The organism is Fibrobacter sp. UWR3, assembly GCF_900143055.1.
GTDB lineage: Bacteria > Fibrobacterota > Fibrobacteria > Fibrobacterales > Fibrobacteraceae > Fibrobacter.
Genome location: NZ_FRCW01000001.1, coordinates 402,051 through 459,721, shown reverse-complemented (window position 1 = coordinate 459,721; position 57,671 = coordinate 402,051). Strand labels below are relative to the sequence as shown.

51 protein-coding genes (2 of these 51 cut by a window edge) are annotated in these 57,671 nt (G+C 54.1%); 13 read left to right on the top strand and 38 right to left on the bottom strand.

Going from position 1 to position 57,671, the window contains the following annotated elements; genetic code table 11:
* Positions 1-585, top strand: partial view of a formylglycine-generating enzyme family protein gene (locus tag BUA44_RS02135; RefSeq protein ID WP_072807924.1) — the 3' end only. Its footprint begins 1,371 nt before the window's first position; the window shows 585 of its 1,956 coding nt (coding positions 1,372-1,956); its start codon lies off the left edge, out of view; its stop codon occupies positions 583-585.
* Positions 582-1,655 carry a histidine phosphatase family protein gene (locus BUA44_RS02130; protein ID WP_143151822.1) on the top strand — a complete coding sequence of 358 codons (1,074 nt, stop codon included), beginning with the start codon at positions 582-584 and terminating at the stop codon, positions 1,653-1,655. Before BUA44_RS02135 ends, BUA44_RS02130 begins: the two co-directional genes overlap by 4 nt.
* Here the strand turns inward: BUA44_RS02130 and BUA44_RS02125 are convergent.
* From BUA44_RS02125 to pyrH, 5 genes are all read right to left on the bottom strand, one after another.
* Positions 1,652-2,017 (bottom strand): hypothetical protein, encoded by a 366-nt coding sequence (locus BUA44_RS02125; protein ID WP_072807920.1) that lies wholly within the window; start codon positions 2,015-2,017, stop codon positions 1,652-1,654. The two genes, BUA44_RS02130 and BUA44_RS02125, sit on opposite strands and share 4 nt — an antisense overlap.
* Positions 2,018-2,033: 16 nt before the next feature.
* Positions 2,034-2,915 (bottom strand): phosphatidate cytidylyltransferase, encoded by an 882-nt coding sequence (locus BUA44_RS02120; RefSeq protein WP_072807918.1) that lies wholly within the window; start codon positions 2,913-2,915, stop codon positions 2,034-2,036.
* The gene (locus BUA44_RS02115) at positions 2,908-3,618 is read right to left on the bottom strand and encodes an isoprenyl transferase (RefSeq protein ID WP_072807916.1); all 711 of its coding nucleotides are present in this window, start codon (positions 3,616-3,618) and stop codon (positions 2,908-2,910) included. Before BUA44_RS02115 ends, BUA44_RS02120 begins: the two co-directional genes overlap by 8 nt.
* 12 nt (positions 3,619-3,630) lie before the next feature.
* Positions 3,631-4,164, bottom strand: a complete 534-nt coding sequence (gene frr, locus BUA44_RS02110; protein ID WP_072807914.1) for a ribosome recycling factor — start codon at positions 4,162-4,164, stop codon at positions 3,631-3,633.
* A gap of 85 nt (positions 4,165-4,249) precedes the next feature.
* The gene (pyrH, locus tag BUA44_RS02105) at positions 4,250-4,954 is read right to left on the bottom strand and encodes a UMP kinase (RefSeq protein ID WP_072807911.1); all 705 of its coding nucleotides are present in this window, start codon (positions 4,952-4,954) and stop codon (positions 4,250-4,252) included.
* A gap of 147 nt (positions 4,955-5,101) precedes the next feature.
* On the opposite strand from pyrH, the gene BUA44_RS02100 reads away from it, so the two are divergent.
* Positions 5,102-6,979 carry a M6 family metalloprotease domain-containing protein gene (locus tag BUA44_RS02100; protein ID WP_072808020.1) on the top strand — a complete coding sequence of 626 codons (1,878 nt, stop codon included), beginning with the start codon at positions 5,102-5,104 and terminating at the stop codon, positions 6,977-6,979.
* 6 nt (positions 6,980-6,985) lie between these two features.
* Here the strand turns inward: BUA44_RS02100 and BUA44_RS02095 are convergent, their stop codons facing one another.
* Together BUA44_RS02095 and BUA44_RS02090 are read right to left on the bottom strand one after the other, a co-directional pair.
* A complete protein-coding gene (locus BUA44_RS02095; protein ID WP_072807909.1) occupies positions 6,986-7,834 on the bottom strand; it encodes a nucleotidyl transferase AbiEii/AbiGii toxin family protein in 849 nt (282 codons plus the stop codon).
* Positions 7,831-8,418: a type IV toxin-antitoxin system AbiEi family antitoxin domain-containing protein gene (locus BUA44_RS02090; RefSeq protein ID WP_072808017.1), complete on the bottom strand. Its 588-nt coding sequence runs from the start codon at positions 8,416-8,418 to the stop codon at positions 7,831-7,833. Before BUA44_RS02090 ends, BUA44_RS02095 begins: the two co-directional genes overlap by 4 nt.
* Before the next feature lie 353 nt (positions 8,419-8,771).
* On the opposite strand from BUA44_RS02090, the gene BUA44_RS02085 reads away from it, so the two are divergent.
* Genes BUA44_RS02085 through BUA44_RS02075 form a run of 3 tightly spaced genes read left to right on the top strand, consistent with a single transcriptional unit; the run spans position 8,772 to position 12,400 of the window.
* Positions 8,772-9,653 (top strand): electron transfer flavoprotein subunit beta/FixA family protein, encoded by an 882-nt coding sequence (locus tag BUA44_RS02085; protein ID WP_072807907.1) that lies wholly within the window; start codon positions 8,772-8,774, stop codon positions 9,651-9,653.
* Between the two features lie 3 nt (positions 9,654-9,656).
* The gene (locus BUA44_RS02080) at positions 9,657-10,682 is read left to right on the top strand and encodes an electron transfer flavoprotein subunit alpha/FixB family protein (RefSeq protein ID WP_072807905.1); all 1,026 of its coding nucleotides are present in this window, start codon (positions 9,657-9,659) and stop codon (positions 10,680-10,682) included.
* 5 nt (positions 10,683-10,687) lie between these two features.
* Positions 10,688-12,400 (top strand): acyl-CoA dehydrogenase family protein, encoded by a 1,713-nt coding sequence (locus BUA44_RS02075; RefSeq protein WP_072807902.1) that lies wholly within the window; start codon positions 10,688-10,690, stop codon positions 12,398-12,400.
* A 257-nt stretch (positions 12,401-12,657) separates the two neighbouring features.
* On the opposite strand, the gene BUA44_RS02070 is transcribed toward BUA44_RS02075, so the two are convergent.
* Both BUA44_RS02070 and BUA44_RS02065 read right to left on the bottom strand, forming a co-directional pair.
* Positions 12,658-15,861, bottom strand: a complete 3,204-nt coding sequence (locus BUA44_RS02070; protein WP_255370423.1) for an EAL domain-containing protein — start codon at positions 15,859-15,861, stop codon at positions 12,658-12,660.
* Between the two features lie 183 nt (positions 15,862-16,044).
* Positions 16,045-17,739 carry a right-handed parallel beta-helix repeat-containing protein gene (locus tag BUA44_RS02065; RefSeq protein WP_072807898.1) on the bottom strand — a complete coding sequence of 565 codons (1,695 nt, stop codon included), beginning with the start codon at positions 17,737-17,739 and terminating at the stop codon, positions 16,045-16,047.
* A gap of 121 nt (positions 17,740-17,860) precedes the next feature.
* Here BUA44_RS02065 and bioA point away from each other — a divergent pair, with 121 nt between their 5' ends.
* From bioA to bioD, 4 genes are all read left to right on the top strand, one after another.
* Positions 17,861-19,195: an adenosylmethionine--8-amino-7-oxononanoate transaminase gene (gene bioA, locus BUA44_RS02060; RefSeq protein WP_072807896.1), complete on the top strand. Its 1,335-nt coding sequence runs from the start codon at positions 17,861-17,863 to the stop codon at positions 19,193-19,195.
* Positions 19,196-19,230: 35 nt separating this feature from the next.
* On the top strand, positions 19,231-20,016 hold the full coding sequence (locus tag BUA44_RS02055; protein ID WP_072807894.1) for a 6-carboxyhexanoate--CoA ligase: 786 nt from the start codon (positions 19,231-19,233) through the stop codon (positions 20,014-20,016).
* A gap of 104 nt (positions 20,017-20,120) precedes the next feature.
* Entirely contained in the window at positions 20,121-21,263 is a 1,143-nt protein-coding gene (locus tag BUA44_RS02050) for an aminotransferase class I/II-fold pyridoxal phosphate-dependent enzyme (RefSeq protein ID WP_255370422.1), read from the top strand.
* A gap of 4 nt (positions 21,264-21,267) precedes the next feature.
* Positions 21,268-22,029, top strand: a complete 762-nt coding sequence (bioD, locus tag BUA44_RS02045) for a dethiobiotin synthase (protein WP_072807891.1) — start codon at positions 21,268-21,270, stop codon at positions 22,027-22,029.
* Positions 22,030-22,195: 166 nt separating this feature from the next.
* Here the strand turns inward: bioD and tsf are convergent, their stop codons facing one another.
* From tsf to BUA44_RS01995, 10 genes are all read right to left on the bottom strand, one after another.
* Positions 22,196-23,077 (bottom strand): translation elongation factor Ts, encoded by an 882-nt coding sequence (tsf, locus tag BUA44_RS02040; protein ID WP_072807889.1) that lies wholly within the window; start codon positions 23,075-23,077, stop codon positions 22,196-22,198.
* A gap of 1 nt (position 23,078) precedes the next feature.
* Complete coding sequence (gene rpsB / locus BUA44_RS02035; protein WP_072807887.1) at positions 23,079-23,819, bottom strand: 30S ribosomal protein S2; 741 nt, start codon at positions 23,817-23,819, stop codon at positions 23,079-23,081.
* 189 nt (positions 23,820-24,008) lie between these two features.
* Positions 24,009-25,055 carry a CofH family radical SAM protein gene (locus BUA44_RS02030; protein ID WP_072807885.1) on the bottom strand — a complete coding sequence of 349 codons (1,047 nt, stop codon included), beginning with the start codon at positions 25,053-25,055 and terminating at the stop codon, positions 24,009-24,011.
* 27 nt (positions 25,056-25,082) lie between these two features.
* Entirely contained in the window at positions 25,083-25,571 is a 489-nt protein-coding gene (locus tag BUA44_RS02025; RefSeq protein WP_072807883.1) for a hypothetical protein, read from the bottom strand.
* A complete protein-coding gene (gene hpt / locus BUA44_RS02020) occupies positions 25,561-26,091 on the bottom strand; it encodes a hypoxanthine phosphoribosyltransferase (RefSeq protein ID WP_072807881.1) in 531 nt (176 codons plus the stop codon). Before hpt ends, BUA44_RS02025 begins: the two co-directional genes overlap by 11 nt.
* Positions 26,084-28,507 (bottom strand): DUF3536 domain-containing protein, encoded by a 2,424-nt coding sequence (locus BUA44_RS02015; RefSeq protein WP_072807880.1) that lies wholly within the window; start codon positions 28,505-28,507, stop codon positions 26,084-26,086. Before BUA44_RS02015 ends, hpt begins: the two co-directional genes overlap by 8 nt.
* Before the next feature lie 20 nt (positions 28,508-28,527).
* Positions 28,528-30,426 (bottom strand): glycosyl hydrolase, encoded by a 1,899-nt coding sequence (locus BUA44_RS02010; protein WP_072807879.1) that lies wholly within the window; start codon positions 30,424-30,426, stop codon positions 28,528-28,530.
* A 150-nt stretch (positions 30,427-30,576) separates the two neighbouring features.
* Positions 30,577-32,463, bottom strand: a complete 1,887-nt coding sequence (locus tag BUA44_RS02005; protein WP_083579430.1) for a T9SS type A sorting domain-containing protein — start codon at positions 32,461-32,463, stop codon at positions 30,577-30,579.
* A 208-nt stretch (positions 32,464-32,671) separates the two neighbouring features.
* Positions 32,672-34,600 carry a glycosyl hydrolase gene (locus BUA44_RS02000; protein WP_072807875.1) on the bottom strand — a complete coding sequence of 643 codons (1,929 nt, stop codon included), beginning with the start codon at positions 34,598-34,600 and terminating at the stop codon, positions 32,672-32,674.
* A 137-nt stretch (positions 34,601-34,737) separates the two neighbouring features.
* Positions 34,738-34,956, bottom strand: a complete 219-nt coding sequence (locus tag BUA44_RS01995; RefSeq protein WP_072807874.1) for a hypothetical protein — start codon at positions 34,954-34,956, stop codon at positions 34,738-34,740.
* Positions 34,957-35,086: 130 nt separating this feature from the next.
* Here BUA44_RS01995 and BUA44_RS01990 point away from each other — a divergent pair, with 130 nt between their 5' ends.
* Positions 35,087-35,842: a flavodoxin family protein gene (locus BUA44_RS01990; protein ID WP_072807872.1), complete on the top strand. Its 756-nt coding sequence runs from the start codon at positions 35,087-35,089 to the stop codon at positions 35,840-35,842.
* A gap of 5 nt (positions 35,843-35,847) precedes the next feature.
* Here the strand turns inward: BUA44_RS01990 and BUA44_RS01985 are convergent, their stop codons facing one another.
* The 6 genes from BUA44_RS01985 to sppA all read right to left on the bottom strand — a co-directional run bounded on the left by BUA44_RS01985 (position 35,848) and on the right by sppA (position 41,918).
* Entirely contained in the window at positions 35,848-36,474 is a 627-nt protein-coding gene (locus tag BUA44_RS01985) for a hypothetical protein (protein WP_072807871.1), read from the bottom strand.
* Positions 36,464-37,342 carry a hypothetical protein gene (locus BUA44_RS01980; protein WP_143151821.1) on the bottom strand — a complete coding sequence of 293 codons (879 nt, stop codon included), beginning with the start codon at positions 37,340-37,342 and terminating at the stop codon, positions 36,464-36,466. Before BUA44_RS01980 ends, BUA44_RS01985 begins: the two co-directional genes overlap by 11 nt.
* 127 nt (positions 37,343-37,469) lie before the next feature.
* Complete coding sequence (gene rpsI, locus BUA44_RS01975) at positions 37,470-37,874, bottom strand: 30S ribosomal protein S9 (RefSeq protein WP_072807869.1); 405 nt, start codon at positions 37,872-37,874, stop codon at positions 37,470-37,472.
* A 23-nt stretch (positions 37,875-37,897) separates the two neighbouring features.
* Complete coding sequence (gene rplM, locus BUA44_RS01970; RefSeq protein ID WP_072807868.1) at positions 37,898-38,326, bottom strand: 50S ribosomal protein L13; 429 nt, start codon at positions 38,324-38,326, stop codon at positions 37,898-37,900.
* 275 nt (positions 38,327-38,601) lie between these two features.
* A complete protein-coding gene (locus BUA44_RS01965; protein WP_072807867.1) occupies positions 38,602-39,660 on the bottom strand; it encodes a hemolysin family protein in 1,059 nt (352 codons plus the stop codon).
* Positions 39,657-41,918, bottom strand: coding sequence for a signal peptide peptidase SppA (gene sppA, locus BUA44_RS01960; RefSeq protein WP_255370421.1), 2,262 nt, complete (start codon positions 41,916-41,918; stop codon positions 39,657-39,659). The genes BUA44_RS01965 and sppA overlap by 4 nt, the downstream gene beginning before the upstream one ends.
* A 91-nt stretch (positions 41,919-42,009) precedes the next feature.
* Here sppA and BUA44_RS01955 point away from each other — a divergent pair, with 91 nt between their 5' ends.
* Positions 42,010-44,115, top strand: a complete 2,106-nt coding sequence (locus tag BUA44_RS01955) for a polysaccharide biosynthesis tyrosine autokinase (RefSeq protein ID WP_072807865.1) — start codon at positions 42,010-42,012, stop codon at positions 44,113-44,115.
* Here BUA44_RS01955 and BUA44_RS01950 read toward each other — a convergent pair.
* From BUA44_RS01950 to BUA44_RS01895, 12 genes are all read right to left on the bottom strand, one after another.
* A complete protein-coding gene (locus BUA44_RS01950; RefSeq protein ID WP_143151820.1) occupies positions 44,112-44,939 on the bottom strand; it encodes a hypothetical protein in 828 nt (275 codons plus the stop codon). The two genes, BUA44_RS01955 and BUA44_RS01950, sit on opposite strands and share 4 nt — an antisense overlap.
* Positions 44,940-44,966: 27 nt before the next feature.
* On the bottom strand, positions 44,967-45,386 hold the full coding sequence (locus BUA44_RS01945) for an FAD synthase family protein (protein ID WP_072807863.1): 420 nt from the start codon (positions 45,384-45,386) through the stop codon (positions 44,967-44,969).
* Positions 45,383-46,420 carry a glycosyltransferase gene (locus tag BUA44_RS01940; protein WP_072807862.1) on the bottom strand — a complete coding sequence of 346 codons (1,038 nt, stop codon included), beginning with the start codon at positions 46,418-46,420 and terminating at the stop codon, positions 45,383-45,385. Before BUA44_RS01940 ends, BUA44_RS01945 begins: the two co-directional genes overlap by 4 nt.
* Positions 46,417-47,901, bottom strand: a complete 1,485-nt coding sequence (locus BUA44_RS01935; RefSeq protein WP_072807861.1) for a lipopolysaccharide biosynthesis protein — start codon at positions 47,899-47,901, stop codon at positions 46,417-46,419. Before BUA44_RS01935 ends, BUA44_RS01940 begins: the two co-directional genes overlap by 4 nt.
* A 22-nt stretch (positions 47,902-47,923) precedes the next feature.
* A complete protein-coding gene (gene aepY / locus BUA44_RS01930; protein ID WP_072807860.1) occupies positions 47,924-49,039 on the bottom strand; it encodes a phosphonopyruvate decarboxylase in 1,116 nt (371 codons plus the stop codon).
* Between the two features lies 1 nt (position 49,040).
* Entirely contained in the window at positions 49,041-50,156 is a 1,116-nt protein-coding gene (locus BUA44_RS01925) for a phosphonoacetaldehyde reductase (protein WP_072807859.1), read from the bottom strand.
* Positions 50,157-50,161: 5 nt separating this feature from the next.
* Complete coding sequence (gene aepX, locus BUA44_RS01920) at positions 50,162-51,460, bottom strand: phosphoenolpyruvate mutase (RefSeq protein ID WP_072807858.1); 1,299 nt, start codon at positions 51,458-51,460, stop codon at positions 50,162-50,164.
* A 7-nt stretch (positions 51,461-51,467) separates the two neighbouring features.
* Complete coding sequence (locus tag BUA44_RS01915) at positions 51,468-52,367, bottom strand: LicD family protein (RefSeq protein ID WP_072807857.1); 900 nt, start codon at positions 52,365-52,367, stop codon at positions 51,468-51,470.
* Complete coding sequence (locus BUA44_RS01910; RefSeq protein WP_178348723.1) at positions 52,364-52,732, bottom strand: GNAT family N-acetyltransferase; 369 nt, start codon at positions 52,730-52,732, stop codon at positions 52,364-52,366. The genes BUA44_RS01915 and BUA44_RS01910 overlap by 4 nt, the downstream gene beginning before the upstream one ends.
* A gap of 90 nt (positions 52,733-52,822) precedes the next feature.
* Complete coding sequence (locus BUA44_RS01905) at positions 52,823-54,031, bottom strand: ATP-grasp domain-containing protein (RefSeq protein ID WP_072807855.1); 1,209 nt, start codon at positions 54,029-54,031, stop codon at positions 52,823-52,825.
* On the bottom strand, positions 54,031-55,149 hold the full coding sequence (locus BUA44_RS01900) for a DegT/DnrJ/EryC1/StrS family aminotransferase (RefSeq protein WP_072807854.1): 1,119 nt from the start codon (positions 55,147-55,149) through the stop codon (positions 54,031-54,033). Before BUA44_RS01900 ends, BUA44_RS01905 begins: the two co-directional genes overlap by 1 nt.
* Before the next feature lie 28 nt (positions 55,150-55,177).
* A complete protein-coding gene (locus BUA44_RS01895; RefSeq protein WP_255370420.1) occupies positions 55,178-56,248 on the bottom strand; it encodes an acyltransferase family protein in 1,071 nt (356 codons plus the stop codon).
* Between the two features lie 185 nt (positions 56,249-56,433).
* Here BUA44_RS01895 and BUA44_RS01890 point away from each other — a divergent pair, with 185 nt between their 5' ends.
* Positions 56,434-57,525 (top strand): CotH kinase family protein, encoded by a 1,092-nt coding sequence (locus BUA44_RS01890; protein ID WP_072807852.1) that lies wholly within the window; start codon positions 56,434-56,436, stop codon positions 57,523-57,525.
* On the opposite strand, the gene BUA44_RS01885 is transcribed toward BUA44_RS01890, so the two are convergent.
* A protein-coding gene (locus BUA44_RS01885) for a glycosyltransferase (RefSeq protein WP_072807851.1) crosses the window boundary here: on the bottom strand, positions 57,516-57,671 show its final stretch. It continues 909 nt past the right edge of the window; 156 of the gene's 1,065 nt are visible here — the last part of the coding sequence; its start codon lies off the right edge, out of view; the stop codon is at positions 57,516-57,518. The two genes, BUA44_RS01890 and BUA44_RS01885, sit on opposite strands and share 10 nt — an antisense overlap.

Below are 57,671 nucleotides of genomic sequence, written 5' to 3'. Positions count from 1 at the left end.
CGCCTGTATCGCCGCTCCATGAGCGAGGCGAAAAACAAGGTCACGCTCACTTCCGCAAGCAACCCGAAAACGCTTGCACAGCTAATTGCCGCGGTGGAACCCGAGCGCCTCGTGACCGACGAGCAGCTCGCCCACCCCGACACGAGCGTGCGCGACCCGCGCATCGCCGCCGCAAGCGGATACACCTGGTTCTTCGACGGCCGCTGCTGCGGGGGCAACCACAAGTACCGTTTCCATCTCGATAAAAACGGTGACGCCGAATTCGTGGTAATGGACTACGACGACACGCATCACGAGAACATCCTCGCGAAGGGGCGCTGGTTCACCGTAGGGAACATCGGGCTCCACATCGTCCTGAACGGCAAGTACTTCAACTACCTCTACACCGCGGGCGAACGCACCATGAGCTACAGCGAGTACATGCCGGCAGGGCCCATATTCTGCCATATCTCGTTCCAGAGCTACGAACGCGGGGACTTCCGCATTTTCAACAAGACTGTATTCGACGACAAGATCAAGCGCCCGCGCGGCTTCAACGGTGAAAACCCGGTGTACGAGGCGGGCGAATACCAGTGGGGTTCATGATGCGCGCCTTCACTCTCGCCATCTTCACTGCAGGCGCATTCGTTGCCTGCAACGATTCGGGCACGTCGTCAACCGACACGCAGTCAACCGAAATTGAATCGAGCGCAGACGGCCTTGACATTTCTGACTCCGATAAATTGTTTGGGGGGTCATCTGCGCAAGATTCACCGGAAGGGCCTGTAGCCACCACATCCTCATCGGCCCTTCCGGCTCGCTTTTCCAGCGGGCAATACGACCCGCCGCACGCCTCTCCGGCAGAGTCCTCCTCTTCGGTGGAACCCTTTCCGGAATCTTCGAGTTCCGCAGAATCCTCCGGTTCCGCGCCCGCAGTAACGGAAATCGCGCTCGACAAGGACGGCTTCGCGACGGTCGCCGATGTCTACAGGAGTCTAGCGCCTAGCGAGAAGGCGGTTTTCATCATACGCCATTCCGAACGCGAAGACGCCGTGACCATCGAGACGGAACTCACCGCAAACGGCGTGAAGATGGCACAGGATTTGGGAGCAACACTCAAGAGCGACGAGGAATTCAGCTACATCACCTCGGGATTCGTGCGCACGAACGAGACTGCGAACAACATATCAAAGGGGCGCGGAGAAGCGAACCTCCCGAAGCTCATCACGAACTACGACATTACCGGCAACTGGTTCCTGAAAATTTCTGCGGACTCGCTCGCTCAATACGCCTCAAAGCTCGGCATGCAGGGAAGTTCCGTCGAGCTCATGGCCCACTGGGCATACGGAGAACCCTACCCCGACGCACTCTACGAACTTGAGCCCCGCGCCCAGGAATTCATGGAGAAAGTAATCCTCAAGAACTTGCCCAAGTGGAAGCGCGTGAGCATCATGGTATCGCACGATATATTCGTAATGCCCCTGGCCGTGTTCGGTTCCGGAGGGAAGGTCGCCCTCAAGTACCACGAGGACTATCACTGGATAAACTACATCGCAGGTCTCGCAGTCATCATCGACTCGCAGAACAACCTGCGGTATGTTCCCGTGAAGGGGGCAGATTCAGGAGTTATCGACTATCTCGCCATCTACATGGCGGAACACGGAATAAAGCGCTAGTTGTCCATGTTCTGGTAGAACAGGCAATCTTCCATAACCTTTTCGAAGAACTCGTCGCGGTTCACGCCCGTATAGGTCGTGTCGTCGTCTTCCATGTGGTACGCTTTCGTATATGCCTTGTAATCGACCGTCGTCTCGTCAACCCAGGTATATTCGTCGATGTATTCCCAAGTTGAATACTTGTACTTCCAAACATTATCTTCTTTTGCGAAGTTGCAGCCCGCATCCAGTTTGCCGTCATCCTTCTTGCCACCGTTATCCGTAGCGGGATTGCTTTCCCCGGAAGTCGGATTGGAATCATCATCACCACAAGCAGCGAGAGTCATAGCAGCGGCGAAGGCAAAAACGAGAAACTTTTTCATTTTTCTTCCTTGACTTTTAGGCAATATTCTTGAAGAAATCCATCAGCAGCACGAGCATCGGGGCCGCGAGGTAGAACGAATCGCAGCGGTCGAGCACGCCGCCGTGCCCCACGAACAGGTTGCCCGAATCCTTGGTGCCGCTCCAGCGCTTGAGGGCGCTCATCAGGAGGTCACCCGCCTGGCCCGCGACAGTAATCAGGAGTCCAAGCACGACCGCGAGCGTCCAGTCGAGCCGCACGTCGAAAACCGCAAGGGCGGAACTGCACTTGGCCCAGTAGGCGACCCACGCGATAGTTGCGACAGAACCGGCAATGGAGCCTTCCCAAGTCTTCTTGGGACTGATGTTCGGAGCGAACGGATGGCGTCCGAAGGGACCCTTGCCCGCAGCAAACTTTCCGAAGAAATACGCGACCGTATCGCACAGCCACACGGAGGTCATCACGAGGATAAACGGATAGCAGTGTTCGAGACCCTGTCCGTTGCCCATCATCTGCACGTTGATACCACCCCAAAGTCCGAGGTAGAGCGGGGCCGCAAGGTGCATCACCATCCAGGGGAACATGTGATCGATTTCGACCTTCGCGTAAGCGATGGCGATATACAGGCCAAACACAATCATCGCCGTCATCCCGACAACGTAAGGCACGGCGGTCAGCCCGAAGAACCCGCCCGAGGCGAGCGCCCAGGCTAGCGTGAGGGCAAAGCTTGCCGCAAACGAGAGGTAGCGCATGTCGGGGCCCTTGTACATCTTGGAGACCATGCCTGCCCATTCCCAGGCGCCCACGCCCGCAAGGAAGCACATGAGGCCAATACGGCTGTAGTCGCAGAACCACAGCAACACGAACACTATAGGAATGGCGATAAACGCCGTCAACAAACGCTGAGCCAAGTTACTCATGCAACACCTTCCCAAACCTTCTTTCGCGGGTTTTGAAAAACTCAACGGCCTTCAGGAACTCTTCCTTGGTAAAGTCGGGCCACAGCGTGTCCGTCACGTAGAACTCGCTGTAGGCGGCCTGCCAGAGCAGGTAGTTCGAAAGCCTGAACTCGCCACCGGTACGGATAACCAGGTCCGGATCGGGCGCGCCCTTCAAATACAAATTCTTCGCGAACACGTTCTCGTCGATGTCCTCGATCTTGAGCGTACCCGCCTGCACCTGCGTGGCGATAGCCTTCGCGGCATCCACGATTTCCAGGCGTCCACCATAGGATATGGCGAGGTTCAGCTGCATGCCGGTATTGTTCGCCGTCTTGTCGATGGCGGACTGGAGCGATGCGCGCGGCTTTTCGGGCAGGCGTTCCATGTTCCCGATAACCTTGAGCTTCACGTTCTTCTCCATGAGGTCGGGGATTTCCTTCACCACCATCTCGATGAGGAGGTTCATCAGGTAATCCACTTCCTTGCTGGGCCTGCCCCAGTTCTCGGAACTGAAAACGTAGAGGGTCATGTGCTCGAGTTTCAGGTTCACGCCGACTTCCACCGCGTCGATGGTGGCCTGCGTGCCCTTGCGGTGCCCGAGAAAACGTTCTAGCCCGCGGCTACGGGCCCAACGCCCATTGCCGTCCATGATAATCGCAACATGTCTGAGCTGGTTCGCCACGGCCGCCCCGGACTACACCTTGAGGATGTCCGCTTCCTTCTCGGCGAGAAGCGCGTCAATCTGCGCGATAGCCTTGTCGGTCGCCTTCTGGATTTCGTCCTGCTGCTTCTTGACTTCGTCTTCGGGCAGGTCCTTGTTCTTCTTGATGGCGTCGTTCGCATCGCGGCGGATGTTGCGGATTGCCACGCGGCCTTCTTCGGCATGCTTGCGCACGATCTTCGCAAGTTCCTGGCGACGTTCCGTAGTGAGGATGGGGAGCGACACGCGGATGCAGTTGCCGTCCTTCATCGGGGTAAGGCCGATGTTCGCGGCGAGGATAGCCTTGTCAATCGGGTCCACCATGGTCTTTTCCCACGGGGTCACGAGAAGCATGCGCGGTTCGGGCACAGAGACCTTGGCCACCTGCGAAATCGGGGTCGGGGTTCCGTAGTAGTCAACGCGCACGTCGTTCAGGATTGCAGGGGTCGCCTTGCCGGCGCGGACCTTCGCAAATTCACGTTCGGTGGCCTCGATGGCCTTGTCCATTTTTTCGGTATAGTCTGCCATAGTTCGTTCCTAGTCACTAGTCATTAGTCACTAGTTAGTTAAGAGTTGATGGTTTGTTTCCGTAGTTAAATATAAGTAAAAATCCCTAGCAGTGGACCAGCGTGCCGAGGTCGCCTTCGATGGCCGCGCGGGTCAAATTGCCCTTTTCCATCTTGAACACGAAGATGGGCATGTTGTTTTCCATGCAGAGGGCGACGGCTGCGGTATCCATGACCTTGAGGCCGCGGGAAATGACTTCCTTGTAGCTGATGTCGTCGAAGCGGGTCGCGGTCGGGTCCTTGACCGGGTCTGCGGTGTAGATGCCGTCGACCTTGGTGGCCTTCATGATGACGTCGCATTCGCTTTCGATGGCGCGGAGAGCGGCGCAGCTGTCGGTAGTAAAGAACGGGTTGCCCGTGCCTGCAGAGAAGATGACGACGGAGCCCGCGGAAAGGAGCTTCAAAGCCTTGCGGCGGTCGAAGAATTCGCAGACCGGTTCCATGCGGATGGCGGACATCACCACCGAGTCGATTCCCTGCTTGTCGAGGGCGTCCTGCATGGCGAGGCCGTTCATCACGGTGCCGAGCATGCCCATGGCATCGCCCTGGGCGCGGTTCATGCCGCCTGCAGATGCAGAAATGCCGCGGACAAGGTTGCCACCGCCAATCACGAGCGCGACCTGCACGCCCTGCTTGACGATGGAGGCAATTTCGGATGCCATGTCGAAGAGAATAGTATTGTCGATACCGTGGCCCTTTTCGCCTGCGAGGGCTTCGCCACTGAGTTTCAAGAGAATGCGTTTGAATTTCATATCCGAAAATGTAATAAAATGCGGGGAGGAAAAACAAACAACAAATTATTACACGTCTTTAACACGGATTCTTTGCTACAGGCAACCGCTTCGTCCCAAAAAAGAATATATTAACACCGGGTGTATGATTCTCGCAGAGGGATGTTTATGAAAAACAGGATTCCGTTTTTTGGTCTTATCGCACTGATGCTACCCGCGATGGCGTTCGCCGACATCGTGTACCAGGGGAAGCGCGTCCAGGCATGGCCCGCCGAGGCCATGCCCACGTTCAACAACCGCACCCTCATGAAAACGACCGCGGTCACGACCAAGAGCCACTACGCCGCCCCCAAGGGCAAAATCTACAGTCTCACGCTCCTCGTCGATTTCTCGGACAAGCCCGCCCCCGTTACAGTGGACGAAGTCGAGGAATGGCTGAACAAGGAAGGCTTCAACAGGGACGGTTGCAACGGTTCCGTGCGCGACTACTACCTCGACGTTTCGAACGGACAACTGGACCTCACGAACGAAGTCTACGGCTGGTACCGCGCAAAGCACCCTAAATCATGGTACGAAGGTTTGCAAGGATACTCGGGTTCCGATTCGCTCATGAAAGAAGTCTTTGAGTATTTCGACCCCCAGGTAGATTTTTCACGCTACGACAACGACAAGGACGGCACCACCGAAGCCATAAACATCGTGTACGCAGGCCCCGGACAGACATGGGGGCAGGGCCTGTGGCCGCATTCCGGATGGTCCAACGAAAGGCGCGACGGCGTAAAGCTCACGCACCACCAGATGACGGACATGCCCGGCAAGTTCTCCATTTACGTATTCGTGCACGAAAGCGGGCACATGATTTTCGGCTGGCCGGACCTCTACTGGTACGGCGACTACTGTACCATGGGTAACCGCGCGAACGACCTGAACCCGGTGGCGATAAACGACTTCTACCGTGCGGACCAGGGCTGGATTCCGTTCGTGGACATCACGAGCGACGATGTAAACAACGTAACAAGCCTTGAAGTTTCCAGGCCTGGCGAATTCTGCTACCGCTACAAGAACCCCGCAAGGCCGAACCAGGAAGGTTTAGTTTGGTCTTACGTACGCAACACGGGCCGCAACAAGGTACTCGCTGGGAGCGGGCTCTTGATGCAGCATTACGACTTTTCGATTGAAGGCAATTCCGCTGCAGACAAAATCGGACTCCGAATCGTGCATGCCAGCGCTGCAGGAAAATCGAGCGACAATCCCGGCGACCAGTGGCCAAGCCCGGGCAGCACCGCCAACACGTTCTTCAAGAGCGGAACCTACGCGGAATTTTCAGATGACGCCTACCCCGCTATCCGCTGGTATAACGGTTCCAAGACGGGATTGAAAATCACCGACATCGGGACGCCCGGAGAGACGCTCACGTTCTGCATCGGCGAGAACTGCTCCGAGCCTTCGTCCAGTTCGTCGGAGCCTGCATCCAGCAGTTCTGTCGAAATCACCGTCCAGAAAATCGCGCTCGAAACGACGCTCCCGATAAGTGACAGCTATGCGCCCGTAACGCTCGACCTGAACGGCAATGAAGTTGCGAGCATCTTCGGAATCAAGCGAACCGAAATTGAAGACAAAGTAGAATTCTACGGAGTGGAACCCGACGGAACGCTCAACAGCCAAACGACCGGCGAAGGCACCGGCCACTGGTTCGACAATGGCGGCAAAATCGCGACCTGGGACCCGAACGGCACGAGCATCGTATTCTCCAACATAGACCTTTCGACCATGACCACGAAAATCGGCCACATGCCGAACAAGGTCAAGGGCGGGGACACCTTCACCGTAAGGCAGGCTCTCGTTTACGGGAGCAAGCAGGTCACCTTCGAAATCAAGGTGACAATCGAAGGCGGCACCACCATCATCCGCAATATAGAGAAGGCTCGCCACGGCAAGCCCGGGAACAGGATATTCAACGTGCTCGGCCAGCCCGTAGGGGTGCGCAACGCCAACGGCACCCTCCCCGACCTGCCCAAGGGCGTTTACGTGGAAGTGGCAAAATAGAAATCGCTATGCCAGGACGCTATTGAGCAGGTTCCGCACCGATCCCACGACCGTTTCAAACGGAATCCCCTTGGCATAATTAAATGTTTTGCAATACTTTTCCCATAAGCGGCGAACATTGTCGCTTTGTGAGATAACATTCAAACGCTGAGCATATTCCTGCGTCACAATATCCATCGTTTGGCGGTGTTTCGAGGTAGCAAGCAAGGCGCGCTTCAACGTTTCGACATCAAACCCAACAGACTTTGTCAGCATGTGAACATCATAGTAATCGCGCGGGCGTGTATTGAACGCGCCCCTCGTCACGATGGTTTCCAGCTTTTCAGCCAGCACCGTTTCAATGGGGTAAGAATACACAAGGAAAAGTTCATCAGAAAAAATTTTTCTATATCCAAATATTGCTGGCGCCGGAACAATTGAATCGCCTGTCGTAATATCAATAAAAAGAGGCGTCACTACAGATTCAAAAAAAGCATTCATTCTCAAACAATATCCACCATAGGCATCATCTTTTCTTATAGCATCCGAAGATACAATTTCAAACGTAACACAATCATTCAAATCAATCTTTATAATTTCCTGCATCGCTTCAATAATTTTATCATAGGACATCGGATAGTTGACGATTGTCGTATCGATATCCATCGTTGTACGTTTATCCAAACCAAGAATTAAGGATAAAAGCAAACCACCTTTGATTACAAAGTTTGATGCATATCTTGAGCGAGCGATTCTTTCGGCAAGTCGTTCAAACATAAAATTCTGCATAACAACTTGCGCAGAAATTGCATTGTATTTTGCATAAGCATTTATTTTAGCCTTAAGCCGAGTCGCATTCGGAGTACGTTGTTTCAAATAAGCACCTCCATGTACTGTTTTATTGTCGGATAAATAGACATTGTGGTTGAATATTCGTAGAGTTTAAACAAATCTTTCTGAACGGAACGCGCATAGTTTTTTATAGCGGCAACAACCGTTTCTTCGTCGATGCGTCGACGGCTCCGAACAATATCGCAAACTGTCCGTTCGGCATCATAACAGGGGACATCGTTTCCGAACGTCGTTTTGCGACGGGTTAGGCCTAATTTGAAATAAATTGGCCGGATGTAAAAGCATGAGCACTGTTCCTTGACGGGTTTTGGAAGAACCCTATTGGACGGAACAGTCACCGATTGTTTGAAAGGAGTCCTTTCGGCAAGGCCGTTCAAAAAAAGAGCACTTTCATGCGAAAAAACTATATTCGGATTTTGCAAGTGCAACGCAAACACATCGTCAATAATTGAGTCTGGCAAGGCATACAGGCCGTGCCTAACACGGATTAGTTTATTTTGCTCAACGTATTTAGCAAGCATGGTCTTTGAGATTCCATAACGAACGGCCTGCGCCGTAGTCAACATATCTCCGTTCCTTTTTGCCGCATCTAAAATTGCTTTTTTCATGATACTACCCCCGCGAAAGTTTACTTTTATAACGAAAATATACATCTTTTCGTGTAAAAAGTAAACACAACTCACACACTTATTTTCAAGTTTAAGTGTGCAAGATGTAAATTCATTCATTGACAGGCGGGCATTCATGCCACAAATATACGCCCGACAGGTATTTTGGCGCAATAGGTCGAAACGGGGGACAAAAACGCCGGTCAGCGATTTTATTACAAAAAAAACGTCAATTTTCTTATGCGGAGATGACGTGGGAAAGACCTCTACTGGAGGTCGGGGCGAGGCACCCGATAATTTCTATCTTGTACACAGCAAAACATAAAACGTAAATTCAACACTATAAGGATATAATGAGTCTTAAAATCGTTGTGCTTGCTAAGCAAGTACCTGATACACGAAACGTGGGCCCCGATGCCATGACGGAGCAGGGAACCATCAATCGTGCCGCATTGCCCGCGGTCTTCAACCCCGAAGACCTGAACGCCCTGGAGCAAGCCCTTCGTTTGAAGGACCAGTTCCCGGGTTCCACCATCTCTGTGCTGACGATGGGTCTCCCGAAGTCTGCCGAAGTCGTCCGCGAAGCTCTGTACCGCGGTGCCGACGAGGGTTTCGTGGTGACGGACCGCCCGCTCGGTGGTGCTGACACGCTCGCTACGAGCTACACGCTCGCCCAGGCCGTCAAGAAGATTGGCGACTACGACATCATTCTCGGTGGCCGCCAGGCTATCGACGGCGATACCGCACAGGTCGGTCCGCAGATTGCAGAAAAGCTGGGCCTCACCCAGGTGACCTACGCCGAAGAAATTTTGAGTCTCGACGAGAAGGCCCGCAAGGTCGTGATCCGCCGCCACATCGACGGTGGTGTGGAAACGGTGGAAGCACCGCTCCCGCTGGTCGTGACCGTGAACGGAAGTGCGGCCCCGTGCCGTCCGCGCAACGCGAAGCGCCTCATGAAGTTCAAGAACGCGACTGTGGTTGCCGAACGCAAGCCGGAAGATGCCGAAAAGTATGAAGCCCTCATCGCGAAGAAGCCCTACCTGAACATTCCGCAGTGGGGTGCCGCCGACATCGACGCAGACCCTGCCCAGATCGGTAAGGCCGGTTCGCCGACGAACGTGAAGGCTGTCAAGAACATCGTGTTCAAGGCGAAGGAAAGCCGCACGCTCACCGCAAGCGACGCCGACGTCGAAGGACTTATCAAGGAACTTTTAGACGGGAAGATTATTGGCTAGCCTATGAATAACGTATTTGTATATTGCGAAATTGAGGGCACGACCGTTGTCGATGTTTCCCTCGAACTTTTGTCCAAGGGCCGCAAGCTCGCCAACACGCTCGGCGTTCAGCTCGAATGCATCTGCGCAGGCAAGGGCCTCGACGGAATTGAAAAGCAGGTGTTCCCCTACGGTGTGGACAAGGTCCATGTGTTCGACGCCGAAGGGCTCTTCCCCTACACCACCAACCCGCACGCATCGCTCGTGGTGAACCTCTTCAAGGAAGAGCAGCCGCAGATTTGCCTGCTCGGTGCAACGGTGATTGGCCGTGACCTCGGCCCGCGCATTTCTAGCGCCATGCACAGCGGCCTTACCGCCGACTGTACCGAACTCGAAATCGACAGCTTCGAAATGAGCATCGGCGGCGTGAAGAAGTTCTACGAAAACCAGCTCTGCCAGATTCGCCCGGCATTCGGCGGCAACATCGTCGCAACGATTGTGAACCCGGAGCACCGCCCGCAGATGGCGACGGTGCGCGAAGGCGTGATGAAGAAGGAAATCGTGGACCCGAACTACAAGGGCGAAGTCATCAAGCACGACGTGGCCAAGTACGTGCCGGAAACGGAATACGTGGTCAAGGTGCTCGAACGCCATGTGGAAAAGGCCAAGCACAACCTCAAGGGCGCACCCATCGTGGTGGCCGGTGGTTACGGCATGGGCTCCAAGGAAAACTTCGACATGCTGTTCGAACTGGCGAAGGAACTCCACGCCGAAGTGGGCGCAAGCCGTGCCGCTATCGACGCGGGCTTTGCCGATCATGACCGCCAGATTGGCCAGACCGGCGTGACCGTACGCCCGAAGGTGTATATCGCCTGCGGTATCTCCGGCCAGATTCAGCACCTCGCCGGCATGCAGGATTCAGGAATCATCATCTCCGTGAACTCCGACCCCGACGCCCCGATCAACGCTATCGCTGACTACGTGATCAACGGCACCGTCGAAGAGGTCATCCCGAAGATGATCAAGTATTACAAGGCAAACAACAAGTAGGCGTTATGGCGAATTTTTACACAGACCATCCAGAGATTAAGTTCAACCTTGAAAGTTCTCCTTTGATGCAGCGCATCGTGGAGCTCAAGGAAAACGGCTACGCCGACAAGGACAGCTTTGACTACGCGCCGGAAGACTACGCCGACGCGATAGACAGCTACAACCGCGTGCTCGAAGTCGCAGGCGACATCACCGCGAACACCATCTTCCCGAACTCCGAAGACGTGGACGCCGAAGGCCCCCACTGCGAAGACGGCCGCGTGCGCTACGCAAGCAAGACCTACGAGAACCTGGAAGCCACCCGCAAGGCTGGCCTCAATGGCGTGACCATGCCGCGCCGCTTCGGCGGTCTCAACTTCCCGATTACCGCCTACACGGCCATCAACGAAATGATTGCCTCTGCGGACGCCGGTTTCGAGAACATCTGGTCGTTGCAGGACTGCATCGAGACCTTGTATGAATTCGGCGACGAGGACCAGCGTTCCCGCTTTATCCCGCGCGTGTGCGCCGGCGAGACGATGTCGATGGACTTGACCGAACCCGATGCCGGTTCCGACCTGCAGCGCGTGATGCTCAAGGCCACCTACAGCGAAGCCGACAAGTGCTGGTACCTGAACGGCGTGAAGCGCTTCATCACCAACGGCGACAGCGACATCCACCTGGTGCTCGCCCGCTCCGAAGAAGGCACCCACGACGGTCGCGGCCTTTCGATGTTCATCTACGACAAGCGCGACGGCGGCGTGAACGTGCGCCGTATCGAGAACAAGCTCGGCATCCACGGAAGCCCGACCTGCGAACTTGTCTATAAGAACGCGAAGGCGGAACTCTGCGGCCGCCGCAAGTTCGGTCTCATCAAGTACGTGATGGCCCTCATGAACGGTGCCCGCCTCGGCATTGCCGCTCAGTCCGTGGGTATCAGCCAGATGGCATACAACGAAGCTCTCGCCTACGCCAAGGACCGCAAGCAATTCGGCCAGGCCATCGTGAACTTCCCGGCCGTCTACGAGATGATTTCCAACATCAAGGCACGCCTCGATGCTGGCCGCGCACTCCTGTACCAGACAGCCCGCTATGTAGATATCTACAAGGGCCTCGAGGACATCGAGCGCACCCGCAAGCTCACCGACGAGGAGAAGGCAGAACTCAAGCTCTACCAGAAGCTCGCCAGTGCTTGCACGCCGCTTGCGAAGGGTATGAACTCCGAATACGCCAACTTGAACGCCTACGACAGCATCCAGGTGCACGGCGGTTCCGGCTACATGCTCGAATACGCTTGCCAGCGCCTCTACCGCGATGCACGCATCACCTCCATTTACGAAGGCACGACGCAGCTGCAGACGGTTGCCGCCCTCCCGCACATCACCACCGGCACCTACAGCCAGATGCTCGAGGAACTGGAAGCGGGCGAAGTGGCCGCCGAATACGAGAGCCTCAAGGCCCGCGCTAAGGCCATGGACGCGAAGTTCAACGAAGCTATCGAAACTGTGAAGGCCGCGAACAACAACGAGTTCACCGACCTCTGCAGCCGTCACTTGTACGAACTCGCCGCCAACTGCGTGATGAGCCAGTTGCTCCTCCGCGACGCCACCAAGGCACCGGAACTGTTCGAAAAGAGCATGAAGGTGTACCTGAACATCGCCGAAGCCGAAGTCGCCAAACACTACAACTTCGTGAAGAGCGTGAACGTGGAAGCGATGGAGAGCTACAGGAAGGCTTAATTGACGGCAGGGCGTTCGCGCGCCCTGGTGTCATTCTGGAGGAGCGAAGCTCCGATAGAATAGTGTGCAAGGCGAATCCAGCAAAAATATGCTAGCATATTTTTATTGGTGAGCCGTAGCCACGGACGGCAAAGCCGTCAATCCATGAAATTAAAGGACCTCGGTGATGAACCGGGGTTTTTCCTTTATTCCAAATTTATTTGGAACTATTTCAGCACAACATTTTTCCAAAATTAGCAAACCCGAAGCCAACGGCCCTACCCGCCCTTCGTCGTCTTTATGCATTCGTTCACGAGCTTCAGGATAATGTCGCCCGAATCCGGGTCCATCATCATGTCGAAGGTTGAACGGATGGTAAACTGGTAGCCGTCTATGTCGTAGCTTATGTCGAGCGGGTGCACCATGCACTTGTTCAAGTAATCGAGAATCAGCCGTTCGCGGGTATAGTCCATCGCGTTGCGTACATTGTCTTCGCTCTTCAGCATCAGGGAACTCAGGTAGCTGTAGTGCGTTTCGTAGGTGTACGTTTCGGCCATTTCCTTGGGGATATACGATACGCCGTCCATCCGGAGCACCGGGGAGTTCTTCGTCAGGTTCCAGAATAGGAATCCCTTGTACCCCATATCGTACGACTTCGTGTGAGTCGCCTCGCCCGACGCAAGGAACTTCGCGAAGGCGTCCTTACGGGTAAAGTAATTCTTCATCGCGATATCGTCTTCCGAGACAAACGCCGAGAATATGTGGCCATAGGGCGTATCCTTATAGACGCGGCCCACATGGTATATGCGCTTGATGTTTCCCTTGCCGGTTTTCGTGCGGTAAGAGATTTGCTTTGTCAGGCCGCTATCCTTCTGGAACTGTTCCTTAAGTTCCTCGCCAACTTTCGCATAATCCTCGGGCAAAATAGCATTTCTGAAATTCGCCCCAACAAAATCACGGAACTGTTCTGCACTTTCGCATTCGAATATATCGAGCGCTCGGGCGTTCACGTAAAGAATCTTGCCCGTCATGACATTGATAAGAATGACACCTCCGGGAACGTATTCCATGTAGTTCAACGCCACCTGGTGCAACACTTCCGCATTCTTGATTGCGCCCGAAATCTTCGCCTTTATCATTCCCTTGTCTGTAATAGGCTTGAGGATAAACTGGTATGCGCCCAGGCGGATGCTTTCCTTCGCAAGTTCCAGGTTATCCGTCATCACGACAAAGGGTATCTGCATGTCGCGCCCACTCCCCTGAAATTCCTGGATAAGCTTGAACCCGTCCATCTTCGGGAGGCTCGCATCGAGCAATACAAGCGAAATGTTGTTCCTGTGTTCCAGCAACAGGTCGTGCGCCTGCTCCCCATCCTTGGCGAGAAGCATGTTGTAATCCGCCCGCAAGACGCTCTCGAGGAAGGCCCTGTTCTGCGGATTGCTGTCGGCAAGCAGGATGGTCTTCATTCTCGACGGAAGGAGCGCCCGCTTCTGGCTAGACGATCCGTCGTAGGCGCTCACGTGCGTATTGCGCAGCATCAGGTTGTATATGTGGCAGCCGTTGATATCGGCAACCAGGCTCCCCCTCACGAATACATAGACCCCGTGAGTCGCATACGTCATTTCGCATGGCGACATGTAGGCCATTCTCTCCCCTTCGCGCAGCGTGTAGTACACCGGATTCTGGGGATTGTTCGAGGCATCTTCTACGTCCTTCCTGCTCGTAAACCCGAGGCTCCGGAGCTGTTCCTCATACTGCCGGTTCGCAAACAGGAACTTGAACACCCCGTTTTCGTAGGTCATTATCGACATGGGCGCTTCCACCAGGTAGTCGAGTGCTCCCAATTTCGAGAAAACACCGCGCATTTCCCGATTCTCGGCCAGTATTCCCGTTGTTTCCATGTGCTTCATGGTATCGGCAAGGGGTTGCGGCTTGCCATAGTAGTAGCCCTGCGCCTTCTCGCAGCCGATTTCCTTCAGGAAATCCATCTGCTCCTGCGTCTCGACACCCTCTGCCAGCGTCTTCAGGCCCAGGCACTTCGCCATGCGCACCATCGAACTGATAATGATGCGGGAAACTTCGTTCAGGTTCGAGAGGAACGCCATGTCTATCTTGAGCTCGTCGAACTTGTAGTCCTTGAGGGTATTCAGCGAAGAATATCCGCTCCCGAAATCGTCCATCCAGACTTCGTAACCGGCAAGGCGGAACCGCTCTATTTCCCGCTGGATATACGCGTCCGACGCCATGATGCTCTCCGTAATCTCGACACGGATAAGTTCGTGGTCTATCCCATACTGTGCAAGCGCCCTTTCGACCACCTCGAAAATGTCGCAGCCGACAAAGTCCAGGCGGGAAAGGTTGAACGAGACGGGAACCACCGGGCGGCCGTTATCAAGTTCCGCACGCATTTCCTTGCAGACAAGTTCTATGACATGGCTGTCGAGTTTGTGAATTTGTCTAGAATCCTCGAGTGCCCCGATAAAGACGCCCGGATTCAGGAATCCGTACTGCGGGTCTATCCAGCGGGCAAGCGCCTCCATGCCGCAGAAGGTTTCCGTAATCGTGCGGACTACAGGCTGGTAGTATATCTTGATGTAGCCGTTCGCAATAGCCTCGTCCACATGGCTTATCACGTAGTTCTGCAGCAACAAATCCTTGTGCAGCTGTTCGTCGTAATAGCGGATAAAGCTACCGCCCTTGCCCTTCTGGATACTGCAGGCGAGTTTCGCCTTCTCGCTCGCTTCCAGGAATTCGCCGAACTCCTCTATTTCGCAGACGCCGACATAGAGGTCCATCGATATCTTCGACACGACTCCCCTGACACACCCCCGAATTTCATTCAGCTTGCCCTCGATGTTGCAGATATCCGTTACCACGGCGAAGTGGTCGTTCGCGATACGGCAAATCAGGTCGTTCCCAAACCGTTTCTTGAGGAATGACGCAAAGTATATCAGGAACTCGTCGCCCCTGAGGAAACCGTTCGCGCTATTGTAAAGCGTCATCCCCACGATATCGAAGAACACTAGTCCGGGAGTACCGCCCGCCTCCCTGATATCATTGATGAAGTTCTCGCCGCACAGGCGGCCATATTCCATGTTCGGTAGCCCCGTCAAGGGGTCGAAATAGCGGTCGGTACGTTCACTTATACGTAAAAAGACGGCGTTTTTCCCACGCCAGAGAATCTGGGACTGGTTCAGGATTACGTACTTCCCCGTACGCGGGCTATGGAAAATGGACTCGCTCCTTTCCAGAATCTCGTCAACAGAAATCCTGGCTAGTTCATCTTCCGTGAAGAAGTATTCCTCTAGCTTTATGCCCGGTTCAAAATCCTTTGCGGGTTTCCAGATTCGCGACACCGAGGCGCTTACCATATAGATTTCATGCGTATCCGCATCGAATATGACAAACGGATCCACCTTGTCCGTGTTCAGAAACTCGACGATACCGCCTTCGAATTCCGGATTTCCAATTGAGCCCTGCATCGCCATAACCAAGCCACCTGATAAAGAACACCTTCTTGCTATTCTTACCATTAAACTAATCTATTATTTCGGATAAAGCAACCATTTCCTTACATTTTTACCGCAAAGTAATCGGGAAAAAGGCGTTTTTCATAAAAAAAAGGCCGTTCCCAGGGAGGAACGACCAATTTTTTTAAAATTTCGCTAAAAGGCGCGGACAGCCACAAGTGCAGAGCCCCGCCCTGCACGGACAAAGTAAATGCCCGGATTCCCGTAACGGGAACGCAATTCCCGGGCCATATTCGCGGCATCCACGTTCTGCAGGGTCCCGAGGAAACGCCCCTGCATGTCGAACACCTGCACCGATTCTGCAGTCCATTCGCGCGAAGGCTGGTTACCCGCAAGCGACGTGGTTCCTTCTGCCGAGCTGGAGGTCAGTGCCACCGAGCTGGAAGTCGCCGGCGTTGAACTGGAGGTTGCCGGCGTCGAACTCGAAGACGCCCCGTATTCATACGCCCCGAGGTCAGGAGCCTTGCCCACAAACGGAATCCCCACGTCGGTCCCGCGGTCAATCATCTGGCTCCCGCTCTTCAGCTTCAGGAAATCGACATCGGGCAGGCTGCCATCGGGCTTGCGCGGGCCAAGCGCACCTGCCAGCGCCGAGATGTCTTTCCCGGTCGTCGTCAGGCTCGGGTCCGCAACGCTCACGAAGTCGGAATTTGCCGGAGTGATGTTCAGGTTCCAGGTGTTGTATTCGCCGCTGGCGTAATCACCGCCGATATAGGCGGTCTTGTTCGGGAAGGCGATGTTATTCTTCATCACGTGCGCGTTTGCCCCGGTAAGCACCACGCCATCCGTCCTGTTGCCGGCGGCATCCCAGGAACTCGCCCACATGTTGAACTGGTTCCCGCGATTGTTGTACGAGGTGTTGTTGTACCAGTAGTTCCCTACGCTGCTGTGGTTCGCATAGAAGCCCGACGAGTAGTTGTTCCAGGCGACACAGTTCCTGATGATATGCCGCCCGGTCCCAGCCTGGCTGCTGCCCGCCTTGAAACCGTTCCCGTTCGCATTCGCCGGGTGCTTTGTGCCGTAATCGCTGTAACCGTGCCCCATTGCGAAACTGTTCTCGATGACCACCGGGAATTCCTGGCTGATAAAATCCCATCCGTCGTCGCTGTTCCACCACGCCCGGCAACCGTAAAATTTCGTGGTATCGCCCGTTGTCTGGTAATGCACGCCAAAACCGTCGGCATTTTCCCCATCGCCCTGACGCCCGTTCGGGTCGTAGTTGTCGTGGCTGTCGCAGTTGAGGAAATAATGTCCGCCGCCGCTGCCGGTGCCGCGCTCGTTCACGAAAAAACCTGCACCCTTGTTGTGGTGACTGTTAATTTGTTCCAAAAATATGTGCTTGCTGCGCGAAATGTAGACGCCCACGTTGGAATTGTATTTCATGGGGACGTTACGGACCTCGAAGCCCTTCAGGTGCAGGTAGCTCGCCTGGATTAGAATCGCCGACGTGTACATGGTGCTATCGACGGAACCCGTATGGCTATAGGCCTGCCCTATCATCAGGTTCGTTCCGTCAAAAATCGGGAGTTCTCCAGGGTAGGCAAGATAATGGATTCGCTTATTGTCACTTTCACCGCTCCTGTTCAGGAGTATCCCCGCCGACATACCGTCGTTCCTTGCATACGTGGTATCCCTGAGGTAGTACGTCCCGCCGCGAACCCACACGGTATCACCGGGAGCCACAACGGCATTCGCCTTCTTGAGCGTGGCGAAGGGTTTCGCCTGCGAACCCGCATTGCTGTCGTTACCGTCGGTGGCCACGTAGTAGACAGCCCCGAACGCATTGGCCGCGGAAAGCACAAGCCCCGCGACAAACAGTTTCGTTTCCATAATCACCTCACACCTTAGATATTTTAAATATACTTTTATATGGCGTTTTCTGTAGCAGGGTCCGCACCATAGGGTTGTCCAAGGACAACAGGAATTAGGAAAAACTATATTTGCATTCGAAATGGATAGTTTTTTTGATTGCGATTTAAACAAGAAACAGAAATTCGACAGCGAACACTTGTGGCACCCTTACGCGGCCCTGAAAAATACACCGGCGCGTTTTTTGGCAAAATCAGCCCACGGCACGACAATCGAGACGGCAGACGGCCTGAAACTCATCGATGCAGTTTCTAGCTGGTGGTGCATGGCGCACGGGCACAATGCGCCCGAAATCGTGGAAGCGATACGCAGGCAGAGCGAAAGGATGTGCCACGTGATGTTCGGCGGGTTCACGCACGAGCCCGCAATTGAACTGGGCGAGAAACTGGTGAAGTTCCTGCCGGAAGGGCTCGACAAGATTTTCTTCGCGGATTCGGGAAGCATCGCCGTGGAATGCAGTGCCAAGATGGCACTGCAGTACCAGCATGCGCTGGGCCGCCCGGAACGCTGCAAGCTGGTGGCCCTCAAGGGCGGCTACCACGGCGATACCGCGGGCGCGATGGCACTCTCCGACCCCGACGGAATGCACGTGCTTTTCCGCGGGATTATGCCGCAGCACTTTTTTGCGGAACGCCCGAACTGCAGATTCGACGAGGCCTGGAATCCGGCGGATTTCGCATCGATGGAACGCGTCGTCGAACAGCACAAGGATGAAATCGCGGCCGTCATCTGCGAACCCGTTTTCCAGGGCGGGAACGGCATGTGGCTTTACAACGCGGGCTACCTGAAGGCACTCCGCGAGCTTTGCGACCGCTACGGCATTCTGCTGATTCTTGACGAGATTGCCTCGGGATTCTACCGCACCGGCCCAAGATTCGCGATGATGCATGCGGGGATAAAGCCGGACATCATGTGCATCGGCAAGGCGCTTACCGGCGGAAGCATCACGATGGCGGCCTGCATTGCATCCGGGAAGGTGGCGGACACCATCACGAACAGCAGGATTCCCGCATTCATGCACGGGCCTACCTACATGGCAAACCCGCTCGCTTGCGCCGCAGGGATTGCATCGCTCTCGCTTTTCGAAAACCGCGACTACGCAGGCAGTGTCGCCCGAATCGAGAAGCGGCTCCGTGCAAACCTGGAACCGCTCCGCAGTCTCGAGAACGCGGCCGACGTGCGCGTACTCGGAGCAATCGGCGTGCTAGAACTGAAGGCGAAACCCAGTGCCGAGGATATACTGCGCGTGATTCGCGAAACGGGCGTGTGGCTACGGCCCTTCTGCAACTACGTCTACACCATGCCGCCGTTCATTACGAGCGATACGGAAATCGACCGCATCTGCGAGGCGATTAAACTGATTGGCGAGTGCGAGCCCGCGCCGGTTGTAGAAGGCGAAGACGAATTTCATGAATAAGGGTGCTGTTCTGCAATCCCGGAGCGAGATTTTTTATGGATTATTACAGTTTGAAGATGCGCGCATCGCAGCAGGTCGGTGAAGGCGAACAGAGGCACGAGCAGCATATTTCCGGCGCTGAACGCATCGTCGCACGCGAAAACGTAGAGGCGGTCTGCTCTGCGATGGTGCGCCGTGCCATGACGCATTCGAAGGGCGACCCGGATTTCATCAACGTGAAAATCGAGAAGGTCCACGAGAGCGATATCCGCATTTTGAAGGCGCTGCCCGTGACCCGCGTGGACGTAGAAACGTGGCAGGAAGGGCTGGAGAAAGCATTCGAGCTGATTGGCGAAGCCGTGGGCAGTGCCGCCGGCGGTGCCGGGACTGACGCGATAAGGGAATTCGCAAATAAACTGCCGGAATTATTGCGCAAGACATTCCTGATGCGCGGGGCGATGCTCTACGATATCGCGACGGGGAAGCGCCTGGAACCCGACCAGGCACGCGGCGTGCGCGCCACCTACATGGACGCTCTCCGGGGCAACGTGGTGGACAGCTGCAAGAACCACTTCAACGAAGCCATCGTGCTCGCGACCAAGGTGGCGAACGCGCCCGGAATCGTGGCGGAAATCTGCATCAGCGACGACCCGGAATACGTGACGGGCTATGTGGCCAGCAAGGAACTCGGCTACGTGCGCATAATGAAAATGAAGGAAGCGGGCGACGAGAACGGAGGCCGCATATTCCTGTTCGATTCCCGCAAGGCAAGCGCCGAAGAGTGTATTGATTATTTACAGAAGAAGAAAGTCTTGGTGGATGTAGACGGCAGAATGGCATGAACGAACAAGTTTTAGACTCTTTTACGAAAGACGCACTAGAATCAGCGCGGGCAAGCAACACTTACCGCACCCTACGTCACATCGTTTCGCCGGAAGCGTCGCACGTGAAAATCGCGTGCAATGGTTCAGGGCATGCCCCCACCGACACGCTCCTGCTCGCATCCAATTCTTACCTGGACCTCGCGAACATTCCCGAATTGAAGCAGGCAATGGCAAACGCGGTACTCGAATGGGGCACCGGGAGCGGCGGCGCGCGCCTCACCACGGGCAACAAGACCCCGCACGACGAACTCGAGGAATGCATTGCGCAGTTCAAGGGCGAAGAGGCGGCAATCACGTTCAACACGGGATACATGGCGAACGTGGGGACAATTTCTGCACTCTGCGGCAAGAACGACTTTGTATTCAGCGACGAACTGAACCACGCGAGCATCATCGACGGGATTAGGCTTTCACGCGCCAGTTGCAAGGTCTACAGGCACAACGACATCGCGGACCTGGAACGCGCGATTGCCGAGGCGAAACTTGAAGCACGCTCTCGCGGGCAAGATGCGAAACAAGAGGCGAAACAAGATGCGCGGCCCTTCCGCGGGCTTATCGTGACCGACGCCGTCTTCAGCATGGATGGCGACCTCGCGAACTTGCCGGAACTCCTGCGCGTCGCCCGCGAACAGGATGTATTGCTCATGATTGACGAGGCGCACGCCACGGGCGTGGTCGGCAAGACCGGCAGGGGGCTTGCCGAACACTACGGCTGTGCTCACGCCGACGTTACCGTCGGCACATTGAGCAAAGCCGCCGCCGCCGAGGGCGGCTTCGTGGCGGGCAGGCAGCAACTGATTGATTTCCTCCGCAACAAGGCCCGCAGTTTCATTTTCACGACGGCGATGGCGCCCGCGGTTGCCGCCGCCGCATGCAACAACCTGCGATACATCGGCAGCCACCCGGAGCGCGTAAGGCAGCTTCAGGACAACGTAAAGTTCTTCTGCGAAGCGTTGAAGCGCGAGGGCCTGGGCGTGCAGCCCTCCCCTTCCGCAATCGTCCCGATAGTCGTTGGCGACGAGGCCCGCGCCCTCGAGGTTTCTGCCACGCTCCAGGAGCGCGGCATACTCATTCCGGCCATCCGCTACCCGACAGTCGCCCGCGGGCAGGCCCGCCTACGCGCAAGCCTGATGGCGACGCACACGCAAGAGGAACTGCAAACCGCCGCAACTGCAATTTCTCAAATCATAAAAAGCACTGATTAACATTATGGCCCTCAAAAATCATTCGTCTTTCGCCTCTCGTCTTTCGTCTAAACCCAAGGGTTATTTCGTTACTGCAACCGGGACCGATGTCGGCAAGACATTCATTACCGCGCTTCTCGTGAAAAAATGGCGCGACTCCGGAATCGACGCGGGCTACTACAAGGCGGCCCTCAGCGGGGCGGAACTCCGCGACGGCAAATGGATTGCGGGCGATGCCGATTACGTGAAACGCATAGCAAATCTCCCCGACACGCAGGAGCAGCTCGTGAGCTATGTCTACAGGGAGGCGGTTTCCCCGCACCTTGCCGCCCGCAAGGAAGGCAACCCCGTGGAACTCGCGAAGGTTACCGCCGACTTCGAGGCGGCGCTTTCCCGTCACGAATTCATATTCGCGGAAGGCTCGGGCGGAATCATCTGCCCCATCCGTTACGATGCAGGCGCATCTTGTGCATCTCGCGCAACAAACGACCAAGCCATCGCCCCGCAAAGAATATTCCTCGAAGATATCATGAAGGCGCTCGGGCTCCCGCTGCTCATCGTGACAACGGCAGCCCTCGGCTCCATAAACGCCTGCGTACTGACGGTAGAATACGCCAGGTCGCGAGGCATTTCCGTTCGCGGGATAATCGTGAACCGCTACGGCATGAGCGGGAACCTCGAAATGGAAGACGACAACATCGCCATGATGCACGACATGACCGGCCTCGAGATTCTCGCAAGAGTAAAGGAAGGCGATACGGACCTGGGTGTGCCACATTTCGTATAAAATAACATCACCAAAAACGACATCTCAGTAAAAAAACTGGCCGCCCCGGGTGGGACGACCTATTTAAAGTTTGAAGATCCTCGCCTTCGCGAGGATGACACCCTTTGTGCGAGGATGACACCCTTTGTGCGAGGATGAAGCCCTCTACGCGAGGACGAAGTCCAAACTAGTTACCGCGTTCGAAGCGGATGAAGTTCACGACCTTCAGGCTGGAAAGACCGAGCTGCTTGGCGACGACTTCCTGGAGGTAGTCCTTGACGCTGAGCTTCTTCGGGTTCTTTTCGGACATGAAGAATTCCTGATCTTCGAGAACGATTTCCTTGAGGACCTTAGCCACGCGGCCATCGATCTGGCGCTGCATGAACTCAGGCTTGGTCTGCTTGCCAGAAGCTTCGATCTGAGCCTTGGCAATTTCCTTTTCCTTCTCGATCGTTTCGGCCGGGACGGAAGCATCGTTCAGGGCAACCGGAGCAAATGCGGCAGCCTGCATAGCGATGTCCTTGGCGGCAGCCTTGAGGGCGGCTTCGTCGGCAGAGCCTTCGAATGCGAGTTCGGTAATCACACCGATCTTGCCCTTCATGTGGCTGTAAACACCGAACACGGAATTCGGGACCTTCTTGAGTTCGCCGAACTTGCGGAAGTCGATGTTTTCCTGGATCTTCACGAGAACGTCGGCGAGGCGGTCGGCAATCTTCACGCCGTCGACGACAGCGTTCTTGAGGTCTTCGACGGAGGAGATAGCCTGGGTCTCGACTGCCTTCACGGCGAGGTTCGCGAGAGCGACGAAGTCATCGTTGTTGGAAACCGGTTCGGTTTCGCAAGAGAGTTCGAACGCAGCAGCCTTGTCGGCAGTTTCCACGAGGTAGATGCGGCCTTCCTTGGCAGCCTTGTCGGCGCGCTTTGCAGCGACGGCGGCACCCTGCTTGCGGAGGAGCTCGACGGCCTTGTCCATGTCACCGTCAGTCTCGGTGAGGGCCTTCTTGCACTGCATCATGCCCACGCCAGTCTTCTGGCGGAGTTCGTTAACGAGGGAAGCGGTAATCTGCATATTACTTGTCCTCGCCGTTGTCGAACTTCTTGGGTTCTTCCTTGTCGGCCTTCTTGTCGTTGGCGACGCGGGCCTTGACGTTGGCGGCGATGTAGTCCACAATGAGCTTGATGGACTTCACGGCGTCGTCGTTAGCCGGCACGGGGTAATCCACGAGGGTCGGATCGACGTTCGTGTCGCAGATGCCGATGATAGGAATGTGAAGGCGACGGGCTTCGGCCACGGCAATCTTTTCGTGGGCGAGGTCGGTCACGACCAGGAGACCCGGAAGGTTCACCATTTCACGGATGCCACCGAACACGGAAAGGAGCTTTTCGCGTTCGCGGTTCTTGTCGAGCACTTCCTTCTTGGAGAGGGCCTGGAACGTACCGTCGTTTTCCATGGCGTCGATCTTGTCGATCTTCTTGATGGACTTGCGGACCGTCTGGAAGTTGGTGAGCATACCGCCGAGCCAGCGGTTGGTAACGGAGAACTGGTTGCAAGCGGCAGCGGCGTCGAGCACGCACTGACGAGCAGTCGGCTTGGTGCCAACGAAGAGCACGGTCTTGCCAGATTCAGAAATCTTGGCGGCGGCCTTGGCGGCTTCTTCGAGGAGGTCGCGAGTCTTGGACAGGTTGAGAACGTAGATGCCGTTCTTTTCAGCCAAGATGTAGGGTTTCATTTTCGGGTTCCAGCGCTGAGTCTGGTGACCAAAGTGGGAGCCTGCTGCAAGCAGATCTTCAACGGAAGGCAGATTTGCCATAATGTATTCCTTTTCGGTTGTTACTACCCGGCATGCAAATAAGCCGCGAAGCGATGCCCTGACTTGGGGTGAACCTCAGGCCCAGGACCGCGCCACCGAAGCGACTCTCGCAAACCGGTGATTGGTTTTACCCGGGCGAAATTGCCCGAGCGCGGTCAAATATAGCTAAATGCGAGGGTCGCGGCAACGTCAGTCGAAGTTCAGACTGCGCCGGTAAGGGGTAAAACCGGCGTCGGTAATGAACTTTTCTGCCGCCTCGATGGTGGTGAGGCCGTGATTTTGCAGGACGTTTTCTTCTATCACGATGCTGTTGATGTCATCGGCGCCGGCATGGAGCCCGAGTTCCCCGAGAGAGAGGCCCATCCCGAGGAGCGAAACCTCGATATGCGGGATGTTGTCGAGGAATATGCGGCTGAGCGCGAGCAGCTTGAGGTATTCGTCGCCGCGCACGTGCCGGATGGGGAACTTGTCGGTCTGCGGCTGGAACGTCCATACCACGAAACTCTTGAATCCGTGGGCGGCGTCCGGCGCCCTGTCCTGCGTGCTCCGCACGTAGTTCAGGTGCTCGATGATTTCTTCTGCGGTCTCGATGCTCCCGAAGACGATGTTCGCGCTCCCGGGGAGTCCCTTCCTGTGGCAGGCGGCGAGTGTATCGCACCACTGCCTTGCGGTAAGTTTCCGCGGGCTCAGCATCTGGCGCATACGGTCGCTTAAGATTTCGGCGCCTGCTCCCGGAACGGAACTCAGGCCCGCTTCCTTCAGCACGTCGAGCAGTTCGTCGAGTGGCATGTTGTTGAATTCCGCGATGCGCACGAGTTCCACCGGCGAAAAACCGCGCACCTTCACGCCCATTTCCTGCGAGAGCATCTTCAGCACGTCGGTGTAATAACTCAGGGGAATTTCCTTGTTCACGCCCCCCTGCAAAAAAATCTGGTCGGCACCCTTCGCCTTCGCTTCAAGAGTCTTCCGGCGGATTTCGTCCAAACTAAGCACGTACGCTTCTTTGCTATGCGCCGGCCTGCAAAAACTGCAAAAACTGCAGGTCACCTCGCACACGTTCGTGTAGTTCACGATGCGGAACGCGGTATAGCCCACGCGGTTTCCGGGGTTCATGCGCCTGCGAATCGCGTCTCCCGCTTCCACCACTTCAGTCCACGGGGTGTTTTTCAAGATATCGAGCGCTTCCGCCGGAGTGATGCGGGTTCCGTCAACCGCTTTTTGCAAGTTTGTATTCATCGTGCAACCGCCCGCCCCGCCTGTCTGCTACTTCTCCGCGTCGTTGCTGTCTAGCACCGGGATGTTCTTTTCTTCCTGGCACAGGTTCTCTTCGCGAATCTTGAAGGTAAAGTCGACCAGGTTATTCTCGAACATCTTCTGGTAGGGCTTGCGGGCCTGCACGTTCTGGAGAGCGCAGGTGCAGTAGTTGATGCGCTGCACGAGTTTCAGGTCATCGGAAGGCGTACCCTTCGCGAACACGCATTCGTGCATGATGGCGTATTCCATCGGGCGGTCGTAACGGCCCTTGCACTTGTTCTTGAGGTCGGGCTGCGCGGCCACCTTCTCGATTATTCCCTGCGAGGGCACGTCGTTTATGACCTTGCTCACGATAAAGCCCGCAATGAAGAACAGGAGGCACACGGCAGCGTTGATAAGGAATCGCTTGCCGCGGCTTATCTTGTTGTAGCTGCGTTCAACGGCTTCGAATGTCTGTGTGGCATGCAGCCTGACGTCTTCAAAATCGTTACTTGCCATCGTCTTCCTCCATCGTCCAGATTTCGGGGAATGTGCGGTAGTCGCCCGCGTAGTCGAGCCCGTAGCCCACGACAAACTTGTTTTCTACCTCGAAACCCGCGAAGTCGGCGGTTATGTCCGCGGTACGGCGGGCGGGCTTGTCGAGCAGCACGCAGGTCTTGATTTCCTTCGCGCCCATGCCGGCAAGGGCCTGCTTGATTCCGAACATCGTGTTGCCGGTATCGAGAATGTCGTCTATCACGAGCACCTTCTTGCCGCGGATATCCATGTTCTCGAGCCCCGTGATTTTGAGGTTCCCGCTCGATTCGGTGCCGCTGCCATAACTAGATGCCCGTATGAAGGCGAGTTGCAGTTTCGGCGACGCGATTCGCTTGCAGATATCGGCGCTGAAAATGAATCCGCCCGAAAGCACGGTGATTACGATATCGCACCCGAACGCGGCAACGTCCTTGCCGAGCGTGTCCAGTCGCTCGTTTATCTCCTGTGCGGAAATGAGCGGTTTGCTGGACTTCCTATACATTGTCCACCTCGAAGTTGAGCCAGCCGAACATGGGCTTGAGTGCAGCAAGTTTGCCCTTCGGGTCTTCCTTGAACTGCTTGTAAATCTTGAATACCTTGTTTTCGAGGCTCGTCTTGTCGATGCCGAGCTTGAGCCAGTCGGCAACCGTGATGAGGTCGGTTATATACTTGACCGTAGATTCGTCGATCTTGGCGTAAACGTCGTCGATGAGGGCACTCAGCTTGCGGAAGAACATACGGCCCGTACCGCCGAAACTCGGGTTCGTGTCGAGCCTGTTCGCCTCGTCCATGAGCCCCTGGATTTCCTTCACGAGGTTAGAGTCCGGACCTTCGAGCAGCTTGAGCGCCTCGTGGTGAATGCGGGCGTTGAGTTCGAGCGAGAGAATCTTTCGCATGGTGTCGGGCAGCGTGTGGTCGGGGTCGGCAAGGCTGTCGATGGAGATGCCGTGATTCAGCGCGAAACTCGAGAACGATTCTGTGAGGCTCGCAAGGTGTTTCTGCGTGCTGCGCTTGTTGATGGTCTGCAGCGAGTCGCTCATGAGGTCGCGCATACGCACCACGTAGGCGGTCGGGAACAGGTTCCTGAGTTCGATGGTCCCCATATTCGGGTTTTCCACGAACTTGAGGCCGTTCTCCTCGATGCTCCCCATCGCCACCACGATGTTCACGCGCCCGAGGGCGTCGGTAATCACGAGGTTTGTCGTCTCGCGCTTTTCGCCGATAAACTTGTCTTCGTAGGTTACGCGCACGAGTGTCTGGCGCCTGCGGCTAGAAATCTTCTCGGCCTTCATGCGGGAGTTCGTGTTGTCGGAATCCTGTTCGAGTTCCAGGTGGAATATCGCGGCGCGTTCGGCCATCTCCTTGAGGATTACGGGGACCGCGTCTTCGGCGTAGCGCGTAAAGACCTCGGCTCCGTTCCACTTGTGTTCGTTACTCGTGGCGCGGGCAAGGATACTCAGCACCTCGCTCTTGATGTTGTGCCCGAACGGCAGAAACGGTTCCAGCAGTTCCATGGCACGCAGGGCGTAGCGCATGTTCTGTACGGGTTCAAGGCCCTCGATATCGTTGAAGAACCAGCCGCAGCTCGTGAAGCTGAACAGGCAGAACTTCTGGATTTCCAAGAGGCGAATCGCCTTCGCGCACATGGCCTCGTTTTCGGGTTCCTTGATAGTATCCTTGAGGAACTGCTCCACGCGGGACTTGTCTTCGGGTGCGACGAGCGCCTGCACGTAGTTGTTGCGTGCATCCCACGGGCCGACCTTGGAAATCCTCTCGAACTCGCGGACAAAAACGTCGTCGGCAAGCTTTTTCAGGTGGTTGAACGCGTCACGCAGGGGACCGCGCCATTTCTGGTTCCAGCCGGGCCCGCCGCCGGTCGAACAGCCGCAATCGCGGTACCAGCGGCCCACGCCGTGGGCGCAGCTCCATGCACATCCTTCGCCGTAGAAGTTCTTGAGCATAACCTCGTGCTGCGGCGGGAACTTCTCGAGGAACCAGCCGTAGTTCACCGGCACCATCTTGTGTTCGGGTGCGTAGCGGTTGTAGAGCCAGGCGGCGCACATGTCGCCGAAGGGCTCGTGGTGACCGTAGCTTTCACCGTCGGTACCGATGCTCACGAGTTGCGCGTCTTCGCGGTTCTCGTCCCAGGCGTCGGCAATGCGCCTGCCGAACGTGCCGGCATCGCGCAGGAGGTGTTCAAACCCTACGGCAGAAGAAAGCCACGGGTTGTAGAAGAATACGTCCAGGTATCCGTCGCATACGAGATTGCCGTCTTTGTCCCGCGGGTACACGCGGTAGGGGCGCGTCGTATCGATGTCGGTGTTGCTGCACCCGGTCCATTCCTCGTCGCCGAACTTGCGGAAGCTATCGGCCTGCGTGGGCGAAAGGATGGTGAACTTGATGCCCGCCTTGATGAGTTCCACCACCGTCTCGAAGTTGATGGCGGTCTCGGCGAGCCACATGGCCTCGGGCATGCGGCCGAAATGGAACTTGAAATCCTCGATACCCCAGCGGATTTGCGTGCGCTTGTCCTGCTCGCTTGCAAGCGGCATGATGATGTGGTTATAGACCTGCGCAATCGCGTTGCCGTGCCCGAGACGCTCGATGCTCTTCTTGTCGGCTTCCTGGATGCGGCGGTAGGTATCCGGCGTGTTCGTGCGGATCCAGCCCATGAGGGTTGGGCCCATGTTGAAACTCATGTACTCGTAGTTGTTGACGATATCTACGATATGCCCGTGCGGGCTCAAAATGCGGCTTGCGGAATTGGGACTGTAGCACTGGCTCGCGATTCGGTCGTTCCAGTCGTGGTTTGGGCGTGCGCTCGGCTGGTTTTCGATGACGCCCGTCCAGGGATTTTCGCGAGGGGGCTGGTAAAAATGACCGTGAATAGTAAAGTAGAGGGGGTGCTTCTTGTCCATACCCCCAAAGATAGAAAACTTTACTTCACGCGGATTTTCTGGGCGTAATTTGCTCCGCCTATCCTAGCGCGAACGACGTAGTTCCCGCTTGCGATTCCCTGCAGGTCGAACTGCGTGGAGCCCGCGGGCACGTTGCCCTGGACAAGCGTTGCGACCTTGTGCCCGAGCATATCGAACAGCGCAATGCTCGCAGTCGTATTGCCGCTCACGTCTATCTCGAGCGTGTTGCCGCTCAAGCGGATATTTAGTTTATCCGAAACGCCCGCATATTTCGCGACAGGTATTGCAGTCGGGGCGACAATGGCACCCTCGCTGCTGGTATCGGCGACAACGTTGCCCCAGCCGGGCATGTCATCGAGCGCGATAATGCGTTCATCGTCGAGGTTCCTTTTCCACATGTCTGCAGGAGTCTTTTCAAGGAAGTTTCCGCTCCACGTCTGGCTCCAGGTCATCCAGTAACTCCAATAGGCCTTGTCCTCGGCGATGCTGTCAATATCCGGGATGGCGCCGTTTTCGCTCAGGGCGATGAGCTTCTTGGTGCCGACGTCGCTCACAATCTTGTTGAAGTAGTTTGCGGCGGAATTGTGGTTGAGAAGCGGGTCGTAGATATCGACCGCGACAATGTCCACGTATTCGTCACCCGGGTACCATTCCGCATTGAGAGCGCTGTAGTCGTAACCATACTTCGGGTCGGTATTGATGTTCCATACCCAGATGAGGTTCGTGAGTTTATTTGTATTCACCATGCGGTCGAACACGAGGCGGTAAAGATGCACGTAGCACTCGGGGCTAGCCGTGCCCCACCAGAACCAGCCACCGCTGGCCTCGTGCAGGGGGCGCCACACGACGGCGATTCCCTTTTCCTCAAGTTCCTTGAAATAGCCCGAGACAATGTCCACGTCGGCGACGATGTCCTTGTAGACCTGCGAAGTCGCGTCAATCTCCTTGCAGGTGGAATCCTTGAAGGCCTTCGTGTAGTTAAAACAGGTGTTGTTGTCGGCCGTCTTCGTGACGCCTTCGGTGCAACCCGCATTCCTGTAGCCTTCCTGCTGCGTGTAGAAAATCGTGTCTTCCCCGACTTTCCAGTGCCAAGTGTAGGTCGGGATGCCGCCCAGTTCCCACAGCTGCTCGGTCATGACCAGGTTGTTCTCGGTATAGCCCCGGAACCAGCCTTCCTCGTGATGCCCGCCCGCGGCAAAGAGCATGTCGAACCCGCCCACGGCCGGGTAGTGCCCGCTGCGCTTGTAGAACTCGGCAATGTCGGTCTGGCCCTTCCACGAGACTTCCTCGTCGCTGAACTTGCAGGAATCCGCCGGAGTGCATTCGCCCGCCTTCAAAAGCTTCATGTTGCCGTAATCGTAGTTGAAGTTCTGGTCGCTAATCATCATGCCGCTCACGGTCTTCTTCATGAAGTTGTCGCGGAGGAATGTCTTGACCTTCTTGGCGCTCTCGCTCGCGTTAGGCGTTACGGGCAGTGCGCTGATGTTGAAAACGGGGTCGGGATGGCGTTCCACGGTAATGTAGTCCACGCCGATGGCGCCGTTCCCTACGGTAATCGTGTTCTCGCCGGCACGCATCTTGGCGGATGCCGCCACCACGTAACTGGAATCGCAGTTGCGCGGGGTGGTGAGCATCGAGCCCGCCTCGACACCGTTCACGAGAATCTTGGAGGTCGTCCAGTCGTACTGCTTGATGAGCACCTTGGTCGTGATGTCGTACATCGCGGTTTCCTCGACCTTGACCGTGAAGGTGAACTCGGTACCGGAGGACTTCGTCACGAACTTCGCTCCGGTGGAATCTGCCGAGACATCGCCAGCATTTACACCCGGCTGTGCTTCGGCTTCGTAGACTGTGGGGGCGGCAAAAGCGGATACCGCCACGGAGAATGCGGCTATGGCCGCGAAAGACCTGAATTCCATAAACACTCCATACATTTTATGCTTTAAATATACCCTAAAAAACGCCCGATTGAACGATTACAAGAAAAAAGAAAGAAAACCTGTTGTGTGGCGTACAATCTCAAAAACCCCCGCAGGCGTTAACCTGCAGGGGCGAGGAGTCAGAAATCGTTATTTTACAAGCACGGGTTGCGTCGCGGTGATGCCCGCGCCCTTCACGCGCACGATATACATTCCCTTGGGCATGTTCTCGAGGCTGAACGCGTAGCTGCCCTGTGCAAGCGCGCCGTGGAATAGGGTGGCGATGCGCCTGCCGTTCATGCCGTAAACGTCCACACTCACGTCGCCTGCCTTCGCGGTAACAAGCGAAATCGTATTGCCGGCAATACCGAGGGTTGCGCCTGCCTTGACTGCCGCTGCGCGGGGCTCAATCCCGACGGAGCTTTCGCCGAACACAATCTTGATTTCGGGAATCATCTCTTCGGTGTTCTCGAAACCGCGGCTGAAGGCATCGTACTTGTCTTCGTTGAAGTCCCAGAGAACCTGGTCGCCCGCCTTGAAGTTATCGTAAAGGAGCGTGCCGGTGTAGCCTGCGGCGTAGTTCGCGATGACGACGCTCAGAGTCTGGTTGCGATCTGCAAAACTGGAAATATCGAAGGAACAGACGGTCGATTCGCCCGCGGGCACAACGCATGCGCCGGCATCGTCGTTCACCGGAGTCCAGGTCCATGCGCTAGTCAGTTTGAAAATCAGGTGCAGTTGGGCATCGCTTGCGCCCTTGTTCGTTACCTCGAACGTGAACGTGCTGGCCTTGCTCAGGTCCCATGTCTTCTGGTATTCAATCTGCGCGTTATCGCCACCGTAGGTCACCGACATCTTGCCGTCGCCGCCTTCCTGGCTAATTGCTACATCCTTGATCTTGATGCTCGCCTCTTCCGTTGCGGCGAGTGCCTTCATGGCGTCAAGCGCGGGGTCAATCGTGTAAGTGTAACCGCCGAAGTTCGATTCGGTCTTGTCGCCGATGTACTGCCAGGCGAGAGCACCCGCGTAACCGCCGTCAAACGCCTTGCGGTAGCATTCCTCGGTCGAAATCTGGGTCTTTGCCGCCATGCTCGTCGTGTAGGTATCGCCTTTCCAGCCGCTTGCGGGGAATTCGCCGATAATCATCGGCTTGCTATCGTAACCGTACTTGCTCGCCATCTGGGCTGCCGTATTCACGAACGGGCTCACCGCATCGTTCTGCCAATACGGATAGTAGTGCGTCTGGAAAAAGTCGAGCGTGCCGTTTGCCTTGCCGCCTGCCGCCACGAGGGCCGCGTCGTTCCAGTACTTCTGATACTGGATGTTCACGCTACCCGTAGAAACGAGCAGTTCCGGGTTTTCGGTATGGATGGCTGCCGCTACCTTGTTCGTAAATGCCTGAATCTTGGAAAGCGCCATCTTCTTGGTGGTCCAGCCGCTGCATTCGCTTGTCATGCCCTCGGGTTCGTTGAAGACTTCCCAGGTCATGAGCGCCTTGTGGTTGCCAATCGCCTTCACCACCGGAATGAGCGCGTTGTCGATAAACGCCTGCGTGCCCTCGTCTTCGAACAGGTTCGTGTTCGCGGTGATGTCGAGCTTTTCGTCGTAAAGTCCCCACTGGTTGGGTTCCATCAGGTTGTGACTGAAGAGGCACATTGAGACCATCACGCCGTATTCCTCGGCGATGTCCAGGGCCTTCTTCATGTTGTTGATGGTGTTTTCCTTGAGGCCCGAAACCAGGTGCGTCGTCTGGTCGATTTCGGGGCTCTGGCTCATGTTGTTGAAAAGCCACCAGCGGATAGCGTTACCGCCCGCGGCGCGCGTGCCTTCCACTGCCTTTCGCCAGGCGTTCTCGTTCAGCGGGGAAGCTCCCACGTCGGAATTGTAATCGCTCCAGGCGAGGTTCGTGCCCGAAAAGAAGATTTTCTTGCCGTTATAGAGCAGGTCGGTGCCGCTCACCGTGAGGCCCGGAGCCGCAAAAGCGGTTCCACCGAGCAAAAAGGCCCCGCAAAGAGCTGCAAAACTCAATTTTTTCATATAACTCCTCGAAACGCCCCTTCGGAGGCGTTTACCCGAAAACTATAAATCGCAGGCGCAAAAAGGACATTTTTCGCCCCGGGGTGTTGACAAAAACCGCCGGATTTGTCCACACCGGGCGAGCGAGAAACGCCAAGCCCGCGGTCCATAGACAAAAAAAAGCCCCGCAGGCGTGATACCTGCAGGGCTTTGGAAAAACTTTTAAAAATTACTTGACGAGAACCGGCTTGGTGGCGGCGATACCCGCGCCCTTCACGCGCACGATGTAGCTGCCCTTCGGCATGTTCTCGAGGCTGAACGCGTAGCTGCCCGCGGCGAGGTTGCCCTTGTAGAGCGTAGCGACGCGCTTGCCGTTCAGGCCGAACACGTCGACCGATACCATACCCGCCTTCGCGGTAGAAAGCGAAATCGTGTTGCCCTGGATGCCGAACTTGGCGGCAGAGGCGGCCACGGTCTTGACAGCGTCGGTTCCCGGCGGGATAACCGTCGCCGTGAGGTTGCTGCCCTGTTCCACCTTGATGGTCTGCTTCTTGTCGAAATTGTTGATGAGGATGGATCCATCAACCGTCACGTCGTCGTAGTACACGGTGCCGTTGAAGCCGGCCGCGAACACTTCGAGGTAGACCTTCGAGATGTTGCCCATGAATGCCGTGTAGTCGGCACCTTCCAGCACAACCTGGTCCTTCGCGGTTGTAGTAAGGTCAATCTCGCAAAGGGTGGAATCCCCCGCGTTCACCCAGCAGCCATCGGGCTGTGCCCAAGCCCAGTCCGGAGCGCCCGTGAGGAATGCGACCGTGAACCAGATGCCCGACATGGAATTGGTGTTGTAGACCTTCATCGTGAGCGTCTTCGCGGTGGAGAGGTCCGGAATGTTCTTGTCGAGAATTACGATGTTGCCCTTGGCGGTGTCACTGCCGGCGGCAAGCTTGACCTGCAGCCAGCCGTTGGTGGCCATGTCGCCCGGGAGAACTTCCTCGATAACGCGTGCCGTGTCGAGATCGCCGAGCTTGTAGCCCGCCTCGCATGCGGCGACTGGCGTCGTAGAAACGGTGTACTTGTCCCAGCCCGGCATGCTTTCAAGATCGATAGTGCAGGGGCTTTCCATGTTCGCCTTCCATACCGCCTCTACGGTCTGGTCGAGGAACTTGCCGTCCCAGGTCTGGTACCAGGGCATCCACCATGACCACACGGTGTTGCCAGCCTTCATGGCAGACATGTCGGGGATGGAGCCGTTCTCGGACACGGCGAGAATCTTGTCGGTGCCGTAGTTCGTGGTGAGTTCTGCATAGGCCTTGGTGTACTTGGTGGTGTAATCCCACGCTTCGTAGATGTCGAGGCTAATCACGTCGTACTTCGCAGTACCCGGGTTCCAGTCCTTGTCGCTCGTGTATTCGGGGTTCCAAACCCACACGAGGTTTTTAACGCCCTTCACGCCGACCATCTCGTCGTAGACGAGGTTGTAGAGCGCCTGGAACGCGGCACCGCCCTTGGTGCCCCACCAGAACCACTTGCCGCTCGCTTCGTGCAGCGGGCGGAAGATTGCGGCCACGCCGGCCTCCTGCAGGCCAAGGAACATGTCGGCGATTTCGTCGATGTCGCTCACGAGCTGCTTGTAGGTTTCACTTTCCTTGTTCCAGGTGCAGTTCGCCGTGCAGGCGGGGTCTGCGAAGCCCTTGGTAAAGTCGAATTCGGTGTATTCCTTGTCGTTGCCAGACTTGGTGTAGAACGCGTCAATCTGGTCGCTCGGATCCTTCCAGTGCCAGGTGAATGCCGGAATGCCGCCCTGGCTCCACAGGTCCTTGGCCGCATCGAGGGCCATCTGCGTATAGCTCTGGTACCAGGAATCGCTGGCCTTCACGCCGGTCGCGAACAGGAAATCGAACCCCACGAGGGCCGGGAGCTTGCCCGTATGTTCCTGGAACGAAATCACGTCCGGGAGTTCCTTGACGGTAGCGGAACTCACGTCGCCCGTCATCACGCCCGAGACGGTCTTGACGCCGTAGTTCATGGCGAGGAAGTTGTAGAGCTTCTGCGCACCCTCGGTAGCACCTTCGGTAACGGGAGTCGCGCTGACAGCCGCGCTAGCGGATACCGCGGCGGCGAGACCAAACATCCATGCAAATTTTGTGATTTTCATACACATCCTTTTTTTGTTTCCCTTGAATATATATTAATAGAGGGTGTCCCGGCCCCCTTTTTTGGGGTCGCGGCAAAAAGATGTTGGGTAAATCACAACAACAAAAATGGCGAAATTTGCGTAAAAACGGCAATTTGCTAGCCCAAATACCCCAAACCGAAAAACAGCAGGAACAAGGGGAGAATAAAAACCCACACCCCCTGGAAGTAGCCAAGCGTAAAGCCCACCACCGTAGGCGCCACCCCTATGAGCGCATGCTGTACCGCACGCATGAACCAGGGACCACGCGCGCAGTAGCTGATATGCCCCCAGCCGAACCATGCTATGACCTGCGACATCGTGGGGAGAGTGAGCATCGGAGCCTCCAGGAAGAAGTTACACCATCTTATCGCACCGGAAGGTCAAGTGCTCGAGTTCCTCGAGCGTGCGGGCCTAATCGCCAAGTACCGCGGAATTCTCGCCGCGTAATTTTTTAAATTTGGGCGCATGGCAGAAAAGAAGAAGATACTCGTGATGGTCGCAAGCCCGAAGAACGAACGCAGTGGGACGCTTATCCCCACGAAGGCGTTCGTGCAGGGGCTCGAAGAAAACGGCGACTACGAAACCGAGTACCTCTTCATCGACCGCCTGAATATCAAGCCCTGCCGCGGGTGCCTCAGCTGCTGGGGCCGCCCCGACGGAAGCTGTTTCATCAAGGACGACGACATCCCGATGGTGCGCGAGAAGCTCATCAACTCGGATATCGTCATCTGGAGCTTCCCGCTGTTCCTGTTCGGCATCCCCGGGCAGATGAAGGTCCTGATGGACCGCATCGTGGGCATGGTCCACCCCTACATGGGCCAGAAGCTCAAGGATGGCGCGAACGCACTCAACTCGCACCTGCACGGGCTCCAGTTCCAGAAAGAAGGCCAGAAAATCATCCTGCTTTCGAGCTGCGCCTGGATGGACATCGACGTGGTGTACGAACCCATCCGCAAGCAATTCGACATCATCCTCGGGCACGAGGGATACACGCTCATCGCCTGCCCGCAGATGCGCGCACTCGACCACCGCGGTGGCCCGCGCCGCCTCAACATGCTCCGCGAAAAGTACAGGAAGGGCGGCGAGGAACTCGCCAAGACGGGTTCGCTTTCTCAAGAAGCAATCGATTTAATGCAGAAGCCCATCTTCAGCGACGACGCTTACGTGACTCTCGTGACCGAGTTCGTCACGCACATGTTCGACCGCGACGACAATTTCTAGTTGTTTTACTGCCCGAACCAGTACACCAGATAGAGGCGGAACCGGAGTTCGTGAATATCGACCTCTTTATACTTTTTTGTTTCCTTATAGAACCCCAAGAATTCGTAGCCGCTCCGGAGACCTATCTCGATACTGCTAAATTTAAAGCCGACACCAAGCATGGCATCTAGCCAGAAGTCGTTGCAGTAGTCGGCCTTGCCAGAAAAAATCTCTTCGCCCTCAATTTCGACAACTTCCTCGATCCATGGGAACCTAAACGACGGGCCAACATTCACAAAGAACGATTCATTCAAGAATACATTCCAGAGCAAGGCAATCTCAAAAACATTCGATTCTATCGAATCCCTGACACTTCGATGGACGTACTCATACTCGGAAACCAGCCCAAAGATTCCATCAAAGCCTATGGACGCGCGCAGCGACATGTTGTCGGCAATTGGGTACGCCATCTCAAACAGCATGCTGAACCCCATCGTCTTTTCTTCATCATAATACTTTTCGGCACCCTTCAGGTACGACGGGCCATAGCCTAGCGAGACACCCATGCTAAACTTGCTAAAGGCTCCGTCATCCGCAAAAGAACAGATAGCAAGCAGCAAGGCAAATATTACAGCGGTAAACCTATTTTGCATAATTCACCACCGTAATCCAAAGGGCACTTTTATTGAACCCGCCATCCACCAGATTCGAATCACCGGATGTGTAGGACATGTTTTCCGCAAACAGCAAATGAAGGAACGGCACCGTAGATGTCGGCGAGGACTTCAGCGGTTCGAAATTGGTTTCAATAGGCGTGAACGAAACGGTGCCAGCATCGGCCACCCAATAATAATAGGTATAGGAAGTATCCTTGCGGGTTTCCCAATCATACCCACTCACTCGCTGAGACTTGATTGTACTCGCATCATTCTTCTTAAGAACATTACCAAGATCTACCTCTAGCGAGGCCCTGTTCCCCGCCTTGTCCTGCACCGTAAACCTGAGCAGGCCATCCTCATTTGCAAACAGCGTGTCCCCGACGGAAACCGTCGTGTCGCGATTGACCCATTCGTCGCCATCGTAGTAGCCCGACAGCGTATATTCCGTAGGCGCCGATGTCGCATGCAGTTCCATGACCGAGGGCACGTATGTACTCCCCTTCATGTACGGGATGTCGCTCTGCTTGTACGAAAGCAAGGGCCGCACGTCGCCGGAATTGTCGTCTTTCACCTGGAGAGAAAGTATCGAAGCGTCCTTAAAGCCCGGAATGACTATTTCGGTGGTACTGTATTCCATGTGGGACGTAAATACCATAGATTCTTCCATGAATTCGCGGAATACGGCACCGCACTTCTTTTCCTTGCCGTCCACGCTGCACACGGGCTTAAACACGAGGCCGTACAGGTCAGTAAGCATGACCTCGCCCGACTTTTCGTCAAATGTGTAATAAACGGAACTGTCCGGCCAACTGCACGAGGCCAGGACAACCGCAGCAAGTAATAATAAAGCCTTTTTTCTCATCCTAACAATAATATATAAAAGATAATTTAAATGCGCAATACGAGACTAGGGAGGGCACACCTGCGGTGTGCATAAAAAAGAAAAGCCCCGACGATGTCGGAGCTTTTCTTGTAAAGCGATTCGCAGATTAGCGCTTGCTGAACTGGAAGTGCTTACGGGCCTTCTTGCGGCCGAACTTCTTACGTTCAACGGCACGGGCGTCACGAGTCATGAGGCCTTCCTTCTTGAGGGCGGGCTTGACTTCGGCGTCGTTGGCCACGAGAGCGCGGGCAATGCCCAGGCGGACAGCACCCATCTGGCCGGCGATTCCACCGCCACGAGCGGTGACTTCGACGTCCCATTCTTCCGCGTTGCCGAGGATGGCGAACGGAAGGTTGGCGATCATGTTCTGCACTTCGGAATGGAAGTAATCCTTGAAATCACGACCATTGATAGTGCGCTTGCCGGTACCCGGCTTCAGGATCACAGCGGCGATGGCGTTCTTGCGGCGGCCCGTGCCACGGTAGATCTTCTTGTTCTTTGCGGTAGCGATAGAGGTATCCTCCGTTCTAAAGATTAGAAGTCAACGACTTCGGGGTTCTGCGCAGCGTGCGGATGTTCGGCGCCGGCATAGATTTTGAGTTTCTTAACCATCTTGTGGCCAAGAGCGCTGTGAGGGAGCATACCCCAGATAGCAGCGGTCAGCGGGGCGGTCGGGTCCTTCGCCATGAGGTCGGCAAAGTTGATCCAGCGTTCGCCGGCGATGTGACCGGTGTGACGGAAGTATTCCTTCTGCAGGTTCTTGTTACCGGTAACGGCAACCTTGGCGGCGTTGATGACAACGACGAAATCGCCAGTGTCGACGTTCGGGGAGTAGATGGCCTTGTGCTTGCCCATGAGGAGACGAGCAACTTCGCTTGCAACGCGTCCCAGGGGTTTTTCCGCAGCGTCCACAAGCTTCCACTTGCGGGTAACGGACTTCGGGTTTACCGTAATGGTCTTCATGTAAATCCTCTAGTTAATGGAATTCCTGGGCAGGGGTGCCCCGGAAAAAGCGATACAAATATAGATGGTTTCGGCAAGGCCGACAAGGGTAAAAAATCATATTTTTCTAGAAAAGTCCTAAAAATACGGGTTTTAGACTCTATCAATTATATGAATTGATATAATTATATAGTCATTTTGAAGGAAAGATCCCCACCTTGGTGGCCATGCGCACTAAGCACTAAAGTGCTAAGTGCTGTCCGCCCGCCTGCGCGGGGATGACAATGCAACACAAGTTACTTCTTGGGGCGCTTCTTGCGGATGAACGCGAGGGCCTTGCTGCGGCGGCGGGCCGTTTCCTGCAGGTTCACGGACTCGTCGTACTCGTCCACAATCTCGCGCCCGAGGATTTCTTCCAGCACGTCCTCGAGGCTCACGATGCCCGCGATGGCACCGAACTCGTCCACCACGCCCACCATGTGCCCGCGCTGCTTCAAGAACCGGAGCAACAGCTTGTCGAGCATCACGCTGTCGGGTATCAGCTGGAGGGGGCGCATCATTTGCCGGAGCGTAACGTCGCGCTCGCCTTCCGCAAGCCTGTTGTAGGCGTCGCGCCTAAGCACAATCCCAATCCAGGCATCCTTGTTCTCGGCGTACAGCGGGATGCGCGAGAAAGGCCAATTCCCGAGTTCGTCGATGGTCTCGCCGAAGGTCTTGTCGGCAGGGAGGCTGAACACCACCTGGCGGGGAGTCATCACCTTGCGTGCAGGCACCGACTTGAGCGCAAGAATGTTCTTGATGACGGAAGCCTGCTGGCGGTCGATAACCTCCTCGCGAAGGCCAAGACTCACAAGGCTGTTGATGTCCTCGATGCTCACGTCCTTCTTTTCTTCGTCCTCGTGCGTCCAGTGCTTGGTAAGCGTGAGGCACAGCCATATGAGCCCGGTCCAGCCGAGAATCTTGGTGATATAATAGAACGGCACCGACACGAGCGGGGCGAACGTCTTCGCCTGCTTTACGCCGAGCGTCTTGGGAGTGATTTCGCCGAAGAGGAGAATGAGAATCGTGAGGACAATCGGGAGCGCCATCGCGCCGGTAGAGGAAAGGCGCTTCACCGCGAGCGCCGTCGCAAGCGAGGCACCCACCGTGTTCGCGACCGTGTTCACGATTAGCACGGATGCTATGTAGCGGTCAATATTTTCCTTAACGTGCGTGAGGTACCTGGCCGTAAACTTCTTGTTCTTCTGCAGGAACTCGACCGTCGCGGGCGGCACACTATAGAAAGAAGCTTCCGTCACGGAACAGAACGCCGAGGCGGCAAGGCAACAGAGGACTGTAACGACAATGGCTATCATTCGGCACCTTCCCAGAGCAGCGGGTCGAGGGCCCAGAACTGCACGCGCTCGGCACCGAGCACAAAGTCGATAAGCGCACTTGCCGAGGGATCACGAATGATGTTAGAGCCGCCGGTAAGAATCGGGACAAGTTCGATATCGTTGCCCTCGCCAATATTCGCGCGCTTGCGTGCCTCCTTCAGGGCAGCATCCAGGCCGCCCAGGCCCTGCACCAGCCCGTACTTGTAGGCCTTCTCGCCAATAAACACGCGGCCGCCGCCATACGAGGAATCCACCTTCGCGCGGGCGATGCCTGTAGCACCCGAGACCACCTTCACAAAGCGTTCGTAGAACTCGTCCATGTACTGCTGGAGGGCGGCCTTCTCCGCGTCGGTCCACGGGCGCGTGAAGGTTTCCGCATCGGCATGCTCGTGCGTCTTTACCGTCTCCGCCTTCAGGCCCACCTTGCTCATGAGTCCGGAGGCATCTATCTTGCCACCGTAAATGCCGATGCTCCCGACTATGGAATACGGCTCGGCGAATATCGCGTCGGCGGCACAGGCAATGTAATACGCGCCCGAGGCTCCCATATCGCCAATGCTTGCAACTACAGGGATTCCACGCTTCTTGAGTTCCATGATGGCGCCCCAAATCTTGTCCGACGCAATCGCGCTGCCACCCGGAGAGGAGATGCGGAGCACGAGCGCCTCGGCACTGCCCGGCATGCGACGCAGAGCCTCGGCGACGCTCTGTTCCATACCCGCATCAATAGTACCGTCGATGTTCAGGAGCGCAATGCGCGAACGCTGGCGCCATGTCTCGTCAAAAATCTTGCGCGAAGTCGGGTACCAGTCGCTGTAGCGCGCCTGCGGGGCGTCCACATCGAAGAACGACTTGAGCGCGTATGCCGGCACCTGGTCCAGGTACAAGAGCGTATCCACGAGCCCCGCCCGCACAGCCGCGGACGCAGAAACCACCGGGGTAGACGCCAGCGAATCGAGGGTGCGTTTGACCCCGAGGGACTGGCGCGTGTTCCGCACCGCAACCATAGAGGTGACGGACTGCCAGAGGTCGGTGTAGAGTTCCTTCCGGTTCTCGCGCGCCTCGGTAGACATCGAGTCCGCAACGTAGGGTTCCACCGCAGACTTGTAGGCACCGTGCTTCAAGAATTCCACCTTCACGCCAATCTTGTCCAGCAGGCCCTTGTAAAAGAGGGAATTCCCACCGAGCCCGCGCCAAGTCAGGTGAGCAGAAGGTTCCGCCACAACGCGGTCAACGGAAGCAGCCGCCAGAAGTACAGACAAACGAATATCATCCACGTAGGCGACCACCTTCGAGCCGCGCGCCCGGAGCGCCATCACCATGCGATTGATTTCTCCCGAGACGCCAAGGTTCCCGCGATAACCCGAAAAGTCGAGAATCACGAGACCCGCAGACGGGTCGCGCATCAGGTGCTCGAACAAGTTGCGCACCTTCGAAAGCGTGATATCGCGTTCACCGATAAACGGCAGGCCCTCGCTCTTTTCCACCACGTCGGTATTGAGAGGCACGCGCACAATCTGCGCAAAGCGCGACGCCTGCGGGTTACGCGACGAATGGTAGCCGATAGCGCCACCCTTCGGCAGGTAATCGTCGAACACCGTCAGGGCAAAGTCGTAGTTGCCGCCAATTGACGTCGATACCGTGAGGCGCCATTCGTCGTCGCCGTAAAGGGGCATCTGGAAAGCGAAGCGGAACCCGTAGAGCCCAAGTTCCAGGAAGAGCCTGTGGTTCTCGAAATCTTCCCAGTCGTAGCTCACCGCAAGGTTGCGGCCAATGCGGAGGGTAGCACCGAAACTATGGATGCGGTCCTGCGACTCCGGCCCAAGGTAAAGCAAGTTTTCGCAGGTGTAGCCCAAAGAAAGCCAGTTGAAGGGGCGAACCAGAAAGCCCTGGTCCAGCGTCCATTCCGTACCCTCGAAATCCGCACTGCGGAGGGCCTGCACGCGCGTACCCCAGAAAAGCAGACGGTCGAACATCGGGAACGAATACGTGGCACTCCAGCGGGCCTCATCGAAACCCTCGCCGTCGGTGCGGTAATCGAAACCGACGCCGAGCCTCTCCAGGTTCGCACCCGCACGCAAGGCGGACACGTTGTCATCGAACTGGTAGCCGAGCAGCACGCCCTTCGAATCAAACGCCGAAAGGGACGCCGGGTTGCCGAAAATCCCGTGGCCGCCATCCTGCGACACGAAGCCCGATTCGCCCGGAATGTAGGCGAAAGAGGCGCAAACGGCCATAAACACTAATGCAAAAAACTTTCTCATTGCAAATATTTTAGCAATTTTTTCTATTTTATGTCAGAGTGTTTAGATTATTGAGGATTATCTAATGGCATCGTCTGCTAAAAAAGAAGAAACCGATCTTTTTGACCTTTTGAAGGACTTGGCCAAGAACTGGCAGATCATGCTGCCATGTTTGATTCTTTCGGGCGTCGTGGGCGTTTTTGTGGCGATGTGGATTCGCCCCATTTACCAGGTAGACGCACTGCTGCAGATTGAATCGAAAAACAACAAGGGAATGGCCAGCGCCATGATGGGCAGCCTCGGAAGCCTGTTTGCCAGTTCTAGCCCTGCCGAAACCGAAATCGAGCTCATCAAGAGTAGGCAGATTATCGGCGACGCCGTAGACAAGATGCGTCTGCTTTACGTAGCAACCCCAACCCGCAAACTCCAGCGCCTGCTACACAAGGAAGGCAGGATGGAACTGAACCAGCTGGAAATCCCGTGGGACAACCTCCCCGAAGAAGAACGCGGAGGTGCATGGACTGCAGTCGCCAACGACAGTCTATCCTTCGAGCTGTATGACCACAACAACAAGAAAGTCATGAGCAACTGCCATGCAGGGGAAACATACAGAATCCCCTACGCAGGCGATACCGCCACCTTCAGCGTGTTGAAGATGGACATAAAGAAAGGACAACGCTTCTCTTTATACAAGATGAACAGGCTTGACGCCATCGATGCATTTAAAAGCGCTTTCGATATCAAGGAAAAAGGCAAGAAAACAGGCATTCTCGAATTCAGCTACCAAGATATCTATCCCGACCGCGCCACCGAAATCCTGAACGAAATTGCCAACGCCTACCTCCGGCAGAACGTGGAACGCAGTAACGCCGAAGCTCAGAAGACTTTGGAATTCTTGGAAAAACAACTTCCTGAAGTCAAGGCTCAAATGGACAGCGCCATGCTCCGCTTCAACAGTTACCGCAACCGCGTTGGTTCTGTCGACATCAATGCCGAAACAAGGCTTGTGCTTGAACGCAGAAACAAATTGCAACAGGACCTTCTGAATCTGCAACAGAAAAAACAGGACGCCATCCGTCTATTCCAACCGGAACACCCCACCATCAAGACATACGAAGAACAAGAAGCCACGATCAAGCGCGAATTAGCACACAATACCAGCGAATCAAAGAAACTCCCCGCTACCCAGCAAGAAGTTTTAAAACTGAACAATGAAGTGGACCTGACCAAAATCATGTACACAACTATGCTAAACAACATTCAACAACTTAAGCTTGTTTCTGCCGGCGAAGTGGGTACAGTCCGCATCATTGATTATGCCGAGCAAGTCAGAAAACCGACAAAGCCCAAGAAAAAGATTATCCTCTGCGTAGCCCTATTCCTTGGCTTCCTATTTGGCGCAGCCTTGGTAAGCATCAAAAGCAAGTTCAGTAATGGCGTACGCGACCCGAACTTTATCGAAAAAGAAACCGGATTCAGCGTCTACGCCAAGATTCCCAAGGGCAATCCCAACGGAACCAAGGGTACACGGCCTCTCGCCGTCGTCGAACCGGACGACGTGGCCGTTGAATCGCTACGCGCACTCCGCAGCTCACTTGAATTTAGCATGGACGAAGGTTGCCGTCCAATCATTGGCGTAAGCGGCCTTATCCCCGGCGTAGGCAAGAGCTTTATCTCCGTCAACTTGGCCGCCTTGTTCGCCGGACTCGGCAAAAAGGTGCTCCTTATTGACGCAGACCTCCGCAAGGGCCGCCTGCACAAGGAATTCGGAATCAAGCGCGGCAACGGTCTATCCCAATTGCTCATGCGCAATGCAGAACTAGCAGACGTCATCCATTCCACCGAAGTTGAAAATCTCTTCGTCATGCCGTGCGGCAACGTTCCGAGCAACCCGTCCGAATTGCTCGGTTCCAAGCACTACACTGAACTTATCAGCAACTTGGAGAAGGAATACGACATGATTATAATTGACACTCCACCAATTATGCTTGTCACAGATGCAACACTCGCCTGTCGTTACGCTTCGCAACTTGTAATGGTCATTGAATATAACAAGCACAGCATTGATGCCATCAAGGACGGCATGGCTCAGTTACTCAAGGGTAATGGCGACGCACACGCAAGCATTGTCATCAACAAATACGAACACAGCCACTCCGACGGTTACGGATACAAGTACGGAAAGTACTAGTTTCCGAAATTCAATTTCGCATAGATACCAAGTGTGTGGCCTGTTTCCATCCCGAACAGGTTGCCACGGTTTATTTCATAAAAGAGCGTGAACCATAGAGAATTGCCCACAAGCGAAAAATAGCGAGCGGCGTCAACGCGCATCTTAAAACCTCGATAAAGGTCATTCATCTTGCGGTACGGCTTGTCAAGATTGCCATTTTCGGATTCCTGAATTCGCCAACGATACAAAAAGACATAGTCAAATTTCCAGCCGGAACAAGTCTCATGGTTCCATAGCAGTTTCCAGGATGCGCTCCCCTTCAGGCCAATTTCATCTCCCGGGAGGAACCCACCCTTTTCAAGAAAGGTAAGGTATTCCACCGCAGTGCCAAGCGTCATGTTCTGTGAGAATTCATAGAGGCCAAAAGGCGAAACGCCCAAACGGTGAAAACGATTGACTTGGGAACCCTCGCGCGGCGGAAACCGCCAGCTAGCATCAACACCCGCGAAAGAGAACGGCATAAATTTCACGCCCACGTACGATTCATTCAATCCATTTACCCGCAGATTCACCATCTCGTGAATCTGGTCGTGCAGCATCGTATTCCACTCGTAACTTACAAGACGGTAGGCAACATCACCATAGACGCTAAAACACTTGCAAAAGGCATATTCCCCCGCCACATTGATATCGGCACTGTAGACGTCGTCACGGAGTTCCGCAACGCCCCCAAGCAGTACGCTAGTTTCGGGAGCACGCACCGGCAAAACAGTCTCGCGGGCATGCACAGACGACGCCAGCAAGGCACAGGCAAGTAGCAATCGGGACGGTTTAATATTCACTTGCAACTAAGATACTTTTTAGCCGTGCTAGATTTTCTTCTTTATATCTGTTGAAGAAATGCCCTTAGTATAAGGGAGGTATTCTATAGAAACGCCGACTTTTGAAAAATCCGCTTCGGTTTTATTATAACGTTCGGACCCTTTCCAATCGTCCCCTGAAAAGAGAACGTCAAAATGAAATTTTTTCAGGGCGAACATCTTGTCGTCGGTAATTTCGAAGTTAACGAGTTCAGCCCGGTCAACGCACTTGAGGGCATTCAGGATTCGGACACGCTCGTCTTCCTTAAACACAGGCTCCTTATGCTTGATGTTCTTGACATAGTCATCATCGCACACGCCGACAATCAAATAATCACACATCTGCTTGCATCGTTCCAGCAAGTTCAAATGCCCCACATGGAACAAGTCAAAACCCCCGGCGGTATATCCGACTTTGTATTTTTTCATTTCGGTTGCTCCTTATTCTTGCCCGCCAGTCCACGTTTAATTTGGAACAGGAAGGACAAGTGATGGGTGATTAGGAATATCTTGATTTTCTGCAACAGCGAGAAACCCTTCACATCTTCAAAATTAGACAAGATTGCCTTAACATCTTTTGCCGGCCGGAATCCGTCGCCAGCAATTACAGAATTCACGTACACGTCAAAGGACATCTTCTTTTCGAACAGGTCATGATACTTATACTCGCTATAAGCATCAAAGCCTTTCAGCATGTCGATTTCCGAACGCCAGCCCTTGAGTTTCTTGTTATAATCAAAACCTGTGTTTTTTGAAGACCACGACCCGACAGCCAAATAACGGTATGCGGCCATACGCGTGTTGAAATACCGAACTTTTCCCAATAAGGCACTTAAAATTTGGCAACAATAATCACCAACATGACATTGAAGGCAAAAATCAAGCCTACTGTATTCCTCAACAATATTTCTTCTATACAAAGTCGTACACGTTACAACCCAGGCTCCCCCACAAAGAACCATATCAGCAAGAGGAATATCGCAATCTTCCGGATATCTAGTCCAATCAATTTCCCGTGAAGAAACAACATTCGCATTGCTGCAGCACATCGTGTATTCAGGATGTTCCTCCATCCATTTCACCTGCGTCTGCAGTTTCGAAGGATCAATCCAGTAGTCATCCCCTTCACAAAAAGCGATATACTTTCCGTGACAGGCATCTCTCATCATACGCGAAAGCGACCCATCATGCTTAGAATATCGGTTCTCAGTCTCATAAATAGGCTTTATTATCTTCGGGAATCTTTGTTCATATTCCCGAATAATATCTGTTGTTTTATCTGTCGACGCATCATCATGAATAACGATCTCAAATGGATATTCGGTTTCCTGCATCAGGAAACCTTCCAAAGTCTGCACAATATATTGTTCCTGATTGTACGCTAAGCACCGAATACTAACCAAAGGAGTATCCCATTCCTTCGGCCAGCATTGCATCACGTCTTCTTGAGTGCGATCTATCATTTTTCCAAATCAGCCTTATTTGATTTAAACTTCCACTCTTTAATCGTCTTAATCAGATAATCCAGGCATTCAAAATGAAGCACCTTAGCCAATCCAAAATAGAGCAAAATACCTACGACTGCAGAAACAACCATCAGCAAAATAGGTGCCAAATTCAGTCTTTCGGTAAGGAAATTCCCGCCCAGATAAATGGTGGCACCCATCGCCACGGACAAAAAGAAGGATGGTAGGAAGTCTTTCATTTGCTCGGCAAAGCCGTAATCCAATAGTTTCTTGTTGGGATACGCATTCACAAAGGAGCCCAACGGAGCCGTGATAGCAGCACTCATGGCAATACCGAGTGGCGAACGGAATGCATAAACCGCGATAGCAAGGATGGTCAGCCCATAGCTTTTCTTAATAATCTCGAGCTTCAGGAATACATCGCTACGGCCGACGGCATTGATTGCAGAAAGGTTCGTTGTATGGATAGGCCAGAATGCATAACTAAAGCAGCAAATCTGGATAAACGGAACCGCCGGCAACCACTTTTCACCCAGAAGTACTAAGGTAAGAGGCTGAGCCAATGCAGCAAGCCCCGCCATCATGGGCAAAATCAAGAAGGAGCTTGTTTTTATGGAACGACGAGCCAACGCCTTCAACCTCACTCGATCATCCTGAACGGTTGAAAGCGACGGCAACAACACCGACTGTATAGATGCGTTAATGTTGGTAATAATGAGTTTCGGGAACTGGTCACCGCGATTATAGAAACCGAGATCAGCAGGGGTAAACAGCTTTCCAATCACCAAATCTCTAATATTATAATAGAATGTATCTAGCAACGAAGAACAAAGCAGTTTCCACCCGAACGAGAACAGTCCCTTCCATCGTTCAAAAGAAAAAGCTAGAGACGGGCGCCACTTTACCGTAAACCACATAATGACACAAATGAGGAATGCGTTCGAAAGCTGTTGGGCGACAAGCGACCATATTCCAATCCCCAGATAGGCACACACGACTCCGATAATGCCCGCCGGGATGACGGCCCCGACACTACGGTAGAATAGCTTCTTGAACATCATGTTCCGAGCTACGTAGGCTTCCTGAATCGAGTTCAAGGCGCCAAGCGGGAGCATCAGTCCAAGCACTCGAATTACAGGAACAAGTTCCGACTGATTGTTGTAGAACTCCGCAATAAAGGGAGCGCTAAAGAACAGCCCCATATACAGGACAGCGGCAAGCGCAAGGCACGAAAAGAATACGGTCGAAAAGTCCAGATTGTCCGCATTCTTCTTCTGGATAAGCGCGGTATTCAGGCCACTCTGCACAAATACATTCGCCATGGTAACAAAGACCGTCACTATGGCAATCAGCCCGAAATCCGCTGGCGACAGCAGACGAGCCAAAACAATCGCAACGATGAAAGAAACCCCCTGCGTACCGATGCGCTCAAGGAACTTCCAAATGAGGGATGTTATGACAGACGTTTTTAGGGACATGCTTCGTCAACTATAATAAAATTCACTTCAAAAAATCCATGAAGTTCTGCTTATTTTCCAGGGCAGTAGTCGTAGGCCTGCCAAGGTCGTCACGGGCACCGATGGAACACTTGACCTCGATAAAGGTCAGTTCCTTGGCGGACTTTGCCGATTTCAATTCGCGGTCCAGGGCCTCGAACGTATCTACGGACACCGCCTTCGGGTAGCCGCAGGCCCTGGCAATCGCGACAAGATCCATCCTGGCGGCTACGGTCGGCATACCGCCCACGGTTTCATGCGCTCCATTGTTGATTACGACATGCACCAGGTTCTTCGGCGCGTTCGCACCGACAACCGCCATGGCCCCCATGTGCATGAGCACGGCGCCGTCGCCATCGACACACCAGATCTTCCTTTCGGGCTTATTGAGCGCGACACCGAGAGCGATCGAGGAACTGTGCCCCATGGAGCCCACCGTCAAAAAGTCGTACTTGTGGCTCTGTCCGTTAGCTTCCCTAATCTCGAAAAGTTCTCGGCTGGCCTTGCCCGTAGTGGATACGATCGAGTCCTCGCCCGACACGGCCACGATATGGCGGATAATCTCCTCGCGGACCATCACGTTGTCATTCTTGTATACGACCTTGCCGTCATAGGAAAGGGCGCCCTTGCGAACAACGAAGGCGACATCCTTGCCCTGGGCCAGGACTTTCCTGAATTCGGCCATGACGGATTCAACTTCCGCATCGGTCGTGTCCTTGCCGATAATAAACGTGGCGATATCCATATCCTCGAGGAGCTTCACGGTGACTTCGCCCTGATAGATGTGCTGCGGCTCGTCATGGACGCCGGGCTCGCCACGCCAGCCCACGATAAACACCATCGGGATGGCATAGACCTTGTCGTTAAGAAGGGAGGCCACAGGGTTGATGATGTTGCCCTCGCCGGAATTCTGCATGTAGACCACGGGGACCTTGCCCGTCGCCAGGTGGTATCCGGCGGCCAAGGCGGTGCAGTTGCCTTCGTTTGCAGCGATAACATGGTGTTTCGGGTCGATGCCGTATGTATTCATCAGGCAGTTGCAGAGGGCCTTGAGCTGGGAGTCCGGCACGCCGGTGTAGAAATCGGCTCCGATAATTTCCATCAATCTTTCAACTTTCATCTTATTCTCCCAGAATCTGGTGGTAAAGGGTGTCTATGGCCTTTTCGTCCAATCTTACGGGGTTGTTCTTGAGACGTACCGGGTTGACCGACTTTTTCAGAATATCGTAATCCGAGTCGTCCCGGACGGACGGGATTCCGAGACCTAGTCCGTCTACAAAGTCCTTGAATTTTTCTGCGGCAGCCTCAGGGGTTTGTGCGCCCATGCATTCGGCCAGGGTTGCGAATACGCCGGAAAGGTGTTCCACGCCACGCACATCGGCACAGTCATCCCTATGGGCGAGCATATAGGGCCACAGCGCAGACACGCACAGCGCCGCGGCATGCCCGTGGGCAATCTTGTACAGGCTTGTCAGCTTGTAGCACATGGCGTGCCCGGCGGTCGTCTGCGAAATGTTGATGGCCTTGCCGGCAACGTTCGCCGCCTCGAGCATCTTTCTATTCCCGGCAGGTTCATTGTTCAGGTACGAATCGCGATTTTCCAGGATCAGGCGGATTGCCTTTCTCGAATATTCCCGGCTCTCGTCCGTAGAATTGACCGACCAGGACGACTCCACCGCATGGCAGAACGCATCCATCATGGTGGACTTCCGGTGATATTCCGGAAGCGAGTCCAGGACGGACGGGTCGAACAGCACCGCCTGCGGAATGCAGTTCGCGTCCGTGACGGACTGCTTCTCCCCGTTATAGTAGATTACGGCGAAGCGGGTCGCCTCGCTTCCCGTTCCGGCCGTAGTGGGAACTGCGACGAACGGAATCGCGTTCGGGACAACCTTTTCGTGTATGTAGTCACAACCCGCAGGCATCGTCGCATACAACTTGATGCACTTGGCCGTATCCATGGCACTGCCGCCACCAATGGCGAGGATGGAATCGCAACCGTTTGACCGGAAAGTTTCGACGCCCTTCACGACAGAGGCGTAATCCGGGTTCGGCGCAAAATCCCTGAAGTACACGGCACTCATCACTCCCTGACGAATCTGTTCATCAAGAAACCTGCCTATGTTCAGGCGACCGCATGAATTCCCGCAGACGACCAGGACCTTCTTCATCCCGGACTCCCGCAGGTATTCAACGAGGCCTTCGTACCCCCGTTCTGTCGAGATGACCGTCTGCATCGCTCCTACTTGGTTCCCGGGATGAGCTCGAGGATTTCCTTGATGCTCATGCACATGTCGTTCGCCTCGAACGAGCGGTGATGCGTGAGGATGGACTTCGCCGTATTCACCATGGCGGGGTATGCGCTGCGCAGCATGTGGTTCGCGTAGATGACCACGTTCACGCCCCAGCTGGCAAGTTCCTCTTCGGTCACGTGGTTGTAGGTGGTAGGAACCACGACCAGCGGTACCGAGGAGTGCTTCTCGCGGAAGCGCTTGCAGAATTCCTTGATATCCTCGCCCGACTTGTCCTTGCTATGAATCATAATGCCGTCTGCACCGGCCTCGACATAGGCGAAGCAGCGTTCCAGGGCGTCCTCGATTGGCTTGCCAGCGATGAGGCTCTCGCAGCGGGCGATAATCATGAAGTCCTGCGCAATCTGCGCACGCTTACCCGTACGGATCTTCTCGCAGAAGCCCTCGATGGTATCCTGCGTCTGGATAGCGTCCGTACCGAACAGGGAGTTCTTCTTGAGGCCGATCTTGTCCTCGATGATTACCGCGGAAACGCCGAGGCGTTCAAGCGTACGTACGGTGAACACGAAGTGCTCTATCTTTCCGCCGGTATCGCCGTCATAGATGACCGGCTTGGTCGTACATTCGAGCGCATCGTTCAGGCCATGCAGGCGCGTGGTGAGGTCCACGGCCTCGATATCGGGCTTGCCCTTGCTGGTGGAATCGGTAAGCGAGCTTGCCCACATGCCGTCGAATTCCTCGGTCTTGTTGTTCACCTTGACCTTGGTCTTCTCGATGATGAGACCCGTCAGGCCGGAATGGCTCTCCATGATTCGGACGATAGGCTTGGCCGCGATCAGGCGGCGGAGCATCCTCTGGCGCACCGCAGGTGTCGTGCCGATCTCGCGCATCTCGGCGTTCAGGACGGTTGAGGAAACGCCCGGGGTGTAGGGAATGTCGACAACCTTGCCTCCCCACTTGGCGATGCAGTCAATAACGCGCTGGCGGGTTTCCTGCTGAACGCCGGTCTTCCAGTCGTCGCCGTGCACCACGTAGTCCGGCTTGAGTTTTTCGAGGTTGGGGACATAGTCCAGCGTTGTCTGCGGCACGACCTGCGCAACACCCTTGATGTTGGAGACGATTTCCGCACGCTGTTCATACGTCAAGTAAGGCAGGCGCTTGTAACTAGCAATCGCCTCGTCGGTCAGGACACCGACCGTTACCACGCCAAGCTTCATGGCCTCGTGAATGATGTTCAGATGTCCGTGGTGAATCAGGTCGGCACTCATGCCGCAATAAACTTTTTTCATGGAAACCTTAAATTTTGTATTCGGAAAAAGGTGTGTCAGGATCAATAATAAGATTGTTGTGCCAACCACCCCTTTTTTCAACGGGCGGGAACTGCATGTAATCGCCATACGTTGTCGTAAGGACATCCTCAAATCCACATGGAACGCGGAAACGACAACATTCAAATTCCATCAAGTCAAACGAATCGAAATCCCGCTTAAGCCAGGTGTTCTTTTCAAAGGAATAGATTGTCAGTGCATTGACACCGACCTTATCCGTCTCCTTGTTATTGAATTGCGTAACCAGGCTTTCGATCTCTTGCAAGACATCCAAAGGTGCACGTCCAGAATGCTGCTTTATTCTTTCTTGCGAAGAGGCATCTAGATACGGATTTCCCATGCGCATATAAGTTGAATTTTGCATATTCAACCACTTAATCCTATCGAACCGTTCCTGCGCACCTTGATTCTCAAAATTGTCTAAGGGGAAAATATCCAGCGCTATGCCCTGATTAAACTTCCGATGTGAGAAAGGCTTACTGATGCAAGTCGTATTCACATTACGGAATTTCGCAAAAGACAGGAAAAAGTCAGACTCGTTTAAATAGGACTGTATACAATAAGGCCGGTCAATTTTACCCGCTAGTGACGTAAACTTGTTATAGTCATCTCTGGGCATAACGATATCAACATCGTCATCCCAAGGAATAAACCCCTTGTGGCGAACCGCGCCCAAAAGAGAGCCAAAAATCAAAAAATAATTCAGATGGTTGTCGTTGCAAAACCTGTCAAAACGAACAAGCAAGTCTATCAGAATCGCCCAGGTTTTCTTTCTATTGGCATCAACAAAAAAGCCGTTCCTTTCTTCCGGTTCAAAAAAGGATTCCGGAAGAATTTTTTCCTTCACAATTCTTTCACACTCTGTCATGCGGATTCTCCGTGCTTGCCGATCCATTTTTCCATAAAAAGAGAATTATCTCCTTGTTCTACAACCGAAAAATCCTTGTGTAGATACACCTGTTGTGCAGAATGGTTTTCTTTGGCCACCTCAAGGCGAATTTTTTCGTACCCCTTTTCTTGCGCCAAATTTTCCAATTTATGCAACATATTGGAAAAGATAGAAAGTCGCTGGAACTCCTTAAGAGTGCAGACGAAAGTTACATAGACAAAATGCCCATTATTCATGTAAAACGCAAGGATTCCCGCCACCTGTCCAGAGCACCTGCATACTATAAAATTCGCATAATCAGCCAATTTTTTAGAAAAAGCAGAAATATCCAGGTTGTTAAACAAGTACGGGAATTGCTCCTGTGCCTTAACGAAAAAGCAAGAAATATCTTGCTCGCACAAGCATTCAACACTATACGAGGTTTCCGGCATTTTCTACTCGAGTATAATCCTTAGCCATTCATTTGAGCGAGCCATCACAGCATCCATTTCTTCACGAGAATCAAAGCGGAGGAACATATCACCAAGGCTCATATTCGCACCAGTGAAGGGATGGACCATATCGCCTTCCTTCGTAGTCATGTCTACAGCCTTGACATACTTGGAGCGGATATCCTCGTCTATTTCCATTCTCTTGAAAACCCCGCTCTGTCCAGGCCTTGCATGAATAACAAATTCGCACCAATGCCCATCACATTCTGTTTGGCGGACATCAACCAGCGGCATTCCGACTGCCGCACGGACTTCATTTTCAATCAAATCTACACCAAAAGCGAGCCTCTGCAACTCGGCAATCTTGCAACCGCCACCTCGTGGCGAAACCTCCATAATATAGGGCTTTCCGTCTATCCCGACACACGATTCAATGTTGTAAATACCCGTCTTCATGCCGAGCAACATCATCAAGCGCTGAATTTCTTTATCTAGATATTCCTGGTTAGCCTTTTTCATGGACGAAGGCCAAATAATCAACGCCGGTGTGTAAGGATTATCAGCCTCTTTGTCAAATAGTTGATCGGAATACGTAGAAAAGACGAGTTTTCCATCGACAGTAAACGGATCCGCGCTGGAATGGAACCCGTCAAAAGTCAAAAAATCTTCAATAATGAAGTGACCATTGTGAGAGCCGCCAAGCGCAGTGTCTATTGCGGCAGGAAGCTCCTCGGGCTTATTTACCTTAGTAACACCCTTACTACCCGCAGAATCAACGGGCTTCACAATAACCGGCCAGGTAAAGAAATCTATGTCAGCAAGTGGCGCATTCTTGTCGGAATAGCTTTTTGCATGAGGAACGTTGAAACCATTTTCCTTCAAGAATCTGCGAAAAAGGCCCTTATCCTGCAAAATCGAGGTTGATTTATAGGATCCTTGGAAAGGCAAACCCATTTTTTCCGCAACATAAGCTGCCGTAACAACACCCGGATCACAGGCAAAGCTTACAACCCCACCAATTTGGAGTTCTTGTGCAACCTTAAGAACTTTTTCCTTTTCGATGATACTCACATTTACATACTGATCTGAGAACTTGTGAGCAACGTTGTACGGCAAATAGTCCGCAGTTATTGCATAAAGACCAAGTTTGTGGGCAGCATCAATAACCGGTATTGCATAGCGGGACCCACCGAGAATCATCAGTTTTTTCATTACGCACCCCTACCAGCAACAAGTTCCAGAACCCGACTTACATCTTCATCCGAAAGCCCTGCATACATTGGCAGGCAGATGACCTCATCGGCCATGCGGTTTGCGACAGGAAGGTTCTCCCTCGAGGCAGACGACAAACCTCGATAAATGGCGAAATTCGATATCAGCGGATAGAAATAGCGACGGCCGAGTACGTTGTGTTCCTTCATCTTCGTGTAAAGGGCGTCACGGCTTATGCCGTACTCCTTCTCGTTAATGAATATCGGGAAGTACGAGTAGTTGTAAGTCACGTCATCGCGTTCCTTGAACATGGTAATGCCAGAAACATTCGCCAGTGCGGCGCGATACTTCTGTGCAACAGTCCTGCGGGCGGCAATCGCATCGTCAATGTGCTTAAGGTTGCAAAGACCATACGCCGAACGAATTTCATCCATCTTGCTGTTGATGCCCGGGGCCACCACGGTAGTCTCGCCCGCAAAGCCGAAATTCTTCAGATAGTCTATGCGCTTCTTGGTACGGGCATCGTGGCAGATAAGTGCACCACCTTCAACGGTATTATATGTCTTGGTCGCATGGAAACTGAGTGTATTCATGTCGCCCGCATCCAGGATGGTCCGGCCATTCACCTTCACGTTGAAGGCATGGGCGGCATCGTAAATAACGGCCAAACCGTAGCGGTCGGCTATTTCCTGAATAGCCTCAATATCACACGGATTGCCATACACATGCACCGGCATAATCGCCGTCGTCTTCGGCGTAATCGCCTCCTCAATCTTCTGCGGGTCGAGGTTGCCCGTCGCGGGGTCCACATCGACAAATACCGGAGTGAGGCCGTTCCACCAGATGGAGTGCGTCGTAGCAACAAAACTATATGGGGTTGTAATAACTTCACCCGTAATGCGCATCGTCTGTAAAGCCGTAATCAGCGGAAGTGTCCCATTCGTAAACAGGCTGATATACTCAACCCCCAGGTATTCGGCGAGGGCCTTTTCAAGTTCCTGGTGATAATGACCATTATTGGTTAGCCACTTGCGATCCCAAATGTCCTTGAGAAGTGGAGTAAGTTCTTCAAGACTAGGCAGCAGGGGCGAAGTGACTGTTATAAGCTTGTCGGTCATAAAAATCCTCGTTATGCAATTAATATAGCTAATGTTTCTTTTCCCAATAGGAGTCTATAACCTTAAACACAGGCTTTTCCAAAAGATGTATTCTGACAAGGTCTATTAACGTGCATATTGCGTATATCAGAAGTACGCCAACAATGACGTGCTTGAAAATGTCAATGGAATAATGCCCCACGTTATCAAGTGTTTTCTGCCACAACCATTGGCGCATAGCGTCACAATTTGCATGAATCAGAAACACACCAAAAGCGGAAGCGGCGATGGTATTGATAACCCTACTATAGCCCAGCTTCAAATTTTTAAAGAACAGGAAAAAGCACACCGCCGTTGCAATTGCCAAAGGCTTGTTGGAATCCGCCACGAAGAAGAAAAATGAAGGTGGTTTTCCGCGGTAAACGCAATATTGCGCCCACCCCCAAACACAGCAAAGGGATATCGTCCAGAACAGCAACGCAAGCAATCCCGTAGACTTGGCACTCATTGACCATTTGGGCGGATATAGCCTAAAGTATGCCGCTACAAAATAAACAACCATGAACCACCCGACATAGTTAAAAGAAACCGTCATGAAAATTTGAGAAGGAAGGCTATAGGCGAGCAGGCAAAGGCAGATCAATATAAGATGCAGTCTCTTATTCATCCCTTGAATAAGGATATTGAGAAAGGGAATGAAGCAGAAAAATACCAGGTAACAAGAAACAAATCCGTCCGATATACTCGTGACAGGCATTACACCATTAAAAATAGACTTAAACGATAGATGGGTATACCCCGTCGCAACGAATATGGCAAATATGGCAATCTTGTAGAATTCAACTTCTAGCAGAAGTTTCAACCCCTTGCGCAAAGTTATTTTCGACGTACACATGAAATAGCCCGTAATCAGCACAAAGCAATTTATCCCTATTTTGCCTGCACAACCGAAAAAAGCAAGAATGGTTGATTTAGTGGAAGGGAAATCCGCCTCGATCAAGGGAACCAATCCAGAATTAACAATGGAATGATGCAACACAATCAAGAACATGACTATTATTCGGAATAATTCCAGATTAGAATTGCGAGGCTTAGATGCGACAACGTTTTCGTTTGACATAGAGACCTTTTTTATATTATCCATAATATATCTTTTTTTAAATTTGGTACATGCCGTTCCGCGCTCCAATCATATATATATGCCTATTTTTATGTTCCTGCGTCTGGAACGCACCTGAGGACAACCCCGACTTTCTACCGCTAGACGACTCGGAGTATCCCTATGCAGAACTGCCACGACTTGTCATGGAAACCGAAGATTTCGCACAAATCCGAGACCGCATAACGACGCTCCCCGCCAAATTGCAGGTATACGGGAAAGACTCACCCGAAAGCGACGTCATGGAACTCACTATCCGGGGAAGAGGCAACTCCAGTTTTACCGGGATGCCAAAACCCGGCTACAAAATCAAATTTGAAAACAAGCAAGGAATGTTCGGCATGCCCAAAGACAAGGAATGGGCGCTTATCGCCAATTCCGCCGACAAGACCCTTCTCAAGAATTTTATTACATATAAGCTTGCAGGCTGGCTTGGCGACGAATATACCCCCCGGTGTACTTTCGTGGAGCTTTACCTCAATAGGCAATACCAGGGCATTTACCTCTTGACAGAAACCGTAAAAGTCGGTGAACACCGGGTAAACATTCCCAAGAACAACAGTTCATTTTTACTGGAAAAGGGCCCTACGGAATATGGCGACGAAAACCTTGTCGCAACCGAAAGGAAAACCGTATTTGAAATCAAGTATCCCAAGAACCCAAGCGATTCAGGAACGCAGCTCCTAAAAAACGCCCTTAACCTATTCGAAAACGCTCTGAACGACAACGACTCACCCGAAAAAATTTCCAATCTGCTTGATTTCGAGGACTACCTTCGCTACTACTGGATTCAGGAACTTTCCAAGAACAAGGATGGAGCCTTTAGGCGCAGCATCTTCTTGACATGGCAAAGTGGAGAACCGATACGCCTCGGCCCCGTATGGGATTTTGACGTCGCCTACGGGAACTGGGAAGACGACTCTCTACGGACTCCGTACGACTGGTACGTCCGCAATAGCGGCTGGAACGGCCTAATCTTCAAACGCAGCGAATACTGGCAATCCGCAACCAAATACTGGAAAACTCACCATGACTTGATAGAGACTTTCCCGGATTCCATCCGCAAGTATTCCAAAATAATTGCCCCGGCCACACAGAACGAATTCAAGCGATGGCCGGTTCTAGAAAATACAGAGAACTGGACATACAAGGAAGCCTACAGCAGCTATGACGAAGCCGTAGACTCACTCAACAGCTGGATTATCCAGAGAATGGAGTGGATTGACGCTCACTTATAGGCGAGAACCTTGCGGTACTCATCCAAGTACAGCATCGCGGTCTTCTTGATGCTATAATTCTGCATCACATGCCTACGGCCGAATTCAATCCTTTCGTCATCTCGGCCCGACCGGACAAAATCCGCAATCTGCCGGGCAAGATCATC

Excerpts from the sequence above, each read along its gene's own strand:
- BUA44_RS01945 (WP_072807863.1), bottom strand. The coding sequence starts at position 45,386 with ATGAAAAAATACAAAGTCGGATATACCGCCGGGGGTTTTGACTTGTTC.
- BUA44_RS02015 (WP_072807880.1), bottom strand. The coding sequence starts at position 28,507 with ATGGACAAGAAGCACCCCCTCTACTTTACTATTCACGGTCATTTTTAC.
- sppA (WP_255370421.1), bottom strand. The coding sequence starts at position 41,918 with ATGGCCGTTTGCGCCTCTTTCGCCTACATTCCGGGCGAATCGGGCTTC.
- BUA44_RS02120 (WP_072807918.1), bottom strand. The coding sequence starts at position 2,915 with ATGAGTAACTTGGCTCAGCGTTTGTTGACGGCGTTTATCGCCATTCCT.
- BUA44_RS01915 (WP_072807857.1), bottom strand. The coding sequence starts at position 52,367 with ATGACAGAGTGTGAAAGAATTGTGAAGGAAAAAATTCTTCCGGAATCC.
- aepX (WP_072807858.1), bottom strand. The coding sequence starts at position 51,460 with ATGAAAAAAGTTTATTGCGGCATGAGTGCCGACCTGATTCACCACGGA.
- BUA44_RS02090 (WP_072808017.1), bottom strand. The coding sequence starts at position 8,418 with ATGAAAAAAGCAATTTTAGATGCGGCAAAAAGGAACGGAGATATGTTG.
- frr (WP_072807914.1), bottom strand. The coding sequence starts at position 4,164 with ATGGCAGACTATACCGAAAAAATGGACAAGGCCATCGAGGCCACCGAA.
- BUA44_RS01990 (WP_072807872.1), top strand. The coding sequence starts at position 35,087 with ATGGCAGAAAAGAAGAAGATACTCGTGATGGTCGCAAGCCCGAAGAAC.
- BUA44_RS01995 (WP_072807874.1), bottom strand. The coding sequence starts at position 34,956 with ATGCTCACTCTCCCCACGATGTCGCAGGTCATAGCATGGTTCGGCTGG.
- BUA44_RS02005 (WP_083579430.1), bottom strand. The coding sequence starts at position 32,463 with ATGAAAAAATTGAGTTTTGCAGCTCTTTGCGGGGCCTTTTTGCTCGGT.
- BUA44_RS01895 (WP_255370420.1), bottom strand. The coding sequence starts at position 56,248 with ATGTCAAACGAAAACGTTGTCGCATCTAAGCCTCGCAATTCTAATCTG.
- BUA44_RS01890 (WP_072807852.1), top strand. The coding sequence starts at position 56,434 with ATGGAAACCGAAGATTTCGCACAAATCCGAGACCGCATAACGACGCTC.
- hpt (WP_072807881.1), bottom strand. The coding sequence starts at position 26,091 with ATGTATAGGAAGTCCAGCAAACCGCTCATTTCCGCACAGGAGATAAAC.
- BUA44_RS02065 (WP_072807898.1), bottom strand. The coding sequence starts at position 17,739 with ATGGAAACGAAACTGTTTGTCGCGGGGCTTGTGCTTTCCGCGGCCAAT.
- BUA44_RS02010 (WP_072807879.1), bottom strand. The coding sequence starts at position 30,426 with ATGGAATTCAGGTCTTTCGCGGCCATAGCCGCATTCTCCGTGGCGGTA.
- pyrH (WP_072807911.1), bottom strand. The coding sequence starts at position 4,954 with ATGAAATTCAAACGCATTCTCTTGAAACTCAGTGGCGAAGCCCTCGCA.
- BUA44_RS01965 (WP_072807867.1), bottom strand. The coding sequence starts at position 39,660 with ATGATAGCCATTGTCGTTACAGTCCTCTGTTGCCTTGCCGCCTCGGCG.
- bioD (WP_072807891.1), top strand. The coding sequence starts at position 21,268 with ATGGCCCTCAAAAATCATTCGTCTTTCGCCTCTCGTCTTTCGTCTAAA.
- BUA44_RS02080 (WP_072807905.1), top strand. The coding sequence starts at position 9,657 with ATGAATAACGTATTTGTATATTGCGAAATTGAGGGCACGACCGTTGTC.
- aepY (WP_072807860.1), bottom strand. The coding sequence starts at position 49,039 with ATGAAAGTTGAAAGATTGATGGAAATTATCGGAGCCGATTTCTACACC.
- BUA44_RS01955 (WP_072807865.1), top strand. The coding sequence starts at position 42,010 with ATGGCATCGTCTGCTAAAAAAGAAGAAACCGATCTTTTTGACCTTTTG.
- BUA44_RS01905 (WP_072807855.1), bottom strand. The coding sequence starts at position 54,031 with ATGAAAAAACTGATGATTCTCGGTGGGTCCCGCTATGCAATACCGGTT.
- rplM (WP_072807868.1), bottom strand. The coding sequence starts at position 38,326 with ATGAAGACCATTACGGTAAACCCGAAGTCCGTTACCCGCAAGTGGAAG.
- tsf (WP_072807889.1), bottom strand. The coding sequence starts at position 23,077 with ATGCAGATTACCGCTTCCCTCGTTAACGAACTCCGCCAGAAGACTGGC.
- BUA44_RS01925 (WP_072807859.1), bottom strand. The coding sequence starts at position 50,156 with ATGCAGACGGTCATCTCGACAGAACGGGGGTACGAAGGCCTCGTTGAA.
- BUA44_RS02055 (WP_072807894.1), top strand. The coding sequence starts at position 19,231 with ATGGATTATTACAGTTTGAAGATGCGCGCATCGCAGCAGGTCGGTGAA.
- BUA44_RS02075 (WP_072807902.1), top strand. The coding sequence starts at position 10,688 with ATGGCGAATTTTTACACAGACCATCCAGAGATTAAGTTCAACCTTGAA.
- BUA44_RS02085 (WP_072807907.1), top strand. The coding sequence starts at position 8,772 with ATGAGTCTTAAAATCGTTGTGCTTGCTAAGCAAGTACCTGATACACGA.
- bioA (WP_072807896.1), top strand. The coding sequence starts at position 17,861 with ATGGATAGTTTTTTTGATTGCGATTTAAACAAGAAACAGAAATTCGAC.
- BUA44_RS02070 (WP_255370423.1), bottom strand. The coding sequence starts at position 15,861 with ATGCAGGGCTCAATTGGAAATCCGGAATTCGAAGGCGGTATCGTCGAG.
- BUA44_RS02030 (WP_072807885.1), bottom strand. The coding sequence starts at position 25,055 with ATGAATACAAACTTGCAAAAAGCGGTTGACGGAACCCGCATCACTCCG.
- BUA44_RS01935 (WP_072807861.1), bottom strand. The coding sequence starts at position 47,901 with ATGTCCCTAAAAACGTCTGTCATAACATCCCTCATTTGGAAGTTCCTT.
- BUA44_RS01985 (WP_072807871.1), bottom strand. The coding sequence starts at position 36,474 with ATGCAAAATAGGTTTACCGCTGTAATATTTGCCTTGCTGCTTGCTATC.
- BUA44_RS01940 (WP_072807862.1), bottom strand. The coding sequence starts at position 46,420 with ATGATAGATCGCACTCAAGAAGACGTGATGCAATGCTGGCCGAAGGAA.
- BUA44_RS02125 (WP_072807920.1), bottom strand. The coding sequence starts at position 2,017 with ATGAAAAAGTTTCTCGTTTTTGCCTTCGCCGCTGCTATGACTCTCGCT.
- BUA44_RS02025 (WP_072807883.1), bottom strand. The coding sequence starts at position 25,571 with ATGGCAAGTAACGATTTTGAAGACGTCAGGCTGCATGCCACACAGACA.
- BUA44_RS02100 (WP_072808020.1), top strand. The coding sequence starts at position 5,102 with ATGAAAAACAGGATTCCGTTTTTTGGTCTTATCGCACTGATGCTACCC.
- BUA44_RS02000 (WP_072807875.1), bottom strand. The coding sequence starts at position 34,600 with ATGAAAATCACAAAATTTGCATGGATGTTTGGTCTCGCCGCCGCGGTA.
- BUA44_RS01900 (WP_072807854.1), bottom strand. The coding sequence starts at position 55,149 with ATGACCGACAAGCTTATAACAGTCACTTCGCCCCTGCTGCCTAGTCTT.
- BUA44_RS02130 (WP_143151822.1), top strand. The coding sequence starts at position 582 with ATGATGCGCGCCTTCACTCTCGCCATCTTCACTGCAGGCGCATTCGTT.
- BUA44_RS01980 (WP_143151821.1), bottom strand. The coding sequence starts at position 37,342 with ATGAGAAAAAAGGCTTTATTATTACTTGCTGCGGTTGTCCTGGCCTCG.
- rpsB (WP_072807887.1), bottom strand. The coding sequence starts at position 23,819 with ATGGCAAATCTGCCTTCCGTTGAAGATCTGCTTGCAGCAGGCTCCCAC.